Source organism: Pseudomonas indica NBRC 103045, assembly GCF_002091635.1.
Classification (GTDB): Bacteria; Pseudomonadota; Gammaproteobacteria; order Pseudomonadales; family Pseudomonadaceae; genus Pseudomonas_M; species Pseudomonas_M indica.
Map to the genome: position 1 here is coordinate 109819 of NZ_BDAC01000004.1, position 55942 is coordinate 165760.

A 55942-nucleotide genomic window follows, 5' to 3' on the forward strand; every position below is an offset into this window, starting at 1 on the left:
CCACTGTCGCGCAGTCGGTTGAACAGGTGGAACAGCGCTTCCTCCCAATCCGCACGACCGGCCACGGCGTCGAGATCATCGAGCCCCACCAACTCGCACTGCTCCAGGTTATCGAGAATCTCGGGACCGTACTGAACCACCTCGGCCAACGGCAAATAGACCGCCGGCTCGCCACGCTGCTCGAAGCGCAGGCACGCGGCCTGGAGCAGATGGCTGCGCCCGACGCCCTCACCGCCCCAAAGGTAGATCAGGCTTTCCGTCCAGCCGGCATCCGCCTCGCAAAGGCGCTCGACATAGCCGAGCGCCGCAGCGTTGGCACCGGGGTAGTAATTGGCAAAGGTGGCGTCGTCGCGCAGACGCACCCCTAGGGAAAGCTGGGTCGGTTTCATGCCGGGGTAGGCGGCTCCTCGGAACCGCTGGGGGACTCTCCGTAAAGTTCCGAAAGTTTATACAAATCATGGACATGACGCAGCAAAACCATGATCACGGCAGCAACCGGCAGCGCCAGCAGCACGCCGGTGAAGCCGAACAACTGGCCACCGGCGAGAATCGCGAAGATCACCGCCACCGGATGCAGACCGATCCGGTCCCCCACCAGCATCGGCGTCAGCAGCATACCTTCGAGCAACTGCCCCACCATGAACACCGCGCCCACACCGATCAACGGGTAGAGTGCCTCCCCTCCGAACTGGAACAGCGCCGCCGCAATCGCCGCACCGATACCGACGACGAAGCCCATGTAGGGCACGATACTGGCGAGGCCGGCGAGCACACCGATCAGCAGGCCCAACTCCAATCCGATCGCCATCAACCCCACCGAATAGATCACGGCCAGCGCGAGCATCACCAGCATCTGCCCCCGCAGGAACGCACCGAGTACTTCGTGACACTCACCCATCAGGCGCACCACCAGCCCTTCCTGGCGGCGTGGCAGGAGCCCGCGCAGCCGCGCCATCATCAGGTCCCAGTCCCGCAGCAGATAGAAGCTGACCACCGGAATGAGCAGCAGGTTGCCCAACCACCCCAGCAACGCGAGGCTGGAGGCCGTGGCCTGGGCTACCACCACCCCAAGAAGATCGGTGGTCTTGTCCAGATGGCCGGATAACGCGGCCTTGAGCCGGTCGAAACGCCAGAAGCCCTCGGGCAGCCCCGCCTTCGCCTGGACCCAGGGCAGCGCCGCATTCTGCAACCAGTCGAGCATCTGCGGCGTGAGCTGATAGAGGCGCACCAACTGCTTGCCCAGCATGGGCACCAGCACCAGAAGCCCGATCAGCAGGACCAGGCTGAACAATACGAACACCAGCACCACACCCCAGGTACGGGAAAGTTTCCAGCGCTCCAAACGATCCACCAGCGGATCGCCCAGATAGGCCAACAGGATGCCCACCAGGAACGGCGAAAGAATCGGCGTGAGCAGGTAGACCAGCCAGCCGAGGAAAAACAGTCCGGCCAGCCAGAGCCAGCGGTTCGATGCAGTCATGCCAGAGGTCCGTTTCTTGCGGAGTGAAATTTACAGGCCCACACCCAGACGTAATGCAAGCCGCTGGCCAAGCTGACGGCCAGCGCCAGAATGATCAGTGGCCAACGCAGCGGCGCGAAAGCGGGAAGCAGGCTGAGCTCCAGCAATACGACCAGCACCAGAACGATCTGCAGCAACGTGGACAGTTTGCCCAGCCAGGTGGGGCGGAATTCGAAGGGGCCGACCAGCAGGCGGTAGAGCGTCGCGCCGCCGACGATCACTGCGTCGCGCAAGAGCACCACGGCCGCCAGCCACCAGGGAAAAATCTGGGTGATGCTCAGGCAAAGATAGCTGGTGACCAGCAGCAACTTGTCGGCGATGGGATCGAGCATCGAGCCGATTCGACTGGTCCAGCCGAATCGCCGCGCGAGGAAACCATCCAACGCATCGGAAAATCCAGCGACGGCAAACAGTGAGAGTGCCTGCCCGTAACGCTCCGCCAGGAGCAGCAGAGCGATCGGCACGGTCAGCAACAGGCGAAGCGTCGTCAGCAGATTCGGCAATTGGCGCATGGCAATCCTTGGCAACACCCTGGCGAAGCGAAAATTTCCGCGACCCGTTTGGAAACCTGCGCGCAGTCTACGCCGACTACCAGCTGAAACGCAGCACCTGGGCCGCAGGCTGCTGCATCGGCGCTACCGGCTGGCCGGCATCCACCGGCGCGTTGGCCGCCTGGACCTCTTGCAAACCGGACAGCGCCAGTTGCGCACGCAGTTGCTCGGGGCTGGAGCGCACCTGATAGACCAAGCGATCCCCCTCGACCTTTTTCAGCCGCGCACCGAAGGGCTCGAGCAACCGCTCCAGCTCCGCATAACGCGTCAGGTCGGACTTGTGGATCTCCAGGGTAAGGTCGTTGGCCGCCCCCGGCGCCGCAACGAAACGCGGTGCCAGACGTTCGCTCACCGCGAGCATCACGGCATCGGCCAGCGCGGCGCTGTCGGTGCCCTCCGCCGAGCCCTGCTCCAGCGAATCGCCCAGCCACAGACGCCAGTTGGCCTGCCACTTACCGCCATCCTCGCGCGCCCTGACCGCCAGCAGCGCGTCGGCGGCGTAGCGATCCGAAGCCTCGCGCAGCGCGTCGGGCCGGGCCGCGGTGAGATTGTCCGCCGTCCCGACGATCTGCTCGCTCAGATCGGCCAGCGGCAGGCGCAACGGCAGTCCCCGGTGTTGCGCGGCGCGGCGCACCGGGAAGGCGCTATCCTGCCCGTCCCCAACCAGATTGGCGCCCCCGGCGGTTTCGTTCAACCACCAGGCGAGAATCGCGGGGCGATTGGCGCTCCACAAGGCCAGGCCAGCCTGGCGCAAAGACCGCTCGCTGGTGGCCGGATCGAAGTCCACCACCAGAGCGTCGCCTTCATAACCGTACTGGCTGATCAGTTGTTGAGGGTCCTTGCGCAACTCGGCCACGGCCGGATTCTTCAAGGCCGCCGGATCGCCGGTCAGACGCAGCACCAGAGTATCCAATGCCCGCTGCAGCGCCTGGTTGCGCTCCTCAGGTTGCTGGCTGGCGACGGGTTCGCGTACCTGATAGAGATCGCCAACCGTTTCGGCGAAGGTCGGCAGGCTGAACAGCGACAGGCAAAGAACAAGCAGGCGGATCACGCGCATGGGGAGTCTCGACGGCTGGGGAGCGGCCTTGAGCCGCCCGAGAAGGGCTATACCTTAAACAGCCGCCCGCCACCCGGCAACCGGGCCGGCTCAGGTGGTCGCTGCCCGGCAAGCCTGATAAAATCGCGCGCCTTCGCAGACCGGCCATGGCGGCACCGGTCGAATCCCGAATTTTCCCTACAGGCCTGGATCTATGAGCAAGCAACCCTCCATTAGCTACAAGGACGCCGGTGTGGACATCGACGCCGGTGAAGCGCTGGTCGAACGCATCAAGGGCGTGGCCAAGCGCACCGCACGTCCGGAAGTGATGGGCGGCCTGGGCGGTTTCGGCGCCCTCTGCGAGATCCCGGCCGGCTACAAGCAGCCGGTACTGGTATCCGGTACCGATGGCGTCGGCACCAAGCTGCGTCTGGCGCTGAACCTGAACAAGCACGACAGCATCGGCCAGGACCTGGTCGCGATGTGCGTAAACGACCTGGTGGTTTGCGGTGCCGAGCCGCTGTTTTTCCTCGACTATTATGCCACCGGCAAGCTCAACGTCGACGTGGCTGCCACCGTGGTCACCGGCATCGGCGCCGGCTGCGAGCTGGCTGGTTGCTCGCTGGTCGGTGGCGAAACCGCCGAGATGCCCGGCATGTACGAGGGCGAGGACTATGACTTGGCCGGCTTCTGCGTCGGCGTAGTGGAAAAGAGCGAAATCATCGATGGCTCCAAGGTGGTCACCGGCGACGCGCTGATCGCCCTGCCCTCCTCCGGCCCGCACTCCAATGGCTACTCGCTGATCCGCAAAATCATCGAGGTCGCCGGTGCCGATATCGAAAAAGTGCAGCTCGACGGCCAGCCGCTGGCCGACCTGCTGATGGCGCCGACCCGCATCTACGTCAAGCCGCTGCTCAAGCTGATCAAGGATACCGGTGCAGTGAAGGCCATGGCCCACATCACTGGCGGCGGCCTGCTGGACAATATCCCGCGCGTCCTGCCGGAAGGCGCCCAGGCCGTGATCGATGTGGCCAGTTGGACCCGTCCGGCCGTCTTCGACTGGCTGCAGCAGCACGGCAACGTCGATGAGCATGAGATGCACCGCGTACTCAACTGCGGCGTCGGCATGGTCATCTGCGTGGCCCAGGACCAGGTGGAAGCCGCTCTGGCAAGCCTGCGCGCCTCGGGCGAGCAGCCGTGGGTGATCGGCCAGATCGCCCAAGCCGCCGAAGGCGCCGCCCAGGTCGTGCTGAACAACCTGAAAGCTCACTGATGACGGCACGCTGCAATGTCGTGGTGCTGATATCGGGGTCCGGCAGCAACCTGCAGGCCCTGATCGACAGCACCCGTAGCGACGATAACCCGGCCCGCATCCGCGCGGTGATTTCCAACCGCGGCGATGCCTACGGACTGACCCGCGCCCAGAACGCCGGTATCGCCACCCAAGTGCTCGACCACAAGGCCTTCGATGGCCGCGAGGCGTTCGACGCGGCGCTGATCGAGGCCATCGATACGTTCTCCCCGCATTTGGTGGTGCTGGCCGGCTTCATGCGCATCCTCACCCCCACCTTCGTCCGTCACTATGCGGGCCGCCTGCTGAACATCCATCCCTCGTTGCTGCCCCTCTACAAGGGCCTGCACACTCATCAACGGGCGCTGGAAGCCGGCGATGCCGAGCATGGCTGCAGCGTGCATTTCGTGACAGAGGAACTCGATGGTGGCCCTTTGGTCGTACAGGCGATAGTTCCGGTTCAAGCGGGTGACACACCGGAAAGCCTGGCCATGCGCGTGCATGCCCAGGAACACCGGATTTACCCCCTGGCCGTGCGCTGGTTCGCCGAGGGCCGCTTGTGCCTGGGCGAGCACGGCGCAATGCTGGATGGCCAGCCGCTGCCGGCCACCGGCTATCTGATTCGAACCTAGGAGACTCTATGCGTCGTGCCCTGCTGTTCGTTTGTGCGTTGCTCACGCTGCCTGTCCAGGCCTTCGAGCTGAAGCCGTTTTCCGCCAGCTATACCGCCGATTGGAAGCAACTGCCCATCAGCGGGACCGCGGAACGCAGCCTGAAGCGCCTCGACGATGGCCGTTGGCAGCTCGGCTTCGAGGCCGCCATGCTGGTGGCCAGCCTCACCGAGCAAAGCACCTTCCGCGTCGAGAACGACACCTTCCTGCCCCTCAACTACCGCTTCAACCGCAGCGGCCTCGGCAAGGCCAAGCAGGTCGAGCTGGACTTCGACTGGACCGAGAAGCAGGTGCTCGGCAGCGATCGCGGTGATCCGGTGCGGTTGCTGCTCAACCGCGGCCTGCAGGACAAGTCGACCTATCAGTTGGTCCTGCAGCACGACGTGGCCGACGGCAAGAAGAGCATGAGCTACCAGGTGGTCGATGGCGACGAAATCGAAACCTACGATTTCCGGGTCCTCGGCGAAGAGCAGGTGGAAACCAAGGCCGGCACTGTCGATGCGCTCAAGGTCGAGCGCGTGCGCGACCCGACCCAGAGCAACCGCAAGACCATCCTCTGGTTCGCCAAGGACTGGGACTATCTGCTGGTTCGCCTGCATCAGGTCGAGAAGGACGGCAAGGAATACCAGATCATGCTCGAAGAGGGCACGGTCGACGGCAAGCCCGTCAAAGGTCGCGGCAAGTAAGAACGAGGAAGCCGGGCAATGCCCGGCTTCTCTTTGTCCAGCCTCAGGCGGATTCGTGTTCTCGGCAGATCAGCCGCTCCGCTCCCGACGCCAACGGTTGACGCGTCAGACCACAGAACGGCCCCTCCTCGCGTCGCTCATGGAAACGGCAACTGCCGCATAGACCGAAGCTCGGCACATCCTGCTGCCGCTGGATGGTCACCAGCAACTCCCTCAGCAAAGCCTCCAGCATTTCCCCTCGCAGTCCCAGGGCCTCGGCCGCCTGTTGCAGAAATGCCGGTGGGGTCAGCGCCTCGAGCAGTGCCGTCCCTTCCCCAGTCAGCTCCAGATGAACGCTGCGCTTGTCTTGGGGGTCCGGCTGCTTGCGGATCAACCCCTTGTGTTCCAGCACTTTCAACGATTGCGACACCGTGCCCTTGGTCAACCCCAGGTATTCGGTGACCGCCATCGGCGTATTCGAGTAGCCGTTGCAGCGGGAAAGATAATGCAGGGCGCTCACCTGCACCGGCTGCAATTCGGCCAGCAACGGGTGCTCACGAGACCAGGCCCGCATCAGGCTGGTCAGGCGTTCCAGATAGTCATACAGGGCATTGCCGGACATAGACACCTCCACGGCAAGATAGTATCGAATAAAAACCATATTGACAAAGCAGAGGCATCCACCCTACTTTGAATATGTATCGATTCGATACTTAATCAAGGAGAAGATCATGTCCCATGCGCGTTACTACCATGCCGGGTGCCCTGTCTGCGTGGAGGCCGAGCGGAGCCTGTTGCCGCTGCTGGATACAGGCAAGGTCGATGTGGAGGTCGTTCATCTTGGCCAGCAGCCGGAACGCGTGGCCGAGGCTGAGCAAGCAGGCGTGCAATCCGTGCCGGCGCTGGTCGTCGATGGACAGGTGCTGCACCTGAACTTCGGCGCTACCCTCGCTGCGCTGAAGTAAACAAGGCTACCGAGGACGCTTCGTGAGCGATTACCGACCGCTGGCCTGCGACCTTCACGACTACCTGGAGATCGCCTGCCTGTACCGCTATTGGCTACGTATCGAACTGCACGACGGCGAGCCGTTCGAAGCCGAAGCAGTGACGACGGAAACCACGGCGAGCAAGGAGGAGTTTCTGGTGGTTCAGGTCGAAGGCGCCTCCCACCGGCTGCGGCTGGATCGCCTGCGGGCAATCACGCCGTGCGGCACGGGCGCGCGTTTCGGCCGGGTCGAACTGGAATAACGCTAGCCAAGGCAAAAAAAGAAGCCGGGCGCTGCCCGGCTTCTTCTCGTTCACCACATCAGATCATCCGGCACCTTGTAGGCGGCGTACGGATCGTCCTCGTCCGCTTCCTCGGTGGGGGTGTTGAGCAGGACGATGCGGCGCGGGTCGCGCTCCTGGATTTTCACCGCTGCGTCGCGCGGGATGATCTCGTAGGCGCCGCCATGGCGAACGATGGCCAGCGAGCCGCGGCTGAGCTTGTCGCGCATCAGGTCGTTCACGGAGATGCGCTTGACCTTCTTGTCATCGACGAAGTTGTAGTAGTCGTCGGTGGTCAGCTTCGGCAGACGGGAGCGCTCGATCAGTTGCTTGATCTGGGCAGTGCGGGCTTTCTGCTCCGCTTTTTCCTGCTGCTGGCGATTCAACTCGCGGTCGCGCTCGATCTTCTCGGCCTGGGCGGCCAATGCGGCCTGGCGCTGCGAATCGTCCTTTTCGACCTGGCCTTTTTTCTCCAGGCGTTCCTGTTTCTGCTTCTGCTTGCCGGCCTGCTTGGCCTGTTTTTCACTGACCAGCCCGGCTTTCAGCAGCTGGTCGCGTAGGGAAAGACTCATAACCTACCCGCTCGTCTCAATAAAGTTGGAATCGCCGAACGAACCGCATCGGACCTCGCGCCGGATCAGCCGCAGCCCAGTGCATCCTTCTCCTGCCGCTTGGCCTCGCTCCACAGGGTATCCAGTTCTTCGAGGGTGCAATCTTCGATGGGCCGACCCGCTTCGCGCAATGCCTGTTCGATAAAACGGAAACGCCGCTCGAACTTGCCGTTGGCGCTGCGCAGTGCGGTCTCCGGATCGACCTTGAGGTGACGCGCCAGGTTGGTGACCACGAAGAGCAGATCGCCGATTTCCTCGGCCACCGCTTCCGGGTCGTTTTCACTCATGGCCTCCAGCACTTCGTCCAGTTCTTCGCGCAGCTTGTCCACCACCGGCAAGGCTTCAGGCCAGTCGAACCCCACCTGAGCTGCACGTTTCTGCAGTTTGACCGCCCGCGACAGGGCTGGCAGCGCCGCCGGCACATCGTCCAGCAACGACAACTGCTCCGGCACCTCGGCCTTTTCCGCGCGTTCCTCCGCCTTCAGAGCTTCCCAGCGCTGCTTGACCGCTGCCTCCTCCAGGCTGTGCCGGTCCGCCACACCGTAGAGGTCGCCATCCGGGAACACATGGGGATGGCGCCGAACCAGCTTGCGGGTGATGCCATCGACCACCGCATCGAAGCCGAAACGGCCCTCTTCCCGGGCCAGTTGGCAGTAGTAGATGACCTGGAACAGCAGGTCGCCGAGTTCACCCTGCAGGTGTTCGAAATCACCGCGCTCGATGGTATCGGCGACTTCGTAGGCCTCTTCGATGGTGTAGGGAACGATGGTCGCGTAGGACTGCTTGAGGTCCCAGGGGCAGCCGTGGCGCGGGTCGCGCAGGCGGGCCATCAGGTACAGCAGATCGGGTAATGAGTACATAAGCGTTCCGAGGTGAACGCAGGCCGCGCCCTGTATGGCGCGGCCTGCCGGATCAGGAGGCGCGGTTGCGTTTCGCCTCGATGATGTTCGGCAACTGGGAAATCTTCGCCAGTAACCGGCCCAGGGAATCCAGCCCAGGGATTTCGATGGTCAACGACATCAGCGCCGTGCTGTCCTCTTTGTTGGACCGGGTGTTCACCGCCAGCACGTTGATGCGCTCGTTGAGCAGCACCTGGGAGACGTCGCGCAACAGGCCGGAACGGTCGTAGGCGCGGATGACGATATCCACCGGATAGGTCTGCACCGGCACCGGTCCCCAGCTGACCTGGATGATCCGCTCCGGCTCGCGCCCGGCCAGTTGCAGCGCGGTGGCGCAATCCTGCCGGTGGATGGTCACGCCACGTCCCTGGGTGATGTAGCCGACGATCGGGTCGCCCGGTAGCGGCTGGCAGCAGCCGGCCATTTGCGTCAGCAGGTTGCCGACCCCCTGGATCTGGATGTCGCCCCGCTTGCCGGGCTTGTGCGGGCCGTGTTTGCGCGGAATCAGCTCCAATTGTTCGTTGCCGCGCTCCGGCTCGACCAACTGTTGCGCCATGTTGACCAGATGGGCCAGGCGCAGGTCGCCGGCGCCAAGGGCGGCGAACAGGTCCTCTGCCGTCTTGAGGTTGGCCTTTTCCGCCAGCCGGTCGAAATCCACCGGCGGCAGGCCGACCCGGTTCAGCTCGCGCTCCAGCAGCGCCTTGCCGGCGGCGACGTTCTGGTCGCGGGCCTGCAGCTTGAACCAGTGGACGATCTTCGCCCGCGCCCGCGAGGTGGTGATGTAGCCCAGGTTGGAGTTCAGCCAGTCACGGCTCGGCGAGCCCTGTTTGCTGGTGATGATCTCTACCTGCTCGCCGGTCTGCAGGCTGTAGTTGAGCGGCACGATGCGGCCGTTGACCTTCGCCCCCCGGCAGTTGTGGCCGATCTCGGTATGCACGCGGTAGGCGAAGTCCAGCGGGGTGGCGCCCTTGGGCAGGTCGATGGCATGGCCGTCCGGGGTGAATACGTAGACCCGGTCCGGCTCGATATCCACCCGTAGTTGTTCGGCCAGACCACCGATATCGCCCAGTTCCTCGTGCCACTCGAGTACCTGGCGCAGCCAGGAGATTTTCTCTTCGTAATGGCTGGAACCGGATTTGACGTCCGTGCCCTTGTAGCGCCAATGCGCACACACCCCCAGCTCGGCTTCCTCGTGCATGGAATGGGTGCGTATCTGCACTTCCAGCACTTTGCCATCCGGGCCGATCACCGCGGTGTGCAGGGAGCGGTAGCCGTTCTCCTTGGGGTTGGCGATGTAGTCGTCGAACTCCTTGGGAATATGCCGCCACAGGGTGTGGACGATACCGAGCGCCGTGTAGCAATCGCGCACTTCCGGGACCAGTACCCGGACCGCGCGCACATCGTAGATCTGGCTGAACTCCAGCCCTTTGCGCTGCATCTTCCGCCAGATGGAATAGATGTGCTTGGCCCGCCCGCTGATGTCGGCCTTGATGCCGGTGGCGTCCAGTTCGTCGCGCAGTTGCTGGACGACATTGGTGATGTACTGCTCGCGATCCAGCCGGCGCTCGTGCAGCAGCTTGGCGATCTGCTTGTACTGTTCGGGCTCCAGGTAGCGGAAGGACAGGTCCTCCAGCTCCCATTTGATATGGCCGATGCCCAGCCGGTGGGCCAGGGGTGCATAGATATCGAAGACTTCGCGGGCAACGCGGTGGCGCTTCTCCTCGCTGGCGTGCTTGACCGCGCGAATCGCGCAAGTGCGCTCGGCCAGTTTGATCAGGGCGACGCGTACGTCGTCGACCATGGCCACCAGCATCTTGCGCAGGTTCTCCACCTGGGCCTGGGCACCGAGCACCATGGACTGACGTGGATTGAGACTGGCGCTGATCGCCGCCATGCGCAGCACGCCTTCGATCAGCTTGGCCACCACCGGGCCGAAACGCTGGTGCACCGCAGCCAGGGTGATCTTGCCCTCGCGCACGCCACGGTAGATCACCGCGGCGACCAGGGAATCCTGGTCGAGCTTGAGGTCAGCGAGGATTTCCGCAATCTCCAGGCCGGTCTGGAAGCTGGAGGTGCCCTCGACCCAGAGGTTCTGCGCGGCATTGGCCTGTTGCTCGGCTTCGCGGGCGAACTCGCAGGCGTCCTTCAACGCCTCACGCTCCAGCGCCGGGTCCAGGCTGAGGACATGATCCAGCCAGGACTCGAGGTTGATACTGCCGTCAGTGTTGATCGGCTGGTGCGCTCTCACCTGTACCATTACTTACCCTTCCCCTACGGCGCGCCCTCGGGCCCGCCGGGTTGTCGCCTGCCTCTACGGGCCGGTCGGATTACAGGGGCATCCTAGCCCCTCTCGAATAACGCCATCGCCTCGACATGCGCGGTCTGCGGAAACATATCGAGGATGCCGGCCCGTTTCAGCCGATAGCCCTGCCGCGCCAGCTCCGCAGCATCCCGCGCCAGGGTCGCCGGGTTGCAGGACACGTACAGCAGGCGCCCGATTTCCAGGTCACCGATCTGCCGCACCACCTCCAGCGCACCGTCCCGCGGCGGGTCGAGCAACGCGGCGGAGAAGCCTCGCTCGACCCAGCGCTGGCCGGTCAGCGGCTTCGACAGATCGGCCTGGAAAAAGTGCAGGTTCTCCAGGCCGTTGGCCGCAGCGTTGCCACGCGCGCGTTCGACCATTGCCTCCACGCCTTCCACCGCCACCACTTCGCGCGCCCTACGGGCCAGCGGCAAGGCGAAATTGCCCAGGCCGCAGAACAGATCCAGTACCCGCTCGTCGTCTCTCGGTGCCATCCAGTCTAGCGCCTGGTTGACCATCGCTTCGTTGACCGGCGCGTTGACCTGGACGAAATCGCCCGGCCGGTACTCCAGGCACAGCCCCCACGACTCCAGCCGATAGCCCAGGGATTGCCCCGGCTCGACCGGCTGCGGCTCGCTGGCACCGTGCAGCCACAACTGGGCGCGGTGCTCGTCGCAGAAACCCCGCAGACGGGCCAGATCGGCGTCCGGCAACGGCGCGGTATGCCTCAGCAACACGGCTTCCGCGGTGCCGCTGAACACTTCCACGTGGCCTACTGCCTGGGGTTTTTCAAGCTGGCGCAGCAGCTGCGGTAACGCGCGCACGATCGGCTGCAAGGGCTGTACCAGAACCGGGCATTCGTCGATGGCAACGATGTCCTGGCTGGCGGCGGCACGGAAGCCGACCTCCAGTCGACGGGCCTTGGCGTCCCAACGCACGGCAATCCGAGCACGACGCCGGTAGCCGAATTCCGGACCGACCAACGGTAGCGCCCACTCGTCGGGTTGTAACGCGGCGAAACGCGCGAGCTGTTCGGCGAGGGTGCGCTGTTTCAGGGCGAGCTGTTCTTCGTGGGGCAGGTGCTGGAGCGTGCAGCCGCCGCAACGCCCGGCATGCACGCAGGGCTCGGGGCGACGCTGCGGTGCCGCGTCCAGGATGCGCTCGGCGCGCGCGTCGACGATCTGGCTGCGCGCCGAAAGCACGCGGGCCTCGACACGCTCCTGCGGCAAGGCACCGGCGACGAACCAGGTCCGCCCGTCGACGAAGGCAATGCCACGGCCGTCATGGGCCAGGCGCTCGATGATCAGGACCTGCTTCTTGCCCACCGGAACTTGCGGGGTACGCGCCCCGCCGCTCGGCTGGAAGCGCAGCCCGGCATTGCGCTTAGCCATGGACGATACCCTGCCGGCCCGGATGGGCCACGGGCGCGATCCGGGTCGGGTCGTGCGTCGCCATGATCAATGCTCGGGAATGTCGTAGATGCCGGTGGACAGGTAGCGGTCGCCTCGATCGCAGATGATCGCCACGATCACCGCGTTCTCCAGTTCCTTCGACAGCCGCAGGGCCGCCGCCACCGCACCGCCGGAGGAAACGCCGCAGAAGATGCCCTCTTCCCGCGCCAGCCGGCGCATCACGTCCTCGGCCTCACCTTGCGCCATGTCGACGATGCGGTCCACGCGCTCGGCCTGGTAGATTTTCGGCAGGTACTCGTGCGGCCAGCGACGGATGCCGGGGATCGACGCCCCTTCCTGCGGCTGCAGGCCGACGATCTGCACGTCCGGGTTCTGCTCCTTGAGGTAACGCGACACGCCCATGATGGTGCCGGTGGTGCCCATGGAACTGACGAAGTGGGTGATGCGGCCCTGGGTCTGCTGCCAGATCTCCGGGCCGGTGCCCCGGTAGTGCGCCTCCGGGTTGTCGCCGTTGGCGAACTGGTCGAGCACCTTGCCCTTGCCGCCGCGTTGCAGGCTTTCCGCCAGGTCGCGGGCACCTTCCATACCCTCTTCGCGGCTGACCAGCACCAGCTCGGCGCCGTAGGCGGTCATCGCCGCCTTGCGCTCGGCACTCATGTTGTCCGGCATGATCAGGATCATCTTGTAGCCCTTGATCGCCGCCGCCATCGCCAGGGCGATGCCGGTATTGCCGGAGGTGGCTTCGATCAGGGTGTCGCCGGGCTTGATGTCGCCGCGCAGTTCGGCGCGGGTGATCATCGACAGCGCCGGCCGGTCCTTCACCGATCCCGCCGGGTTGTTGCCTTCCAGCTTCACCAGCAGGGTGTTGGAGGTCTCCCCGGGCAGGCGTTGCAGGCGGACCAGCGGGGTATTGCCGACGCAATCGGCGATGGTGGGAAACTGCAGGGTCATGGCGTCTTCGAATCCGGACGGCAGAGGGACGACTATGATAACGGCAAACCGGCGGGCACCATAACAGCCGAAGATTGCAGTCTGTTTCCCTCGGCTCCCGCTCTTTGTCCAGCCCCGCCCAGCCGCTACACTGCCGGCCGGAACCACGGAACCAGACGAGGGAAGACAGTGTTCAAGGATCTCGGCATCAAAGGCCGCGTGCTGATGCTCACCCTGCTGCCCACCAGCCTGCTGGCGCTGGTCCTCGGCGGCTATTTCACCTGGGTGCAGCTCTCCGACCTGCAGGCGCAACTGTTGCAGCGCGGGGAAATGATCGTCGAGCAACTGGCACCCCTCGCCGCTCCGGCCCTGGCACATGGCGACAACCGCGTGCTGCAGCGGATCGCCGCCGATGCGCTGGAGCAACCCGACGTACGGGCGGTGTCCTTCCTCACCCCGGAGCGCCAGCGCCTGGCGCATGCCGGCCCGAACATGCTCAACGACACCCCCAGCGGCGACAGCAGCCGCCTGCTGATGCGCAGCGACCAGGACGCCACGCGCTTCCTCCTGCCGGTCTATGGCCGCCACAGCATGGTGGCCGGACAGGAGGCCGCCGACAGCGAACAGTTGCTCGGCTGGGTCGAGGTGGAGATGTCCCACCACGGTACCCTGCTGCGGGGCTACCGCAGCCTGCTCACCAGCCTGCTGCTGATCATCGCCGGGCTGGCGGTCACCGCGCTCCTGGCACTGCGCATGAGCCGCTCGATCAACGAGCCGTTGCGGCGTATCCAGCAGGGCGTCGCCCAGCTCAAGGACGGTCGCCTGGAGACCCGCCTGCCGCTGCTCGGCAGCCACGAGCTGGACGAACTGGCGTCCGGCATCAACCGCATGGCCGAAGCGCTGCAGAATGCCCAGGAAGAACTCCAGCACAGCATCGACCAGGCCACCGAGGATGTTCGCCAGAACCTGGAAACCATCGAGATCCAGAACATCGAACTGGACCTGGCGCGCAAGGAAGCCCTGGAAGCGAGCCGGATCAAATCCGAATTCCTCGCCAACATGAGCCATGAGATCCGCACGCCGCTGAACGGCATCCTCGGCTTCACCAACCTGCTGCTGAAAAGCGACCTGACGCCGCGCCAGCAGGACTACCTGACCACCATCGAAAAATCCGCCGACAGCCTGCTCGGCATCATCAACGAAATCCTCGACTTCTCGAAGATCGAAGCCGGCAAGCTGGTCCTGGAAAGCATCCCCTTCAACCTGCGCGACCTGCTGCAGGACTGCCTGACCATCCTCGCCCCCGCCGCCCACGACAAGCAGCTGGAACTGGTCAGCCTGGTCTACCGCGACACACCGCTGTCGCTGATCGGCGATCCGCTGCGGCTCAAGCAGGTGCTGACCAACCTGATCAGCAACGCGATCAAGTTCACCCGCGAAGGCACCATCGCCGTCCGCGCCATGCTGGAGGACGACAGCGACGACCGCGCCCAACTTCGCATCAGCGTGCAGGACACCGGCATCGGCCTGTCCGAGGAGGACCTGCGCACCCTGTTCCAGGCCTTCAGCCAGGCGGACAACTCGCTCAGCCGCCAGGCCGGCGGCACCGGTCTGGGCCTGGTGATCTCCAAGCGCCTGATCGAACAGATGGGCGGCGAGATCGGCGTGGAAAGCACACCGGGAGAAGGTTCGGAATTCTGGATCACCCTGAGCCTGCCTAAGGGCCGCGAAGACGTCGAGGACCATCCTCGCGCACCGCTGCTGGGCCGCCGCGTGGCCGTGCTGGAAAGCCACGAGCTGGCCTGCCAGGCCCTGCAACATCAATTGGAAGACTGCGGCCTGCAAGTGCAAGTCTTCGCCGACATGGACAGTCTGATCGACGGCGTGGCCGCTCAGCGTCACGGCAATGCACCCCTCGACTTGGAGGTGCTCGGCGTTAGCCTGCGCGAGTTGCCGCCGGAACGGCTGAGCCAGCGCATCCGCGACCTCGAACGGCTCGGCTGCAAATGCTTGGCACTCTGCCCGACCAACGAACAGGCGATCTACCACGAGGCGCTGCCGGACGGCTATGCGCAATTGCAGGCCAAGCCGGCCTATACACGCAAGCTGCAGCGGGCGTTGTCCGACCTCATCAGCCCGCGCCAATCGGTACGCCAGGAACCCACCTCGATCCCGAGCAACCGGGCTCCGCGCCTGCTCTGCGTCGACGACAACCCGGCCAACCTGTTGCTGGTACAGACCCTGCTCAGCGACATGGGCGCCGAAGCCACCGCCGTGGACAGCGGCTATGCCGCGCTGGACGCGGTGAAGCAGGAACGCTTCGACCTGATCTTCATGGACGTGCAGATGCCCGGCATGGACGGACGCCAGACCACCGAGGCGATCCGTGCCTGGGAAGCCGAACACGGCCACGGCCAAGTGCCGATCATCGCCCTGACCGCCCATGCCCTCGCCAACGAAAAGCGCGCCCTGCTACAGAGCGGCCTGGACGATTACCTGACCAAGCCGATCAGCGAGCGCCAACTGGCCCAGGTCGTGCTCAAGTGGACCGGCCTCGCCCTGCGCAACCAGGGTCAGGAGCGCCCCGTGGAGCCGCTGCCCAAGGTGGAAACCACCCTCAGCGTGCTGGATGCCGAAGAGGGCTTGCGCTTGGCCGCCGGCAAGGCCGACCTGGCCGCCGACATGCTGGCCATGCTGCTCGCCTCCCTGGACGCCGACCGCCAGGCGATCCGCCAGGCCCGCGACGCCGGCGACCGCGCCACCCTGATCGAGCGCGTCCATCGCCTGCACGGCGCCACCCGCTACTGCGGCGTGCCGCAATTGCGCGAAGCCTGCCAGCGCAGCGAAACCCTGCTGAAACAGGACGACCCGGCCTACAAGACCGCCCTCGACGATCTCGATGCTGCCATCGTGCGGCTGGCCAAGGAGGCGGCGCAGATCGGTGTCTGAGTCCGGCCGGGATCGCCGCCGGCCAGCCGAGGAACCGCGTCGGAACCTGACGACAATGTTAGGATGCCGCCTTTCTGCACCACTTCGCCGAGATGGCAGACCCCGATGGCCGAACACGATTTCCGCTACACCCTGCTCAACCCCGCCCATACCCTGAACGAATGCCGCGCGCTGGCGCCGGGCCGCTACCAGGTCACCGGCACCGGCGGCTCCATCCAGACGGGCGACACCCTGCTGGTCACGCTCAAGGGCAGCCGCGATCTCTGCCTGCGCCTCGACGTGGAAAAGGTCCGCCACCTGATCAACCCGCCGGGACAATGGATGGCCGTGGCCAGGGGCCCCGCCTTCCGCGAGCTGGCCATCCTCAATTGGCAGGTCGATTGCGACGGCTGCGGTGCGCGGCTGGATTTCGAATTCGCCGTCGATGCGGCGCTCGGCGACAAGGCCCGTGCGCCGGCCGCCGAAGCGCGCATCGCCGAGCTGGGCTGGCGGAACGATGCCGGCCGCCATCTCTGCCCGAACTGTCAGGAGGACCAGGCATGAAACACATGATCGCGCTCGGCCTGATCGGTGCCAGCCTGCTGGGCTGCGCCGCCGACCCGGTGAAACTGGAGCAGGAACGCAACTACCGGGTGGAGTGGATCGGCGACCGCCCACTGCTCGACCGCAGCTACCTGACCCTGACCCTCGGCGAGGATGGCCGCGCCTTCGGCAATGCCGGTTGCAACCATTGGTTCGGCAGCTATCGGCTGGAAGGCTCGGCCATCAGCTTCGGCGCCCCGGGCAGCACCCGCAAGCTCTGTGCGCCCGCCCTGATGGAGCAGGAACAGCGCTTTCTGGACGCCCTCGGCAAGATCGAACGCTGGGATGTCTCGCCGCTCGACCAACTGCGCCTGTGGCCGGCGGAAGGCAAGCCGATCCGGCTGCTACCGGAGAACTGACAGCCGCATGGCGCCGGACGATTTCCGGCGCCATGCGATGGGATGACGGCGGAAGAAGTCTTACAGGGTTTCCGCCCAGAGATCATATTCGTCCGCCGCGGTCACGCGTACGCGGACCTTGTCGCCCGGCTTGAGCTCGACGTCGCTGTCCACGTAGACGTTGCCGTCGATTTCCGGCGCGTCGGCCCAGGAACGGCCGATGGCGCCCTGCTCGTCCACCTCGTCGATCAGCACTTCGATTTCCCGGCCGATCTTGCGCTGCAGGCGCTCGGCGCTGATCGCCTGCTGGTGGGCCATGAAGCGCTCCCAACGCTCCTGCTTGACCTCGTCCGGCACCGGATCGGCCAGTTCGTTGGCCGGCGCGCCGTCTACCGGGGAATACTGGAAGCAACCGACGCGGTCGAGCTGCGCCTCGGTCAGCCAGTCGAGCAGGTACTGGAAGTCTTCCTCGGTTTCGCCGGGGAAGCCGACGATGAAGGTGGAGCGGATGGTCAGGTCCGGGCAGATCTCGCGCCACTGCTTGATGCGCGCCAGGGTCTTGTCCTCGAACGCCGGGCGCTTCATGGCCTTGAGCACCTTCGGACTGGCGTGCTGGAAGGGGATGTCCAGGTAGGGCAGCAGCTTGCCTTCGGCCATCAGCGGGATCACGTCGTCGACGTTCGGGTACGGGTAGACGTAGTGCAGGCGCACCCAGACGCCCATGCCGGACAGCGCCTCGCACAACTCCTTCATGCGGGTCTTCACCGGCTGGCCGTTCCAGAAATCGGTCTTGTACTTCAGGTCCACGCCATAGGCGCTGGTGTCCTGGGAGATCACCAGCAGCTCCTTGACCCCGGCCTTGACCAAGCGCTCGGCCTCGCTGAGCACATCGCCCACCGGACGGCTGACCAGCTTGCCGCGCATGGACGGAATGATGCAGAAGCTGCAGCTGTGGTTGCAGCCTTCGGAAATCTTCAGGTAGGCGTAGTGGCGCGGGGTGAGCTTGATGCCCTGCGGCGGCACCAGGTCGATCAGCGGGTTGTGCTCGGCCTTCGGCGGCACCACCTCATGCACGGCGGTGACCACCTGCTCGTATTGCTGCGGGCCGGTCACGGCCAGCACGCTCGGATGCACCTCGCGGATCGCCGACTCTTCCACACCCATGCAGCCGGTGACGATCACCTTGCCGTTCTCGGCGATGGCCTCGCCGATCGCTTCCAGCGACTCCGCCTTGGCGCTGTCGATGAAACCACAGGTGTTGACCACCACCACGTCGGCATCCTGGTAGGTGGGTACGACTTCGTAGCCCTCCATGCGCAACTGGGTCAGGATGCGTTCGGAATCGACCAGGGCCTTGGGGCAACCGAGGCTGACGAAACCGACTTTCGGCGTGGCGGGGGTGGACATGGCTAACCTCGATGGGGCGCTCACAAGGCGCCTCTGATCAAAAAGTGCGCAATTCTAGCGGCAGGTCTCTCGCTTGACCAGCCTCTCCGACAGGGAAATCGAACGCTCCGGCGCTGGCCTCGGCTTCCCTCAGTCCGCCCCGGCCGTCCGTGCCCGAATGGCCCGGATCAGACGCTCGGCGAGGGCCGGATAGTTCTCATCGAAATGATGACCGCCAGGCAGCGCCAGACGTTCCCCCTGGTAGGCCGGATCGGTGCAGCCGCTCTCCCCGGCTTCTTCGCGCCCGTACACGCAGAGCACCCGGGCCGGCGGCAGGCGGGCCAGCTCAGGGACGGTCGCCGCTTCCTGCCCGGCGCTGCCCAGCCAGCCCTGCACCTCGATCTCGAAGCTGCCGCTGCGGGCCAGGGCGAGCAGCACCACGGCATCCACCTGCTCCCGCTCGGCCGCGGGCAGACGGTTGTAGATCGCCGGCAGCACATCGGCGCCGAAGGAATAGCCGATCAGCACGAAGTGGCGCACGCCGGCCTGGCGGTGCTGCCGCATCAGCCGGGCCAGATCGGCAGCCCCCTGCTCGGGCGACTTGTGCTCCCAGAAATAGCGCAGGCTGTCGATGCCGAGCACCGGATAGCCGCCCTTCGCCATTTCCTCGGCCACGGCCCGGTCCAGATCGCGCCAACCGCCATCGCCGGAATAGAACAGGGTCAGCGTGTCGGAAGACTGCGCGGCGGGAACCTCCACGACGGGCAGTTCGTTACCCTGCCCTTGCAGCAGACGGCGAAGCTGCGCCTCCAGCAGTTGCGGCAGGGCTGTGTCGTAGTCGCCGATCAGCGTCTCGGCATTGCCCTGGCCTCGGACGAAACGCGCGCTGGCGTCGTCCGGGTTGTCGTTCCAGGCGGCCAGCCAGTGGCCGTGCGCGGCCTTCTCCGGCAGCGGCTCGGCACAGTCCGGGTGCTCCAGGGAAAAGCCCACCGACAACGCCCGTGCCTTGTCGTCGTCCTGCCCGGCCAGCCAGCGCCAGGCCAAGGCTGCACCGGGGCCGATGCCGGCGACCAGCGTCGGCGCGCCGTCCAGTCGCTTCAGCGCCGCTTGCAAGCGGCGCTGCTGAGTCGCGCAATCATTCTCCGGCAGCGTCACCTGGACGATCCGCGCGGCACTGTCCTGCGCCAGGGCCAACAGGCGCGTATCGTCCAGCGTCTGGCCTTCAGGCACGGCAAGCAGCACACGCGTCTGCGGGCTACGGCCGGCATCGGCCTGCACCAGGGCAGTACCGTCGTCCATTTTCAGGTGCTGCAGACGGGCGGTCGGCAGTGTCCGGCTCCAGAGTAGCAACACGGCGGCCACTACGAGCAGAACGCCAGCCGCCAGAATGTGATGTCGATAGCGCTTGAGCATCAGCGTTTCACCAATCCAGTCAGGCCGCCGGCAATCAGGGCGGCGGTGTCGGCCAGCGCCACCAGCGGATCGAGCCCTGCCGGCACGGCCAGGTAACGGGGCTCCCAGTCCGGCTGGAACTTGTCCTTGAAACGGCGCAGCCCTTGAAAGTTGTAGAACAGTCGGCCGCGACGGAACACCAGGGCCCCCAAGCGCTGGGCCATGGGTGCGCCGCGCCGGGGTTGCAACCCGGCCAGCGGCACCATGCCCAGGCTGAAGCGGGCATGGCCGCTGGCCTTGTAATGCAGGATCAGGCCGAGCATGAGGAACTCCATGGTCGACTTGGGCGCCTCGGGATGCACGCGCATCAGGTCCAGGCTGGCCAGCTCGCGACGGTCGGTCTCCAGCAGGTTAGCGAAGGCCACCGGCTGGCCCTGGTAGCGGATCAGCGCAATGCGGAAATGCTGCAGGTACGCCGGACTGAACCGCCCCAGGGAAAAGCCCTTCTCACGGCCCTGCTTGCCACCCAGCCAGGCATCGGAAATCACCTGCAGCGCCTCCAGCGGTGCCTGCCCCGGCTCATGGATTTCCAGGGCGAGCCCGTCGCGCTGGCTGCGGTTCCAGGTATAGCGCAAGTCCTTCATGCCCTTGCTGTCGAGGTCGAAGCGAGTCAGGTCGACGCGCGCTTCCTCCCCCAGCTTCAGGGCGCTCAGCCCGATATCCATATAGAAAGGTAGATTCTCTGCCCGCACTTGGTAGAACACCGGTCGCGCGTGATGGCGATCGCAGAGGTCACGGAACTGCCAGATCAGCTCGGCGCGCTGCTGCGCCGGGCCGATCGGATCGAACAGCGCGACCAGGCTGCGCCCGCGCCGGGCGTACATCAGGAAGGCGTTGCCGTCCGGGTGGAACAGCAGGGCCTTGTCGCCGCTCAAGGCCAGGCCGCCATCCGGCTGGTCGGAGGCTTTGACGATGGCAGCGGCGCGGGCCAGTTCTTCCGCGTCCGGCAGCCGGATCGCTGGCGGCGCCGCGCGCAACAGCCAGGTCAGCGCCACCACCAGCAGCAGCAAGGCGCTGCCCAGCGCCGAGCGCAGGGCACGCGGTGCATCGGCATCCAGGGCGAACTGCCACCAGAGTTCATGGCTGTAGGGGACGTCCTGATAGGCGAACAGCAGCAGCCACACCGACGCCGCCAGCACGCACAGGCTGGCGGCCAGGTAGATGGGCGAAAACGGCAATTCCAGCAGCCGGCTCGGCCGGTAGAACGAGCGCCGGAACGTAGCCAGTAGAGCCGCCGTCATGGCCAGCAGGCTGGCCTCTTCCCAGTCGAAACCTTTCAACAACGACAACACCGCACCGGCCAGCAGCAGCACCAGGGTCAGGGCCCAGGCCGCGGACAGGCGCCTGCGCAAGCCTTGGGCGAGGAGCAGGCAGAGCACGCCGATCAGGCTGGCGCCGAGGTGGGACGCGTCGATCAGACGGTGCGGAATCAAAAATCCCAGATGCTCCAGCCGTGTATCGATGGCCGGCGTCGCCCCGGAGAACAACAGCACCACGCCGGCCAGAAACACCAGCAACGCCAGCACCGGCGCCGCCATCCCGGAGGCGATCCGTATGGCCTGGCGGGCCGGGGTCAGCCGGCGCGCCTCGTTGAGCAACAGCAGCAGGCAGGCCAACAGCAGCGGCAGCAAGACATAGATCAGTCGGTACAACAGCAGGGCCGCCGCCAGCGGCGCCGAGCCCAGGGTTCCGGCGAACGCCGCCAGCAGCACCGCCTCGAACACCCCGACGCCACCGGGCACATGGCTGAGCACCCCGGCCGCCAGCGCCAGCAGATAAACCGCCAGGAAGGCGCCGAACGGCGGAGCCTCCGGCAACAGCAGATAGAGCACCGCAGCAGCGGCGGAGACGTCCAGCACGGTGATCGCCAGTTGCAGCAGGGTCAGGCGCAGGCCGGGCAGGCGCAAGGTCCGTCGGCCGATGCCGATCAGCAGGCTGTCCGGGTTCGGCCGTTCGGACAGACGATAACGCCGCATCGCCAGCAACAACGAGCCGGGCACCACCAACACGGCGATCGCAAGCGTCGCCAGCACCGGCTCGGGCAGACGCAGGGCCGCGGCGGCATCCGCCAGATCGACCAGAGCCGCGATGGCCGCCAGCACCGGCAAGGCACAGCCCAGCGACAGGCTGGCGAACACGGACATCCGCGCCACATCCGCCGCCCCGGCCCCCTGGCGGACATACAGGCGATAGCGCACCGAACCGCCGGAGAGCATCGAGAAACCGATCGCATTGCCAATGGCGAAGGCACTGAAGCCCCCCAGGGCGAGGCTGCCGACCGGCAAGCGCACCCCGGCGTAACGCGCCGCCGACCACTCGTAGCCCAGCAAGGCCAGGAAACCCACCGTCGTCGCGGCAAAGGCCCCGGCCAACGCCGTACCGGGCACCTCCGCCAAGGCGCCGCGCAACGCCTGCGGGTCCACCTCGCCCAGCAAGTGATAACAGGCGACCAGCGCCAGGCCGAACAACAGCAGCGTGAACGCCAGCCCCAGCGGCTGCCGGTACGCCGCCAGACGCCGCCAGCCACGCAGGGGCAAGGAAGGGGGAATGGGAGAATCGAGGGGGAGCTGTTGCGAAGAGGCTGGATTGACGCGCATCGAGAACCTCATGAGCTGATCCGCTCAGAGTGGGGGCTTCGAGGCGGCTTGCAAGTGCTGTCCAGCGATTTTTTTGCGGAGGCGGTACGACGTTCGAGGCCTGGAACGTTTTTCCGTCCCGGAAATGAAAAAGGCCACTCGATCGAGTGGCCTTTTTGAAAGTGGTTGCGGGAGCTGGATTTGAACCAACGACCTTCGGGTTATGAGCCCGACGAGCTACCAGACTGCTCCATCCCGCGTCTGTGGGTCGGCATTCTACAGCCCAAAGCCGGGCTGTCAACTGTTATCGTCGAAAAAACTGTTTTCGTTCAGACGTTTAGCGCCGCGCCGATGCTACACTGCCGGGCTCCAGCCCATGCCGGGCGGGGCTTTGCGGAGTTTCCGTGCGCAAGATCATCCACGTCGACTGCGACTGTTTCTACGCCGCCATCGAGATGCGTGACGACCCGCGCCTAGCCGATCGCCCCCTCGCCGTTGGCGGCTCGGCCGACCGCCGCGGAGTGATCGCCACCTGTAACTACGAAGCCCGCGCCTATGGCGTGCGCTCGGCGATGTCGTCGCGGCATGCGCTCAAGCTCTGTCCCGACCTGCTGATCGTCAAGCCACGCTTCGACGCCTACCGGGCCGCCTCCCGGGAAATCCAGCGGATATTCCGGGATTACACGGACATCATCGAGCCGCTATCGCTGGACGAAGCCTATCTCGACGTGTCCGACAGCACCCACTTCTCCGGCAGCGCCACCCGCATCGCCCAAGCTATCCGCCAACGCGTCCAGGAAGAGCTGCATATCACGGTGTCCGCCGGGGTGGCGCCGAACAAGTTCCTCGCCAAGATCGCCAGCGACTGGCGCAAGCCCAACGGGCTCTACGTGATCACCCCGGACCAGGTGGAAGACTTCGTCGCCGCCCTGCCGGTGAGCAAGCTGCACGGCGTCGGCAAGGTCACGGCGGACAAACTGGGCCGCCTCGGCATCGGCACCTGCGCGGATCTGCGCGAATGGAGCAAGCTGGCCCTGGCGCGCGAGTTCGGCAGTTTCGGCGAACGCCTGTGGAACCTGGCGCGCGGCATCGATAACCGGCCGGTCCAAGTGGACAGCCGCCGCCAGTCGCTGAGTGTGGAGAACACCTACGACCACGACCTGCCGGACCTGGCCGCCTGCCTCGAACAACTGCCCGGCCTGGTGGAGGAACTGCATGGTCGGCTGGCGCGGCTGGACAACAGTTACCGGCCGGACAAGCCCTTCGTGAAGGTGAAGTTCCATGACTTCACCCAGACCACCCTGGAGCAGGCCGGCGCCGGCCGCGATCTGGAGAGCTTCAAACTGCTGCTCAGTGCCGCCTTTGCCCGCGGCGCCCGGCCGGTGCGCCTGCTCGGCGTCGGCGTGCGGCTGATCGACCTGCGCGGCCGTCACGAACAACTGGAACTGTTCGAGCGCTGAGCGCGCCGTCCTGACGCAGGCGCAACCTCGCCGTCTCTGCTTGAATCAGGGAGACCTTCCCGACCGGACGGACCATGGACCCTCGCCTCGCCACCCCGGCCCGAACCGCCTCCTGGCGCGCCTTGCCACCGGGCATCTGGGCGCTGGGCTTCGCCTCGATGTTCATGGATATCTCGTCCGAGCTGATCCACAGCCTCCTGCCGATCTTCATGGTCAGTGTGCTCGGCACCTCGATGGTCACCGTCGGCCTGATCGAAGGCATCGCCGAAGCGACGGCCGCCATCAGCAAGGTGTTCTCCGGCACCCTCAGCGACTACCTCGGGCGGCGCAAACCCTTGGTGGTGCTGGGATACGCCCTGGCGGCCTTCACCAAACCGGTGTTTCCGCTGGCCGGCTCGATCGGCTGGGTATTCGCTGCGCGCTTCGTCGACCGGATCGGCAAGGGCATCCGCGGCGCGCCGCGCGATGCGCTGATCGCCGACCTGGTCCCGGCCCGTCTGCGCGGTGCGGCCTATGGCCTGCGCCAGGGGCTCGATTCGCTGGGTGCGCTGCTCGGCCCACTGCTGGCGATGCTGTTCATGCTCTGGCTGAACGATTTGCAGGCGGTGATGTGGATCGCCGTGCTGCCCGCCTTCGTCGCGGTCGGCCTGCTGCTGGCCTATGTGCGGGAGCCGGAGCGGGCCTCGACGGCGGAGACGGCCGCGCCCCGGTTGCACCTGACGGATGCGAAGCGCCTGCCGCTGCGCTTCTGGCTGGTGGTCCTGCTCGGCGCCCTGTTCACCCTGGCCCGCTTCAGCGAAGCCTTCCTGCTGCTCCGCGCCCAGGATGTCGGCCTGTCGATCGGCTTCGTGCCGTTGACGATGATCGTGATGAATCTGTTCTACGCCGCCTGCTCCTATCCGGCCGGCGCCGCCGCCGATCGCTTCGGCCCGCTCGGGCTGCTGCTGGCGGGGCTGGGCCTGCTGATCGTCGCCGACCTGCTGCTGGCCTTCGCCACCGGGGTCTCGCAGGTGTTGCTCGGCGCAGCGCTCTGGGGCCTGCACATGGCCCTCACACAGGGGCTGCTGGCCAAGCTGGTGGCCGATACCGCGCCCGAGGACCTGCGCGGCACGGCCTTCGGGCTGTTCAACCTGGTCAGCGGCGGCGCCTTGCTGCTCGCCAGTCTGATTGCCGGCGCACTGTGGAGTGCCTTTGGCCCGGCCGTCACTTTCTTCGCCGGCGCGGCATTCTCGGCCGTGGCGGCGCTCGGTTTGCTGGCTTACCGGCTATCCAATCACCACCGAGAATGACAATCCCCTTGGCTTCGCACGGGCGATGGCCGGACATTCCCCGCTTCGATAAGCCACTCGCTCCCGCGCGAAGCCGACTAGGGTATGGACTCTTCGACCACGATCCCAGGAGTCCCCATGCACCCGTATTTCAGCCTCGAAGGGCGTACCGCCCTGGTTACCGGCGGCAGCCGCGGCATCGGCCGGATGATCGCCCAGGGCTTTCTCGAAGCCGGCGCGCGGGTGTTCATCTGCGCGCGTCATGCCGAGGACTGCGCCGCCACCGCCGAAGAACTGAGCCGCTACGGCGACTGCATCGGCCTCGCTGCCGACCTCTCCAGCGAAGACGGCGCCAAGGCTCTGGCCGCCGAACTGGCGAGCCGCGTCGAGCGCCTGGACATCCTGGTGAACAACGCCGGCACCACCTGGGGCGCGCCGCTGGAAAGCTACCCGGCGAAGGGCTGGGAGAAGGTCATGCAGCTCAACGTCACCTCAGTCTTCAGCTGCATCCAGCAACTGCTGCCGCTGCTGCGCCGGGCCGCCACCGACGCCAATCCGGCGCGGGTGATCAACATCGGTTCGGTGGCGGGCATCACCGCCATGGGCGAGCAAGCCTATGCCTACGGGCCTAGCAAGGCGGCGCTGCATCAGTTGTCGCGCATGCTGGCGCGGGAACTGGTCGGCGAGCACATCAACATCAACGTGATCGCTCCGGGGCGCTTCCCCAGCAAGATGACCCGACACATCGCCAACGACGCCGACGCGCTGGCCGAAGACACCGCCGTGATTCCGATGAAGCGCTGGGGCCGCGAGGAGGAGATGGCCGCGCTGGCGATCAGCCTGGCGAGTTGCGCCGGCGCCTACATGACCGGCGCGATCATCCCCATCGACGGTGGATTCCACCTGTAGCGCATGACCGCACGTGCCCCCGGTCGGCTTGTCTGGCACAGAGACATCATTCCGCTAGCATTGTTGGATGGGGGCCCACATCGACTTTCGCCACGGGCGGAGGAGGTGAGTCATGAGCATTGCGGACTGGCGCCTGCAGGGCGTCGAGTTTGCTTCCTGCAACTGTAACTGGGGCTGCCCCTGCCAATTCAGTGCACGCCCCACCCACGGCCACTGCCAGGCCGTGGTGGCCATGCGCATCGAGCAGGGCCATTTCCGCGACACCCACCTGGACGGCCTGTGCTGGGCCGGCACCTTCGCCTGGCCGGGCGCCATCCACGAAGGCAACGGCAGTTGCCAGGCGTTCGTCGACGAACGTGCCGACGAGGCGCAGCGCCAAGCCTTGCTGACCATCCTGTCCGGCCAGGAAAGCGAGCCTGGCGCCAACGTGTTCCAGATCTTCAGTACCACCATCAGCGAAATGTTCGAGTCTCAGTTCGTGCCCATCGAGCTGAGCATCGACGTGGACGAGCGCCTGGCCCGGCTGCGTATTCCGGGCGTCCTGGAAGCCAGCGGCGAGCCGATCCGCAGTCCGGTGACGGGAGCGCCGCAGCGGGCACGCCTGGTGCTGCCGGATGGCTTCGAGTTCATCGAGGCGGAAATGGCCAGCGGCAGCTACCAGACGCATGCGGCCATGCAGTACCAGTCGCAAGGCAGCCACAGCCACCTGGCGCGGGTCCACTTCACCGGCCACGGCCTGGTGCGCTGAGCATGGCTTGGCAGCCGGCCGCGATGCCGGCCAGGGGGATGTCGAAGGAACAGTTGGTGTTCGTCGCCTGCCTGTTCCTGCTGCTCGCCCTGGCCTGGCTGGTCCTGCAACGGATGACCGAGGTCATGGCGGCCCCTGGCGGGATGGCCGATATGGCGATGGCCGGCATGCCGATGCCATGGAGCGTCGGCGACGCCGCGCTGATGTTCGCCATGTGGGCGGTGATGATGGTGGGGATGATGCTGCCCAGCGCCCTGCCCATGTTCCTGCTCTATCAGATGCTGTTGCGCCGGCGCATGCCGTCGCCGCAGCGGCACTGGGCGCTGGTTTTGTTCTGCGCCGCCTATCTGGTGGTATGGGGTGGTTTCAGCCTGATCGCCACCCTGCTGCAATGGGGTCTCGATCACCTCGCGCTGCTGGACGTGCAGATGCGCAGCGCCAGCACGCCCCTGGCCGCCGTGTTGCTGATCGCCGCCGGTGTATGGCAATGGCTGCCGGCCAAGTCCGCCTGCCTGGAACGCTGCCGGGGGCCGATGCAGTTCCTGCTGACCGGCTGGCGGCCCGGCGTGACCGGTGGCTGGCATCTCGGTCTGGCGCATGGCGCCTGGTGCCTGGGTTGCTGCTGGGCGCTGATGGGGTTGCTGTTCGTCGTCGGCGTGATGAACCTGCTGTGGGTCGCGCTGATCGGCGCCTTCGTCCTGTTCGAGAAGACCTTACCCCTGGGGCTCTGGCTCAGTCGCGCCGGCGGGCTGCTGTTGGTCGGCTGGGGCGCGGCGCTCTTGCTCCCCTAGCCACCGGCTGGGTATAAGGGCGCTGTGAGTCTTCCCGTCGAGTACCGCATGTTCCGCCCGCTCCGCCTCGCCCTGCCGATCGCCGCCCTGCTCGCCCTGCCGCAGCCCGGCAATGCCGCACCGGCCCCCTGGTATCAATGGCGCAGCCTGGTGAACGGTGCGCTGTTCTGTGCCCAGACCAGCCCTGGCCCCGGTTGGGAACAGGTCGCCGGCCCGTTCCGCAATCCGCGCTGCCAGCCGCACTGATTCGCCGTTAACATGGCGGCGTTTCCCGCCATTAGCCTAACCATGTCCTACTCCGTCACGCCCATCGGTTTCGTTCGCTCCTGTTTCAAGGAGAAATTCGCCATTCCGCGCCAACCGCAACTGGCCCCCGCCGCCCGCGGCGTGCTGGAGCTGGTGCCGCCGTTCGACCAGGCCGAAGCCGTGCAGGGTCTGGAGCAGGTCAGCCACGTCTGGCTGCTGTTCCTCTTCCACCAAGCGCTGGAAGACAAGCCACGGTTGAAGGTGCGCCCGCCGCGCCTGGGCGGCAATCAGTCGCTCGGGGTATTCGCCACCCGCTCGACGCATCGCCCGAACGGCATCGGCCAGTCGGTGGTGCGTTTGGAAAAGGTCGAAGCGGGCCGCCTGTGGTTGTCCGGCATCGACCTGCTGGACGGCACGCCGGTGCTCGACATCAAACCCTACGTGCCCTACGCCGACCGGGTGGCGGACGCCAGCAACCGCATCGCCGAGGCCGCGCCGGCGCTGATCCCGGTGGAGTGGGAAGACGCGGCGCTGATCCAGGCGCGGGAACACCAGGCCCGCCTGGAGCAGCCGCTGGTGACGCTGATCGAGCAATGCCTCGCCCAGGACCCGCGGCCTGCCTACCAGGAGCCTGGCCCGGAGCGGCGCTACGGCGCCCGTCTCTGGGACGTGGATGTGCACTGGCACTATCCCCGGCCGGGAACGATCCGGGTACTCGCTGTGATAAAAGCCTGATCCGGACGCAACAAAGAGCCCGCCGGATGGCGGGCATTGGCGTGACAAGAGGCGCTTATTTCTCGACGAAGGCACGCTCGATCAGGTAGTCGCCCGGCTCGCCCATGCGCGGGGAAATCTTCAGGCCGAAGCTGTCCAGCACTTGGCTGGTCTCGTCCAGCATGCTCGGGCTGCCGCAGATCATCGCGCGGTCGTCCTGCGGGTTGATCGGCGGCAGGCCGATGTCGGCGAACAGCTTGCCGCTGCGCATCAGGTCGGTCAGGCGACCCTGGTTCTCGAACGGCTCGCGGGTCACCGTGGGGTAGTAGATCAGCTTCTGGCTCAGCGCCTCGCCGAAGTACTCGTTCTTCGGCAGGTGTTCGGTGATGAATTCGCGGTAGGCGACTTCATTGACGTAGCGGACGCCATGCACCAGCACTACCTTTTCGTAGCGCTCATAGGTTTCCGGGTCCTGGATCACGCTCATGAAGGGCGCCAGACCGGTGCCGGTACTGAGCAGGTAAAGGTGCTTGCCGGGCAACAGGTCGTCCAGCACCAGAGTGCCGGTGGGCTTGCGGCTGATCATCAGCTCGTCGCCCTCCTTGAGATGCTGCAGGCGCGAGGTCAGCGGGCCGTCCGGCACCTTGATGCTGAAGAACTCCAGGTGTTCTTCGTAGTTCGGGCTGGCGATGCTGTAGGCACGCATCAGCGGGCGACCGTTGACTTCCAGACCGATCATCACGAACTGGCCGTTCTCGAAACGCAGGCCGGGGTTGCGGGTGGTCTTGAAGCTGAACAGGGTGTCGTTCCAGTGGTGCACACTGAGGACACGCTCGACGTTCAGGTTGCTCATGCGGGGCTTCCTCGCTCACAGGCTAATGCTGAAAAGGCACAATTGCGCGCAATCTTATAAGGCCGCACAATATCTGTTAAATGGATTATTAAGATATAGGTTATCGGTTATATAGATATGCGATTCACGCTGCGCCAACTCCAGGTGTTCGTCGCCGTCGCCCAGCAGGAAAGCGTGTCCCGCGCCGCGGAATCGCTCGCCCTGTCGCAGTCGGCCGCCAGCACCTCACTGACCGAACTGGAGCGGCAGTCGGATTGCCAACTGTTCGACCGTGCCGGCAAACGCCTGAGTCTGAACGCCCTGGGCCGGCAACTATTGCCCCAGGCCGTGGCCCTGCTCGACCAGGCCAAGGAGATCGAGGACCTGCTCAACGGCAAGAGCGGCTTCGGCTCCCTGGCGGTCGGCGCCACCCTGACGGTGGGCAACTACCTCGCCACCCTGCTGATCGGCAACTTCATGCAGCGGCACCCGGAGTGCCGGGTAAAACTGCACGTGCACAACACTGCCCACGTGGTTCACCAAGTGGCGCATTACGAACTGGACCTGGGCCTGATCGAAGGCGACTGCCAGCACCCGGACATCGACGTCCAGCGCTGGGTGGAAGATGAACTGGTGGTGTTCTGCGCGCCCCAGCACCCGTTGGCCAGCCGCGGCCAGGCGAGCCTCGACGAACTGACCCGCGAGGCCTGGATTCTCCGCGAACAGGGCTCCGGCACCCGCCTGACCTTCGACCAGGCCATGCGCCACCACCCCACCGCGCTGAATATTCGTCTGGAGTTGGAACACACCGAAGCGATCAAGCGGGCCGTGGAGTCGGGCCTGGGGATCGGCTGCATCTCGCGCCTGGCGCTGCGCGACGCCTTCCGGCGCGGCAGCCTGGTGCCGGTGGAAACGCCGGAACTGGACCTCACCCGCCAGTTCTACTTCATCTGGCATCGGCAGAAGTACCAGACCGCGGCCATGCGCGAATTTCTCGACCAGTGCCGCCAGCTCACCGCCGGAGTTAAACGTAGCGATCAGATCGTGCTGCCGACCATCGCCTGAGAGCCGGTTATCCCAGCAAAATCACCGACCAGACCGCCGCGATCAATCCCAGGGTCATCAGTTGCGCGGCGCTGCCCATGTCCTTGGCGTTCTTCGACAGCGGATGGCGCTCCAGGGAAATCCGGTCGATGGCCGCCTCCACCGCCGAATTGAACAGTTCCACGATCAATGCCAACAGGCACACGGCAATCAGCAGCGCGCGCTCGCCACGGCTGACCTCGACGACGAAGGACAACGGGATCAGCACCAGATTGAGCAGCACCAGTTGGCGGAAGGCCGCTTCGCCCTGGAACGCGGCGCGCAGGCCGTCCAGCGAATAACCAGTGGCATTGAAGATGCGTTTGAGGCCGGTCTGGCCCTTGAATGGCGACATGCGCAACGACTACCAGCGGGTGGGAGAACGGGACCGGAGCCTATGCCAGCCCGCGTCAAAAAAGCGTGAAATCCCCCGCGATGCGGTGCAGGCGCTCAACCGGCGGGGGGAATCGATTCCATCTGTTGCAGCAGCAGCGCGGCCTGGGTCCGGGTGCGTACGCCGAGCTTGCGGAAGATCGCCGTGACGTGGGCTTTCACCGTGGCCTCGGACACGCTCAGCTCATAGGCGATCTGCTTGTTCAGCAGCCCCTCGCAGACCATGGTCAGTACGCGGAACTGCTGCGGCGTCAGACTGGCCAGGCCGGCGCTGGCGGCCTTCGCTTCGTCCGGCACACGCACCTCTTCCTGGGCCTGTGGCGGCCACCAGGCGTCGCCGTCGAGCACCGCGCGCACCGCCTGCTGGATGGTTTCCAGCGGGCTGGACTTGGGGATGAAACCACTGGCGCCGAATTCCCGCGCCCGGGCGACTACCGCCGCCTCTTCCTGGGCCGAGATCATCACCACCGGAATCTGCGGGTATTGGCCGCGCAACAGCACCAGGCCGGAGAAGCCATAGGCACCGGGCATGTTCAGGTCGAGCAGGACCAGATCCCAATCGGTCTTTTCCGCCAGGCGCGCCTCCAGCTCGGCGATGCTGGCAGCCTCGACCAAACGGACATCAGGCCCCAGGCCCAGGGTGAGCGCCTGTTGCAAGGCGCTGCGGAACAACGGGTGATCGTCGGCAATCAGGATTTCGTAAGCAGCCATGGCAGATCCTGTTTTTTGTTATGTATGCGTCATTATGCCGTCATTTGGCTGGCTCTGTCGGCCCAACGCTTCCGCATCGATACGTGCCGCCTCGTGGCGGGCGTCCTCGCAACCGGTTCCGGTCGTTTCTGCCGATTCGTGCCCACGAAGCGGCGCCCAGCATGCCGAGACGTGACGGGGTGGTCAAGTTCGACGCTTTGCGGCAAAGTCAGCGGCTTTTCCCACCGAGAAGAACGATGCGAAACCCAGCCCTGCGCGCCGACCTCCTGATGTTGCTGACCGCCATGATCTGGGGCAGCGCCTTCGTCGCCCAGCGCCTGGGCATGGAGGCCATCGGCCCGTTCCTTTATTCCGGCCTGCGCTTCGCCCTCGGGGCCCTGGTGCTGGTCCCGCTGCTGCTCCTGGCCCGTCGCGGCTCAGGCGGACGCCTGGCATTCAGCCGCCCGCTGCTGTGGAACGGCATGCTGCTCGGCGTGGTGCTGGCCATCGGCATCAACCTGCAGCAGGTGGGCCTGCTGTTCACCAGCGTAACCAACTCCGGCTTCATCACCGGCCTCTACGTGATCATGGTGCCCCTGCTCGGCCTGCTGATCGGCCAGCGCACCGGCCTCGGCACCTGGCTCGGCGCCTGCCTGGCGGTGGTCGGCATGGCCCTGCTGAGCATCGGCGAAGGCTTCAGCGTGGCGTCCGGCGACTGGCTGCAACTGGCCGGCGCGCTGGTCTGGGGCGTGCATGTGCTGCTGGTCAGCGCGCTGGCCAGCCGGCACGACCCGATCAGCCTGGCCTTCCTGCAATTCCTCACCTGCTCGCTGCTCAGCCTGCCGCTGGCACTGGTCTTCGAGTCGTTCGACCTGACGGCCATCGGCCAGGCCATGCCGGCGATCCTCTACGGCGGCATCCTCGCCGTCGGCGTCGGTTTCACCCTGCAGGTGGTGGCGCAGAAGCACGCCATCGCTTCCCACGCGGCGATCATCCTGTCCCTCGAGGCCGTATTCGCCGCTCTCGCCGGGGCGCTGATCCTCGGCGAGAGCTTGCCGCTGAAAGGCTATGTCGGCTGCGCCCTGATGTTCGCCGGCATGCTGCTGGCCCAACTGTGGCCGAAGCAGGCCGCACCGCGACCTGCGCAAGCCGGTGCCCTGCCGCTGAGCGAGGAGCCCCACTAGTGGCCTGTTTGGTTAATTCAGTTAGTCAATTTCGGCGCCTGAGGCCCTGATACTGCGTTGCCGCTCCTCGCCATAGCCCTGCTATGACTCGTCGCGGCGCCTTGTCTCAGAACCTCAGTCATCCGAACTTGAGTTAACCAATTAACCGCACAGGCCACTAGCAGTTGAAGAACTACCTGCTAGTCGCCTGCCGGCAGGAAAGCGGACAGCCGCCGGTGCGCCCCGTCACCGGCATCGACCGGCCGGCGATGCTTGGCCCCCAGGTAGTGGTCGGTGAACACATCGAGATAGGCGTCCAGCGCCTCGGCCGCGTCCCGGTCGCCGGCGAGATCGAGGCAGAGCGCGGCGACTTCGGCGGTGCACAGATGATCGTCGCGCTTCGAACGCCGTAACCGGTAGCGCGATAACTGCTCCGGCTGCAGGCTCAGGACTGGCAGGCCGTCGAGATAGGGGCTCTTGCGGAACATCTTGCGCGCTTCGGTCCAGGTGGCGTCGAGCAGGACGAACAGCGGCCGCCGCCCTTCTTCCACCACCACCTCGCTCACCACCCGCTCCGGCGCCGCATACTCGCCGGGAAACACCAGGAACGGCTGCCAGCGCGGGTCGGCGAGCAGGCTCGGCAAGGCCGGATCGACGGCCGTGCGCAGCCAGCCGAACGCCTCGGTGTCAGCCACCACATCGGCGATCAGCCAACCCGTATTGCTCGGCTTCAGTGGCTCCACGTCATGCATCAGCAAACAGACGCCGGAACGCGCCGGCACCACCGGTCGCCAGGCGCACAGGCAATGGCTGAACGGCACCCGGCAGCCCGGACAGCGCTCCCCCCGCGAACCGCGCGCCAGGAAGGGTTTACTGGCACGGGCCAGGCGCTCGGCGCGCAAGCGCGCAACGGCATGGGTCCTGGAGCGATCGGGGAACACGGCGGACATCGGCAAAACCACGGGGAGGAAAAGCCGACAGTCTACCAGAGGCCCTTTCGGCAGCCGTCTCAGAAGCTATGGTTGAGCGCCAGCCCGAAGAAGTGGATATGCGTCTTGTATTCGCCCTTGTAGGTGCCGCCGTTGCCAGTGCAACGCACGCCGCTGTCTTCGTACAGCCCGCCGCTGCCAGGCACCCAGCCGGCCGGCGAGCAGTTGTCGGTGTACTCCATCTTGCCGCTGTCGAACTGCACGAAGCTGTAGGCCAGGTCCACTGAGGTGTCCGGGGTCAGCTTGTAATTGGCGCCGAACGACAGCCAGTAACGGTCGGCATCCGGGAAGGCCGGATGGCGTAGCTGGGTGCTGCTGACCGGCGACTTGTCGTAGGCCACCCCGGTACGAAGCAGCAGGTCGTCGCTGTACTGGTAGTTCATGCCGAGGGAAATCTTGTAGGTGTCCTTCCAGTCCTGCTGGACCGCCAGGTCGCCCTCGGTGACGCCGTTGAAGTAGGGATAGCCATCGACCTGATCGATGCCGATCCGTACCTCGTCCAGCCGCGAATGACGGGTCCAGGTGACGTCCGCCATCAGCGCCACCTTGCGGTTGAGCTGGTGGAAGGCGCTGATCGAGAGCATTTCCGGCGTATCGATGGCGGTTTTGCCGTTGGAGTTGGGATGCAGGCGCGCCGCGGCGAAATCGCCAGGGTTGATCCAGTTGTCCGGATCGAAAATCTGGTGGATAGCGTCGCGGTCCGGCAGTAGGCCATCTCCCAGATCGACATCCGGCGACGGCACCCTGCCGTTCACATCGGCGAAACTCCACTTGGTCTTGCCCTCCAGGGTGTGACGGATATTGGAGCGGTACGAGATGCCGAAGCGGGTGTTCTCGGTGGGCTCCCAGAGATAGCCGATGTTCCAGCCGAAGCCCCAGTCGTCACCCTTGGCGCGGAAATAGCCGTCGCCCTCCACGTTGTCGGCGAAATTGCTCGCCACGCAGTCGACGAAACCATCGCGGTCGGCCACGCCCTGGCAGTCGGTGATCTGCTCCGGCACCGGCACACCGTAGATCAGTTCCACCAGGCCGGGCACCGTCGCGGCCAGTCGGGTCTCGTTGTAGTTTTCATCGACGAACTGGCCGGCCAGTTGGCGCGAGGCGCCTTTCACGTCCGCCGCACCGCGCTGGATGGAGCGGATGTACTGCGCCGATACACCGAAGCCGATGCTGTGATGCTCGTTGAAGCGGTAGGCGATGCTCGGGTTGAAGTTGACCGTCTCCAGGCTGGCCGACTGAATGCCATAACGGCCGCTCCAGTCCTCCTTGTAATCCAGCTTGGCGCCGAACGGCACGAAGATGCCCAGGCCAACGGTGATGTTGTCGTTGAGCTGGCGAGAAAAGTAGAAGTTCGGCGCGGCAGCGGCGTCCGGCAGGTAGGAGCCCGCATCTCCCTCCACCGGATTGCCGAACACGTCGGTGCTGCCGCCATCCTCGTAATCGCCGCGCGGCAGCAAGATGCTCATACCGCCGGTCACCTGGGTGCCGGGCAGGCGCGCCAGGCCGGCGGGGTTGTAGAAGATCGTCGACGGGTCCGCGGCCTCGGCGCCGTTGGCATGGGCGGTGCCCTGTGCCGATACCGATTGCGATCCGAAGTGGTAACCCGATGCCAGTGACTGCGACGCCGGCAGTACCAGCAAGGCACCGGCGAGGAAAGCCAGCGAACGGGGTTGGAGAGCTATTGTCATTGTTCTCGACTCCTGCAACGAGCGGAATGGGCACCGGCCAGGCAATAGGCCGCCACTCCGCTGAGGCGGAGAAGAAAACGCTCCTGGCCCGCCTTGCGCGGCGGGGATGGCGGCTCCTGGGTGTGCAACGCCGATGGACGGCGCACAGTTGTGACTGTCCGCTGCCGGCAGGCTTTCCCCGATCTTTGGTCGTGCCCGTCCCGACGGCCGGAGAGTGTGTTGTCCCTATCGGTAACACCTTCCGGCAGGCGACATCCGCCGCCGGAGAACGCACAATGCTGCGGCCGGTCAAACGGCTTTCGAATCGTTCAGGAGAACCCCATGCGTCGCTTTACCACCCTCGCCCTCTGCCTCGCCCTGCCGTTCGGCGTCCAGGCCGCCTCGCTCAAGGATTTCGAGCTGAACAGCATGCTCGAGAAGGTGGCGCAGGAAAGCAGCGTCGGCACGCCGCGAGCGATCAACGAGGACATCCTCGACCAGGGTTACACCGTGGAAGGCAGCGAACTGATCAACCACCTGAGCGTGCGCGCCAGCCACGCCGAGCAGATGCGCGCCAACCCGGAAGCAGTCCGCAAGCAACTTGCCGCCAGCGTCTGCCGCAACACCGGGTACCGCCAGTTGCTGGCGAGGGGGGCGGTGCTGCGTTATCAGTTCAGCGAGTACAAGAGCAATCGCCCGGTGGCCACCGAGCGCTTCAACAAGGCGGATTGCGGGTTGCAGTGACGCGCGCGGCGCTCAGAACCGGATCGTAGGGCTCTCAGCCCCGCGAGCGCCGAGGTTCGGCTTGTGCGCGCAGGTCGGCGAGCAGGGCTTCGATATGACGGGAGCGTCGCCCCTCGCTCTCGAGGCGGCGGAGGCATTCCTCTTCCAGACTATGGCCGCTTCCCCGCGCCGCCTGCTGCAGCAGGCGATAGAGCTGCACATCGATCTCCAGTGTGATCTTCGGCATGGTCCCTCCCTGTCTCCGAATGCCGCCGGCTCGCTTATGTCGGCGGCAATGTGCAGCGTAGAGCCAGAGGGTGGCTTTTTACAGCCTTGGGCCAACGCGACTGACTAGCGGTAGCCGAAGCTGCCAGCCGGTATCAGCGCAACACCCGCGGATCGCCCTTGCCGGCCACGGCGGCCGCTTCGTCCGGTGTCAGCAGCGCGGTACGCGGTACATCCATCAGCCGTGCGCAGGCCGCCAGGACATTGGCCCAGGTGGCGCGATTGACGAATTGCATACCCGCCTCGTCGAAGGTACCGCCCCGGTTGCGATAGCCCAGGACCGCGCTGTTGGCGGCATCCGGCAGGATCGGCCAGAGGTGCCCGCGCGCCACTTCCGGGCGCATGTGGGTGAGCAGCACGCGGCGGACGTGACTATCCGGGAACAACCGCTCGATCAGTGACTGCTCGGCCACCGCTTCCAGCTCCAGACGGTCGCGCGGTGCCCGAAAACGCCCCGGCTCCTGCAGATAGACCAGCCGATACGGATAACCGGCCTCGCGCAGGCGCACCGCGGCGCGACGCATTTCCGCCAGTTGATAACTGCCGTTGGCGATCAGCAGCAGCGGCTCGCTGCCGGACTGTTCCTCCACCACCAGCGCCCCGTCGCAGGCCAGTTGCTCGGCCTGGGCGCGATCGAACACCGCCGGCCGTTCGCGCTTGGGGGCCACCACGCAAGCCAGTTGGCCACGCGCCCGATAGATCGACGGCAGCAAGGCCAGCAGGCTGTTGTGGTCGGCCGGGAACAGCACCCGCACCGCATCGCTCATCTCGCCGAGCAGGGCTTCGCAGAAGGTGGTGTCCTGGTGGGACTGCTGGTTCTTGCCGTTTTCCCAGGTGTGCGAGGTGGCCACCAGCGGCCAGCCGAGCCAACCCGCCGGACGTCCGGCTTCCTTCTGCTGGCGGGCGAAGATCAGTGCCTGGCGCACCGCCCCGAGCATCTTCACGCAGAAGGCTTCGTAGCTGGCCACCAGGTTCAGCCCGCCCTGGTTGGCCAGGCAGGCGGAGACCACCGCTTCCTCGTTGAGCGCGGTGATTACTTTGCCGTCCAGCGCTTCGTGGGCGTTTTCCGGTTCGCAGACACGATGTTTCAGTGCGTCGAGCACCCCGCCCAGCCGGTTGCTGGCCAGTTCGTCGGGATTGCCCACCCGTGGCCGCAACTCCGGATTCGCCTTCACCAGGTCGACGAAGAAACGGTCCAGCGCCGCCATCGGCGAACAGGCGTCGTCCCGGTAGTGCAACTCCGGCATCACCGGCTCCGCCGGCCGGCGTACCGCCAGTGGGTTGTCGCGTTCCAGCGGGCGTCCCTGGCGCAAGGCCGCGAAGCATTGGCGAGCGCTGTCCAGTTCCGCCATCGGCACGTGCAGCGGTGCGGCGTGTTCGTTGAACAGACGGCAGGCCTCGGCATCGCGCGAGGGATTGCCCGGCAGCGGCAGGTTGTGGGCCGCATTGCTGCCGGCACCGTAGAAGCCGAAGCCCTTTTCCGTCTCGGCGATGGCATAGGGGATCGGCAAGGGATAGTGCAGGATGCCGCTGTTCTTCTCCTGGACCCGTCGCGCCAGTCGTTGCTCCATTTCCCACAGGGTGCAGACGAAGGCCGCCGGATCGCGACCGTCGAAGGTGATCGGGTCGAAGCCGCAACGCCGCAGGTGCTGACGGAAACCTTCCAGCCCCTCGTGGGTGCCCAGCTCGGTGCGCTGTTCGATGCGCCGACCGTTGGCGATCATCACCGGCAGCGCCGTGCCGCAATCCTCGGCCCGCCACCAGCGCGGCATCCAGTCGCTGCCGCGCTGCTCTTCGGCGGCCCCATCGGAGAGGAAGGCCACCAAGGTCTCCCCGGGCAGCGGCAGGTGGGCGTATTGCAACTCGGCAAAGCCGAGGTAACCGCCCTCGGCGATCCCGCCGGCGGTGTGCGGGTTGACGTGGCTGCCCAGCGGCACGCCGGGCGCCCCGTCCGGCGCCTGGGCGTAGCTATAGAAGTCCTGTACCAGCCGGTTCAGCCCTTCGTCGTCGAAGCCATAGCGCTCGGTCTGTTCCGGATGCTGATTGCCGGTGAGCAGGTTGAGCGCCTCGATGGCCGCCACGCAGTGGCCCTGGCCCATCAGCCAGCCGCGGGTGTCGCCGCTGAGCGCGTTGAGCGCGAGGTAGCCGGCATAGGCCGGCACCATGTTCAACGCCCCGCCGGTGTGCCCCTCCGGACTCGGCTTGAAATCCTCCATCGCCAGCGGCTCGCCATCCCGCCGTACTCGCCGGGCGTAGGTCATGTGCACCACCAGCCAGAGGCCGGCAGCACTCAGCCGGTCGAGGGCATGCAGGGTGCGGTAGACACTGGCCAGGTCCGGCTGGCGGCCGGCCTGCACCAGTTGGTGAGCGAAGCGGAACACCGCGGCCTGGGTCTGGGCACTATGCTGAAAAGGACCGTACCCCGCCTGCCACTCGGCGAAAGTCGGTTCGGCCCGGGCATGTTCGGCCAGCTCGGCCTGGCTCGGCAGTATCTGATGCATGTGAGGGCTCCGTGAGTTGATGGGATCAAGTCTAGGCAGCTCACATGACGCCGATGCTGATATGCATCAACACGGCCCCGCGAGGGCGCTGACAGGCTATCGGGACATCACATAGAAGGAAGTAGCCATGGCCTTGCTCAGTTTCCTCGGTGCCATCCAACAGGTCACCGGTTCCTGCTATCTGATCGAAAGCCGCGACGGCGCGCGGGTACTGCTCGATTGCGGCATGCGCCAGGGACGCCGCGAAGAAGAGGAAGGCAACCGCGCGCCCTTCGCCTTCGATCCGAAGACCTTGGACGCCGTGGTGATCTCCCACGCCCACCTCGACCACACCGGGCTGCTGCCCAAGCTGGTCGCCAAGGGCTATCGCGGCCCGATCTTCGCCACCGAGGCGACCTGCGACCTGATGGAGCTGATGCTGCTGGACGCCGCCAACATCCAGGAAAAGGATGCCGAGTGGGAAAGCAAGTGGCGCGCCCGCCTGGGCAAGCCGCCGGTCAATCCGCTTTATACCGTGGCCGACACCGAGAACACCCTGAAGCGTCTCCACCCCCTGCCCTACGGCCAGGCCCACGAGGTGGCGAAGGGCGTGAGCGTGACCTACCACGATGCCGGCCACATCCTCGGCTCGGCCATCGTCGAACTGGCGGTGCAGGACCACCACATCACCCGCCACTTGGTGTTCTCCGGCGACCTGGGCAACACCTGCTCGCCCCTGATGAAGGACCCGGCCACCCTCACCCGCGCCGACGTGGTGCTGCTCGAATCCACCTATGGCGACCGCGACCACCGCTGCAGTGCGGACACCCTGGACGAGCTGGCCGAGATCCTCCAAGCCGCCCACCGCGACGGCGGCAACGTGCTGATCCCGGCCTTCGCCGTCGGCCGCACCCAGGACCTCATCTACTACCTCGGCCGCTTTTACCAGGAAGGCCGGCTACCCCAGCAGGCGGTGTTCCTCGACAGCCCCATGGCGATCCGTGCCAACGCCATCTACTCGCGCTACCACGGTTCCTTCGATCCGGCCGACCGCGCCGAACTCCAGGCCCATGGGGTCAAGCGCGTGGAAGACTGGCTGCCGATCCTGCGCACCACCCCGACGCCGGAGGAGTCCATGGCGATCAACCGCATCAAGCGCGGCGCCATCATCATCGCCGGCAGCGGCATGTGCACCGGCGGGCGGATCGTCCAGCACTTCAAGCACAACCTCTGGCGCGAGGAATGCCACATCGTGTTCCCCGGCTTCCAGGCCAAGGGCACCCTCGGCCGCGCCATCGTCGAAGGCGCCAGCACCGTGCGCGTGCTGCACCAGCGCATCGCAGTGAAAGCCAAGGTGCACACCCTCGGCGGCTTCTCGGCGCATGCCGGGCAATCGCAACTGCTCGATTGGGTGAAACACTTCGATCACCATCCTGAGCTTTACTTGGTACATGGGGAACTCGAAAAGATGCAGGCCCTGCAAGCCGCCCTGCGCGAGCGCCTCGATTGGATCGCCAACATTCCGGAACCAGGAGAACAGATAGCCCTCTGAACGACGCCGACGGTTCCTGGCAACTCCGCCGGCGTCGCCGTACTCGAGTGCGGCCCGATCGCCAGTTTCGGCTGGCGCCTGCGGCATAATGCAGAACCTGTCGGCGCTCCGGTGCATTCACACCGCGACGGCGGCAGCCCTGGGGAGTAGACGCCGCTTCGCCGGTGTCCAACATTCCCTGATGTACAAGGAGAAGTCGAATGCCCTACGAACCGGACGATTACCTTTCCCGCCACTTCCAGACCAGCGGGGTCGATCTCGCCAGCAAGATCGACGAATTGGTCACCCTGTCCGTCCCCGATACCAGCCCCAACCTGCCGCTTTACCGCGAAATGCTGCTCACCGTGATCCGCATGGCCCAGGCCGACCGCAACCGCTGGGACGCCAAGATCATGCTGCAGACCCTGCGCGAGATGGAGCACGCCTTCAGCCGCCTCGAACAGTTCAAGCGGCGCCGCAAGGTCACCGTGTTCGGCTCGGCGCGTACGCCACTGGAACATCCGCTGTACGCCCTGGCCCGCGAACTGGGCGCCACCCTGGCGCGCTACGACATGATGGTCATCACCGGCGCCGGCGGCGGGATCATGGCCGCCGCCCATGAAGGCGCCGGCCTGAACAACAGCCTCGGCTTCAACATCACCCTGCCCTTCGAGCAGCACGCCAACCCCACGGTGGACGGCACGGAGAACCTGCTGTCGTTCCACTTCTTCTTCGTGCGCAAGCTGTTCTTCGTCAAGGAGGCCGACGCCCTGGTGCTCTGCCCCGGCGGCTTCGGCACCCTGGACGAGGCGCTGGAAGTGCTGACCCTGATCCAGACCGGCAAGAGCCCGCTGGTCCCGGTGGTCCTGCTGGACGAACCCGGCGGCACCTACTGGACGCATGCCCTGGAATTCATGCGTGCCCAGCTGGAGGAAAACCGCTACATCCTGCCCAGCGACATGCACCTGATCCGCCTGGTGCACAGCGCCGAGGATGCCGCGGCGGAAATCGCCCAGTTCTATCGCAACTTCCACTCCAGCCGCTGGGTCAAGGACCTGTTCGTCGTGCGCATGAACCATCCGCTGAGCGACGCGGCACTGGCGGAACTGCGAGAGAACTTCGCCGACCTCTGCCTCAGCGGTAGCTTCGAACAGCAGCCCTCCTGCGAAACCGAGCAGGACGAACCGGAGCTTTGCCACCTGGCCCGCCTGGCCTTCACCTTCAACGGCCGCGACCACGGCCGCCTGCGCGAACTGCTCGACTTCATCAACCTCTCCCAGCACTGGGCCAAGGCCTGACACCCCGAACGCCAGCGCGCCGGCCTGTCAGGCCAGCCTGCTGGCTCCGTCGTGGGCAGTGTTCATAGACGCCCGGCTAGACGCCGCTGGGCGAATTTATTCGCCCAATAGCGCATCGCCAATCCCAATGCGCCTCCATCAAAAGAACGTGGGCAAGGTCTCGATGACTTGCAACTCCGCGTCCACCAGGCAGATTTGCCGCCACTTGTCGAAGGTCAGGCAGGGATGGGAGGCGCCGAAGGCGATGATGTCGCCAACCTGCAGCGCCGCACCGCCAGGAATGTCCATGAAGGCATGTTGGTCCATCAGCTTGCTCACCCGCCAGGCGCTGACGTCCTCGGCCACCGTGCTGCCGGGGCGGTAGCGCCGCAGCGGTTGCGGCATGGCATCGGAGGCGATGTCGCGCTTGCCCAGGGCGACGATGGCACGCCCCGGCTCCGGCAGCGACTGCACATGGGCCCAGACCTCCATCGCCGGGCGCAGCGGCGCGTCCCAATCCGGATGGCGCGCCTGCACCGCCGTCTGCGCCTCGCCGTAGAGACCATGGTCATGTACCACGTAGCACCCAGGACGCAACACGCCGGTGAAACGCTCGCGCACGTCGCGACGGTCGAAGGCCTCGGCGATCAGGTCATACCAGGCCGAACCGGAAGCCGTGACGATGGGCCGCTCGAGGGCGAACAGGCCGCGCTCCAGCAGGTCGACGGCGATGGCCACCAGTCGCTCGGCGTAATCGCGAACATCGTCGGCACTGTCCTCGCCATGGATCACGCCCTCGTAGCCTTCGATGCCGGTCAGGGCCAACGCCGGCTGGGCCGCCACCGCCTCGGCCAGGCGCTGTGCCTCTCCGGCGCTGCGGCAGCCGCAACGACCGTCGGGCACACCGACCTCGATCATCACGTTCAGGCGTAGCCCGCGCTCGCCGAAGAAACGTCCCAGTTCGGCGACGTTGTCCGGGTGGTCGACCAGGCAGTGGAAATCCACCTCGGGATCGCCCAGCAGCTCGGCCACCAGCGCCATATTGGGCGCGCCGACCAACTGGTTCGCCAGCAGCAGGCGGCGTACCCCATGGGCATAGGCGGCGCGGCATTGCACGGCGGTGGCCAGGGTGATGCCCCAGGCACCCTGGTCGAGTTGCCGCTGGAACAGCGCCGGGGTCATGGTGGTCTTGCCGTGGGGCGCCAGCAGCAGGCCGTGCTGCTCGGCATAGCGCTGCATCCAGCGCAGGTTGTGTTCCAGGGCATCGTTGTGGATGACCAGGGCCGGCAGGCTAACGTCGCTCACGAGGCTGCGCCCGCCCAGCGGCAACCCCTTTTCAGGGAAAGACAGGGACATGGATGAGTTCCTTTTTGACGAAGGCGATCGGCACGATTGCCGACCGACGATATCGGCAACCCCGTCACGGGGAAAGCCCTGTCAATGCGCAATGGGGCGGGCGGCTTTATCCTAAGGGGCCTTGCCAGGAGAGCAGCGGATGCGTGGAACCGAATTCGCCGAATTGCAAGCCTTCGTCACCGTTGCGGGACGCGGCAGCTTCGTACGCGCAGCGGAAGAGCTGCAGATTTCGCCATCGGCCCTGAGCCAGGTCATCCGTAACCTCGAACGGCGCATGGGAGTCCGCCTGCTCAACCGCACCACTCGCCGGGTCGCTCTTACCGAAGCGGGGGCGCGCCTGCTGGCGCGGCTGCAACCCGCGCTGGCGGAGATCGGTGCCGCCGTCGCCGACGCCGCCAGCCTGAGCGACCGCCCGAGCGGACGCCTCAAGGTGCATGCCCAGCGCCAAGCATCGCGGCAGTTCCTCGAACCCTACTATCGTGAGTTCTCCGACCACTATCCGGAGGTGCAACTCGACGTGGTGGCGGACGATACCGTCGTGGAGCTGGTCGCCGGCGGCTTCGACGTGGCCATCCGGCTTGGCGAACTGCTGGAACAGGATATGGTGGGCCTCAGACTCGGCCCGGCACTGCGCCAGATTGCTGCCGCATCACCCGACTACATCGCACGCTTCGGCAAACCGGAAACACCGGCCGACCTGCATGCGCATCGCTGCATCAACTGGCGCTGGCCGGGCCAGATCCATCCCTACCGCTGGGAATTCAGCCGCGAGGGCCGCTGGTTCTCCGTCGCGGTCGACGGTCCGCTCATCGTCAACGACCAGCGCATCGCCCTGGAAGCCGCGCTCGACGGTGTCGGCATCACCTTCTGGTTGGAAGACCAGATCCAACCCTATGTCCGCGCGGGCAAGCTAGTACCGCTATTGGAAGACTGGTGCGAGGCCTTTCCCGGATTTTTTCTCTGCTACCCGCGCCAACGAGAAACCCTCGCTTCGCTTCGGGCCTTCGTCGACTTCCTGCGGGAGCGTTGCGCCAGCTAGCCCTCCCAGATTATGTAGTAGAAACTTCACTATCCATTCGAAAATCGACCGATTATCTCTTCCCCACTACTGGGTAGCCTGTCCTTGAACTCGCCCGGAACCACCCCGGTTCCTTCAACGATAGAGGAGCTACGCCCATGAACAACGCACACCCCCTCGAGCTGGACGGCAAGGTCGCCATCGTGACCGGTGCCGCCGGCGGACTCGGCCAAGCCGTGGCCATGCTTTTCGCCGAACGCGGGGCCTTCGTCGTCGCGGAGGACATTAAGCCCGGCGTCGCCGAACTGGAAAGCGGGCGCATCGCCACGCTGGTCGGCAACGTCGCCGAGGAAGAGACCGCCCGCCGCGCCGTCGCGCTGGCACAAAAGCGTTTCGGCCGGGTGGATATCCTGGTCAATAACGCCGCCATCATCATCAACAAGCAGGTGGTGGACATGAGCCTCGACGACTGGGAGTCGATCATGGCGGTCAACGCGCGCGGCATGTTCCTGCACTCGCGCGAAGCCATGCGCGCCATGCTGCCGAACCGGCGCGGCTCGATCGTCAACATCGGTTCCTATGCCTGCCAAGTCGCCTTTCCCAGCATCGCAGCCTACGCGGCGTCGAAAGGTGCGATCGCCCAGCTGACCAAGGTGCTCGCCCTCGAAGGTGCGCCGCAGGGTATCCGTGCCAACGTCGTCGCCCCGGGGGACATCGAGACCGGCATTCTCGACGAGCTGATGCCCAACGGCCGCGAGTTCCTCCGCGAACATGGCGCCGGTTCGCCCATCGGCCGTGTCGCCCAGGCACGGGAGATTGCCGAAGTGGTCGCCTTCGTCGCCTCCGACCGGGCCAGTTACATGACCGGCTCGGTGATCCTGGCGGACGGCGGTTACACCGCGGTCTGACGGTTCCACCAGCCGAAACGCCCCACGGAGTCGTGGGGCTTCCCGGTGTGCCGGCTTAGGTCCTGTTTACGATCTGCTCTGCCTCAGTCCGGCAACCAGGCGGAACGCCAGGCTTCCAGGTTACGGCCCTCCAGCATCCACTCGGAAAGCACCACGCTGCGCAGCGCATCGCCGGCCTTGGCGGTGGCGTCCATGTCGGCGAGGTGCATGCGGATCGCCTCGACCCAGTCGCGGAAGCGGTTCTTCACCCGCGTCACCGGCAGGTCGCCCCGGTAGCAGCGTAGATCGCTGCACACCACCGGGAAGCCGCATGCGCCGTACTCCAGGAGGCGCAGGTTGCTCTTGCACTCGTTGAACAGGTTCTCTTCCACCGGGGCGATGGCCAGGTCCAGGTTCAGGCTGGCGAGCATCGACGGATACTGCTCGATGGCGACGCCTTTGTGGATTTCCTTCACGTAGGGACGGATCGCCTCGGGGCACATGCCGAAGAATACCCAGTCGACCTCGCCCGCCAGCTCCTTGACCACGTCGGCGATCATTTCCAGGTCGCCGGTATGGCTCGAACCGCCAGCCCAGCCGACCCGGGGCCGCTCGCCGACCCGCCGCTCGGCTTTCAGCCCGCCCCACCAGGGCACCGGCAGGCGGTTCTCGATGACCCGCATCTGCGGGTGCAGGCCGGCGAACGCTTCGGCCAGCGCCTCGGTGGAGACCACGAAGCGGTCGACGTAGCCCAGGCCGCGGCGCAGCGAACGGAGGATGTCCTTGGGCATCTTCTCCCGGTGCACGCTCTTGATCGGCAGGTTGGGCAGGTAGTCGTCCAGCTCGTAGACCTTGAAGGCCTTGGAGAAAATCTGCATCCGCCGCATGGCGTCGAGGCGCTCTTCGCCGATCTGCCGTTGCAGCAGGATCACATCGGGGTCGTAGCGTTCGAGGTCGGTGACGTGCATCAGCCCCATGGACAGCGCGCCCTCGATCAGGCCCGCCTGGTGCTGGGCCTGGAAGGGTTGCATGACCCGGTAATGGCCGCAGCCGAACGGGTCCGCCGGGTGCGCCAGCACCACCGGCAGCGGTCGCCAGGACGATAGCGGCCGCCAGGAAAGCTGGGTATCGGCCAGTTTGAAGCCGCCCGGCTGCGCCAGCGACAGGTTGGGGTTGTAGGCCGGGTCGCGCGCCAGCAGCGGCAGCCACTTGGCGTACATGGCGTCCTGCTCCTCCGGCGTCGCGGGGGTTTCGTCGGCGCGGTCCAGCATCAGCTTGGCGTAGGGCGTCCAGACCGTCAGGTAGCCGGCCTGGCGCGCACGCAGGCAGAGGTCCGCATCGACGTAGCGCAGCGGAACGTCCGCCTCGCTGAGCCCGCCCAGCTCCGCATAGAGGTCGGCCGGGATCATCAGGCAGTCGCGGCTGACGGCGCTGCAGTTCTGCGCCACCTGCAGGCGATGCAGGTAGCCGGGCGCATCCAGCGGCTCGCCCACGAACGGGCGCCCCACCGGCCCTTCCAGGCCGAGGATCGAACAGGCCTGGGCGATCTTGCCGTCGGCGCCGAGCAGCTTGCCGCCGACGATGCCGACCTCGGGACGCTGGGCATGGTTGACCAGCTCGTCCAGCCAGTCGCCCTCCACCACCGCGGTGTCCGGGGACAGCAGCAGCAGGTAGCCGCCGCGCGCCTGCCCGGCCGCCAGGTTGAACAGGTCCGCCAGGCCGGCCGAACCGTCGGCGCTGCGCACGACGCGGATGCGCTCCTCGCCCAGCCCGGCCAGGGCGATCAGCCAGGCGCTCACCGCCTCAGCCTGCGGGTGGCTCTCCAGCAGCAGGATTTCGTAGGGCGAGTAGCCGGTGGTCTCCAGCACGCTCTCCACGCACCGCTGCAACTGCGGCAGGCGCTCGCCGGCCTCGATCAGCAGCGAAACCAACGGGCGCTCGGCATGACCGTAGTCGATGCGGTAACGCCCCGGCTGCGGCGACGTGACCTGGGCGGCCTGATAGCCACGCAGTTCGAGGTGCCGGACGATGGCCTGCTTCTCGGCCTCCACGTCGCTCAGTGCCGGCGGCGTGCCGATCAACAGCGGCTCGGGCACATGGCCCAACCCGTCCAGCCCGCCCAGGTTGATCAGGCGCAGGATCAGTTCGAATTCCGGCGCGTCGCGGAACGCCGGATCGAATCCGCCCGCGCCGACCGCCACATCGCGGCGGAACAGCCAGTGGCGGCTCATGCCGGCCGGGAAGCCGAGCAGGTAATCCAGGTTGAACGCGGGGCGGAAGGCCGCCCCCAGGGTGCCGTCGCCCTGGCGGTACAGCTCGTCGCAATAGATGGCTCGGCACTCGGGGGCGTTGAGCAGCTCCAGGCCGGCCATCAGCAGACCGCCCGGAGTGAACTCGTCGCCGGCGCGGGCCAGGCCGATCCAGTCGGCACTCATCCCGAGCAGGGCCTGGTTCAGCCCGTCGACCCAATTTTCCGGGGTGACGGTCAGTACGTCGCCGCCACTGAAGGCGAGATCGTCGGCACTGGCAACGGACAGCACCACGACCTGGACGTTGCGGTAGAAACCCGCCTCCAGCGAGCCAAGCGTCGCCCCCAGCCGGGTACGGTCGCCCTCCAGATCGAGCAGCACCAGGCCGAAGCCCGGTCCATCGTCCTGCTCGGCCAGACGCTGTTCGATCAGGCGCCGCTGGACCGGGGTCAGCGCACGGCGCTTCAGCCAGTCCTCCAGGCTCGGTGCCTGACGGCTGCGCCCGCCGTCGCCAACGCCCATCTGCTGCAACAGTTGGCGCCGGCCCGCCCTCACGCGCTCGCTGCCGAGATCGGAGTGGCGGCGATACATTTCCTGATAGAGGGCACCGAAGTTCTTCCGCTCACGACCGAGCATGTGGTCGCCGGACGCCCCAGCGCCCTCGCGAACCCGGACCTCCGCGGTGATCTCCGGCATGTGCACCACCGGGTAGCGCGCCGCCAGGCGCAGCAGCATGTCCCAGTCCTCGAACGCGGTAAGGCCGGTGTCGAACTCGCCCACCGTCGCCAGCATCGCGCGCGGGTGCACCCAGGTGTTGACCGGGATGTAGTTCTGGACGAACAGCTTCTCCCGGTCGAACTGGCTGTGCAGGAATGGCGTGGAGCGGTCCAGCTCGATGCGGGCGCCCTCCTCCAGGCGCTCGCGGACGTAGACCACGCCGCTGTAGGCCACGGCGTTGGGGTTGCGCTCCAGCACCGCGGCCAGCTTCGCCAGGTGCTCGGGCAGGTAGATATCGTCGTCGTCAAGGTAGGCGATGTAACGCCCCCGGGCCTGTTTCAGCCCCGCGTTACGCGCCGCGGACAGGCCACGGTTGCGCCCCTGGTAGAGATAGGTGATCGGGAAGTCGAAACCGGTGAGCAGCGACTCCACCGGCGTACCGTGGTCGTTGACCAGAATGACTTCGAAGTCCTTCAGGGTCTGCCGCGCCAGGCTGGCCAGGGCATCCACCAACAGTTCGGGACGGTTGAAGGTGGTCAGGATGACGGAGAACAGCACCTCGGACTCGGCTTCCTGATCCAGCGCAGCCTCGAACAGCGTCTGGCGGATACGCTCCTTGCGCTCCTCGAAGCGCGCCTGCACGTCGGCCGGGTAGGCGGCGAAGCGGCGCAGATAGAGCTCCCAGATGCCCGCCGCGCCCTGGCGCATGCGCTGGCGCGAGCCCGGCACGGCCAGGTTCAGCTCGAGGATTTCGGTGTGCTCGGCCAGTGGCTTGTCGGATGCGTAGAAGCCCTTGGAAATCTGTCCGCCGTGGACGCGATAGCCCACCGTCGCCTGATGAAGGAAGAGGAACTCCGGCGCCACCTGGGCCATGCGGGTCCAGAGTTCCCAATCGCCGGCCAGCATGTCGGCGCGATGGATGCCGCCGTCCGGCAGGGTCAGGCTGGGCAGGATGCTGCGCCGCAGAATCGCCGCCGACGGGGTGATGTAGTTGTCGTAGCGCAGCAGGTCGACCAGTTCGTCGCGGCCGCCGACGTAACTGCCGGCGCGGTGGCCGGGATGCACGGCGTGCTTGATCACCTTGCCCTGCTCGTCGATCCACATGCACTGGGTGTAGCCCAGGGCGACATGCGGATGCCGATCCATGGCCTCGACCAGGCTGCGTAGGTGATCGGGGTAGATGAGGTCGTCGGAACCCAGCACCACCACGTAGCGGCCAGACCCGGCGCGCAGGCACTGGTTGTAGTTGCCGATCATGCCCAGGTTGCGCGGGTTGACCTGGTAGCGGAAACGCGGGTCCTGGCGGTAGCGCTCCAGCACCTCCACGCTGTTGTCCGGCGAGCAGTCGTCGAACACCAGCAACTCGAAGCGCACCCCCTCCTGGGCCAGCACCGAATCGATGGTCTGCGCCAGGTAGGCGGCGTTGTTGTAGGACATCACCGCCACGGTGACATCGACCGCCGGGGCCTTCGGCGTCCGGCGGCGGGCTTTGGCCTCGCTCAGCCGGCCCAGCCCGTCGAGCAGGCGCCCGATCGCGGGGGTTTGGTTGAGTTCTGTCATGCAGGGGACCCCGTTACCACGGTCCGGAACGTCTCGTAGTCCCGGTAATAGTCGTCTTCGTCATAGTGTTCGGACGCAAGGACCATGCACACCGAACCGCTGGAAAAGTTGTCGATCTCCCGCCAGATCATCGGCGGGATGTAGAGCCCGTAGTAGGAGCGGTTCATGTGGTACTTGAAGCGGGTCCGGCCGTCGTCGAGGAGGATGTCGAAGCTGCCGGACATGGCGATGAGCAACTGGTGCAGCCCCTTGTGCGCGTGACCGCCGCGGTGCGAGCCGCCCGGCACGTCGTACAGGTAGTAGACCCGCTCGATGCCGAACGGCACATGGTGATTGGCCTCGATGAAGGTGAGGTTGCCGCGGGGGTCCTCGATCTTCGGCAAGTCGATGATCTTGCAGTCTTTCAGTGACATGTCGGCTCCTTGGACTCGGCCTGTGAGGCGTGGCCGGCGAAACGGTTGCAGGCATCGATCACCGCCTCGACGAGGGGCTCGGGCATGCCCGGGTACAGCGGCAGGCTGAGGACTTCCCCGGCCAGCCGGTCGGCAATGGGCAAGGCATGGGCGGCCAGCTCCGAGTAGGCGGCCTGTCGGTGGATCGGGATCGGGTAGTGAATCAGGGTCGGAATGCCGCAGGCGTGCAGATGTGCCTGCAGCGCATCGCGCTGGCCGCAGCGCACCACGAACAGGTGCCAGACGTGGGATGCCGCCGGCTCGCCCGCCTGCGGCAGGCCGATCAGCGGGTTGCGGATGCCCGCCCGGTAGCGCTCCGCCAGGACGCGGCGTTGTTCGGCATCGTCGGCCATGCGCCGCAGCTTGACCCGCAGCAACGCCGCCTGCAGTTCGTCCAGGCGCGAGTTCACGCCCTTCACCGCGTGCACGTATTTCTCGCTGGAGCCGTAGTTGCGTAGGCGGCGCACCGCCTCGGCCAGTTGCGCGTCCTGGGTGGTCACCGCACCGGCATCGCCCAGGGCGCCGAGGTTCTTCACCGGGAAGAAGCTGAAGCCCGCCGCATCGCCCAGCGTGCCCACCGAGCGGCCGGCGGCATCGAAGGCGCCATGCGCCTGGGCGGCGTCCTCGATGAGCAGCAGGCCGTGGCGATCGGCGAGGCTACGCAGCCGGCCCATGTCGGCCAGCCGCCCGTAGAGGTGCACGGCGATGATCGCCCCGGTGCGCGGGCCGATGGCCGCTTCCACCCGCTGCGGATCGATGAGGAAGCTGTCTTCCTCCGGCTCCACCGGCACCGGCACGCAGCCGGCCTCCGTCACGGCCAGGGCGGTGGCCACGAAACTGTTGTCGGGCACGATCACCTCCGTTCCCTCGGCCAGCCGGCCCAGTTGGCGGTAGGCCTTGAGGATCAGGGTCAGGGCATCCAGGCCGTTGCCCACGCCGATGGCATGGGCGACCCGGCACGCCTCGGCGAATTCGCGTTCGAAGGCGTCCACTTCCGGGCCCAGCACGTACCAGCCGGAGCGCAGCACCCGCACGAAGGCGTCGGTCAACTCCGCCTCGTCGCGTGCATTGAGGGCCTGCAGATCAAGAAAGCGATGCATCGTCGTCATCCAGGTAGCGCACGATCCGTGCAGGATTGCCAAACACCAGCGCCCGTGCCGGCACGTCCCGGGTCACCACCGCGCCGGCCCCGACCATGGCCCGCTCGCCGATGGTCAGCCCGGGCAGGATCACCGCGCCGGCGCCGATGGAGGCACCACGCTCGATGCGCGTCTCGGGGAAGCGTTCCGGCCATTGCCGGGAACGCGGGAAACGGTCGTTGGTGAAGGTGGCGTTCGGCCCGATGAACACGTCGTCGGCGACCCGCAGCCCATCCCACAACTGCACGCCGCACTTCACCGTGACCCGGTCGCCCACCACCACATCGTTCTCGATGAAGCAGTGCGCGGCGATGTTGCAATCGCGGCCGATGCGGGCGCCCGCCAGGATCACCACGAACTGCCAGATCCGCGTGCCCTCGCCGATCGACGGGCTCTGCACGTCCGCCAAGGGGTGGCGCATCGTCATGCCATCAGCTCCTTGAGCACCTCGACCACGCGCCGCCCGGCCTGGCCGTCGAACGCGTGGAAGAACTCGTCGATCGCCGCACGCCGGTCCGCGCCCAGCGGGTCCTCACCCCGACGGAGCTGGTCGAGGAACGCGCCGATGCCAGCGGCATCGCTGGCCGACTGGTAATGGCGGACCACCGCGGCGCCCTCCTCGTTGAGGCCCAGGCCATCCGGGTTGCAGAGGTAGAGCACCGGCTTGCCGGTGGCCAGGTATTCCATCAGGAAAGAGCCGACATCGCTCATCATCGCCTCGCTGGCGGCGAAGGCATGTCGATGGTCGGAGCGTTCGTCGACCACCACGCCGCGCTCGCGCAGTTCGTCCTTGAGCGCGGCGATACCCGCCTCGTCGAGGATGTTCAGGTTGGTCAGCTTCTTCCACAGCAGCGGGTGCGGGCGGAACAGCAACGCCAGGTCGGGGCGGCTGGCGAAGGCGTCGAGGATGTCACCGGCCAGCCGGTCGAAGGTGGACCAGAGATCGCCATCGAAGGAGAAGTGCGCGTTCCACAGCACCGCGCGACGCTCGCCGATGGCCTCGCGCAGCGCCGGGTCCACCGGGAAGTGCGCGAGGTCCACCAGACCATCCATGCGCGGATGACCGGTGACGTGGACATGCCGGGCCCCGCTCGGGCAGTGGCGGACGAACATCTCGCGCACGCCTTCCGAGCGCACGAACACCGCGCTGGCCCCTGCCGTCACCGGCTGGCCGTACTGGTACACGTAGTTATGCTCGCCGCCGCCCACTTCCAGGCCATAGGGGATATAGGCCGTGCAGCGCACGCGCTGACGAAGCCTGGCGAAGCGATAGGCCTCCGGGCGCGTCTCGTCGTAGGGCGAGGTATAGAGCACGGCGTCCAGCCCCGCCTTGTCCAGGTCGAAGGCATCCCAGGCCACGAACGGCACGCCCATGTCGTTCAGGTGCGCTTCCGACACCTCGCGGCGCCACTGGTAGTCCTTGTGGATGAACGGCAGCATCACCACGATGACGTCGAGGTCCGCATCGTCGCGGGCGGCCTCCCAGACGCTGCGCACGTTGGCCCAGGATTCGGGCAGTTGATAGAGGATCGCCAGACGGCGCTTGGCGGGTACGCTTTGGCCGTTACGCATGTTCACCCCGCTCTTCCCAGCCACCGGCAATGACCTGGCGCGCCATGTCCAGGTCGGCGGTGGTATCGATGTCGAAGGCCTTCAGCTCGGCCGCGCGGATCGGCAGGTACGGCTCGATCGCCTGGTAGACGTAGATAGGCTTGTCCACCACCAGGCGCGGCTCGATGACGGCGATGCCGGTCCATTCCCAGGTGTGCTGCGGTTCGCGGGTGAAGCTGGTGACCGCCTCGCCGGTGTCGTCCAGCAGCACGCGCACCCCGTCGCTGGTGGTGTAGCGGGAAATGCCGATCAGTTGTGCATGTTCGTCGGCCGCCGCCATGAAGGCGCGGAAGGATTCCTCTTCCACCACGGTGTCGGCATCGATCACCAGGAAGCGCTCCTTCAGGTGCCGCGACACGCGGTGAATGCTCTGCAGGGTGTTGGTCCGGGCATAGTCGGGGTTGCGCACGACGATCAGGTCGCGCCGCAGGGACATGGCGTGCTCGATCACGCCCTCCTCCTGGAAGCCCACCACCAGCCAGATGGTTTCCGCCCAGGCCAGGCGCTCCAGGTGGTAGTCGAGCAACGTGCGGCCACCCACCTCGACCATGCACTTGGGCTTGTTCAGCCCCAGGCGCGAGCCGATGCCGGCGGCGCTGATCACAACATGTTTAATAGGCGACATAGGGCATTCCCGTCGTTGATCACAAAATCGCTCAGCTTGACCAGCAGGCGATTGGGCGAGTGGGTACCACCGAAAGCGATGCGCCAGTCGGCGGCTTCGAACATGGGCACGTCGTTCATGCCGTCGCCGACGGCGATGATCCGCTCGAAGCGGTCGCGCAGGCTGCTGACGGCGTCGCCCTTGTGCAGGATGTGCGCGATGCCGTCGAGGCGGCCGTCGTCCAGGCGCGCGGTGGAGGTGAAGCTCTGGATGCCGAGGCGGTCGAGTACCGGCTTGACCCAGATGTCCAGGTTGCCGGTGACCACGAAGCACTGCTCCGGCCGGCTGGCGATGAAGTCGAGGATATGGCGGTCGAATTCCACCTGTTCGGACAGCGCGGCGTGAATCCAGTCCAGCTTGGCATCGCGCAGCAGGCGGACACGCAGCTTGAAGGATTTGTCGAAAGGCAGCACGCCGCTGATCGTGGCTTCGGTGAGGACGGATATCTCGTCTTCGAGCCCGACGGAGGACGCGATCAGCGGCAACAGCTCCTGACGGGTCAGGGTTCCGTCGAGGTCGAAGCAGTAGGCAGTGGTCATGGACATCAGCCCTTTTGCAGGATGGTGTAGTACTGGCGCGTCTCGGCACGCTTTTCCAGGTTGTCCGGGAACAGGAACTCGGCGATCCGGACGCTGAAGCGGCCGGGCTCCAGGGCCTGTTCCAGCAACCGGTCGAGTTCGTCGATGGTCCGGTAGATCGCCGAATACTCCTGTCCCAGCTCGTTGGAGTAGAAGCGATCCAGGGTGAAGCGCTCGCTCACCCCGACCGGCTCGCGCAGGTAGATGCGCCCGCCCGGCGCGCAGAGGCGCCCGGCGTCGGCCAGGACCTTCACGCAGTCTTCGTCGTTCAGGTAGATCAGCAACCCGGAGATGATCACCAGGTCGTAGGGCGGCGGGACGACCAGGGCGTCCGGCTCGATGGCGATGGCGGACATCACCTGGAAGCGCAGGTCGGGCTTGCCACGCCGCACCGCCTCGGCTTGCGCCTTCTCGATCAGCGAGGCGGCGAAGTCGATGCCCAGGTATTCGGCGTCGGGGGTGTGGTCGTGGAGGAACCAGCCCCAGCGACCGATGCCGCAGCCGATGTCGAGGATGCGGCTGCCGGCAGCCAGGCGCAGTTGCGGCGCCAGCACCCGCTTCTCTGCCTGGTCGCGTTGTTCGACCAGCGCCGGATCGTTGTCCTGGTACATGGTCGTGCTGAGCGCGGACGCGTATTCCCGCTTGCCGCGCGCATCGAAGAAGGCTTGGGTCGCGCTGTAATCGATATCGATCCGCGCCCCTTTCACTCGGCCCCGGGTGCTCATGGTCTCCCCCGTAGATAGGTACATGCCAGAAGCGCAGCCAAGGATCGGGCCCGCGTCAAGCTTCCGGCGTTACGAGAGGGATAAGCAAAAGGTCAGCCAACCACGGCAAGAGCCCGCCGTGGCGGCCCGGAGCGCTACATCTTGTTGAACAGCGACAGCGAGGAAATCCTCACGTAGCTCTGCTGCGCCGCCTCCAGTACCACCGACTGCAACGACAGCCGCGACAGGGCTTCGGCATAGTCGAGGTCCTGCAGACCGGACTTGATGCTGGTGTTGATCAGGCTCAGGTCTTCGTTGCTGGTTTCCGTGGATTCGACCACGTTCAGGCGCGCGCCGATCTCGCCGCGCGCCTTGAGCACCGTGGCCTGGCCGTTGTCCAGGTTGATCAGCGAGGCGGCCACCGCGTCGCGCACGTCGAGGCTGCCCTGGGGCGAGTCGGGCGCGCTTTCCAGCACCTTGCGCAGGGCGGCGATGGTGTTGAGGATGCCCTGCTTCTCGCTGGAGTCGCCGCCGCTCATATCGAAGCTGTCGCCATCGGCCGGCAGGCTGTCGAAACGCAGGCTGAGGCCGAAGGCATCGGCCACCAGCGGCAGGTTGCCGCTCACCGTCTGGGTGGTGCCCGACGGGGTCAAGGTGAGGTCGAAGCTGGACGGCGAGCCGCCCACCACGTTGCTCACGCTGATCGTGCCGGTGCCGTTGGTCAGGCCCTGCCAGGTGGATAGGTCGCTGATGGCGACGGCGCCCAGGGCGGAGCTGGTGGTTTGCACGGCAACCGCCTGGCGGGTCGGCATGACGGTAAAGCGTTCGCCGGTGGCCTTGGGCGTTTCCGCCGCCTGGCCGTCCAGGTAGAAGCTCAGGCCGGCAACGACGATGCGGTCGCCTTCGCCGGGGTCGCCGTCCATGCGCCCTTCCAGCAGCGGCGCGGCAGTGCCGTCCCAGGGGTGGGCATAGACGCGGTAGACATCACGCTCGGCGGTGTCGAACACCACTTCGATGGCGCCGGAGGGGTTGCTCTGCTGGAAGGCGTTGTAGGCGATCTCGTCGGCCACCACCGCCTCGCCGATGCTCAGGGTCGAGCCAGCCACGGTCTGGCTGCTGGTCTGCAGGCGGGCGGCGTTGGTGACGTTGTCGAAGATCGCCTTGCCGTTGTCGGTGATCGCGATCTGCTGCGAACCGGCGATCTGGATCTTGCGCTGGCCTTCGTCGCCGACGTAGCTGTAGCCGCCGTCGGCATTGCGGATGAACGGCTGGGTCTTGCCCTGGAAGCCGCCGAACAGGTACTCGCCCCGGGCGTTCTTGCT

General features: G+C 66.2%; 52 protein-coding genes and 1 tRNA gene (2 of these 53 running past the window's edge). 22 read left to right on the forward strand and 31 right to left on the reverse strand.

Annotated features, from left to right (window positions below; genetic code table 11):
• The 4 genes from hda to PIN01S_RS06815 all read right to left on the reverse strand — a co-directional run.
• Window positions 1-389: the 5' portion of a DnaA regulatory inactivator Hda gene (gene hda, locus PIN01S_RS06800; protein WP_084334665.1), read on the reverse strand. The gene continues 316 nt to the left of window position 1, outside the view; the window shows 389 of its 705 coding nt (coding positions 1-389); the start codon lies at window positions 387-389; the stop codon falls past the left edge of the window.
• A complete protein-coding gene (locus PIN01S_RS06805) occupies window positions 386-1480 on the reverse strand; it encodes an AI-2E family transporter (protein WP_084334667.1) in 1095 nt (364 codons plus the stop codon). Before PIN01S_RS06805 ends, hda begins: the two co-directional genes overlap by 4 nt.
• Window positions 1477-2031: a CDP-alcohol phosphatidyltransferase family protein gene (locus PIN01S_RS06810; RefSeq protein WP_084334669.1), complete on the reverse strand. Its 555-nt coding sequence runs from the start codon at window positions 2029-2031 to the stop codon at window positions 1477-1479. The genes PIN01S_RS06805 and PIN01S_RS06810 overlap by 4 nt, the downstream gene beginning before the upstream one ends.
• 76 nt (window positions 2032-2107) lie before the next feature.
• On the reverse strand, window positions 2108-3127 hold the full coding sequence (locus PIN01S_RS06815; protein ID WP_084334671.1) for a DUF2066 domain-containing protein: 1020 nt from the start codon (window positions 3125-3127) through the stop codon (window positions 2108-2110).
• Between the two features lie 193 nt (window positions 3128-3320).
• Between PIN01S_RS06815 and purM the strand changes: the two genes are divergently transcribed.
• Genes purM through PIN01S_RS06830 form a run of 3 tightly spaced genes read left to right on the forward strand, consistent with a single transcriptional unit; the run spans window position 3321 to window position 5754 of the window.
• Entirely contained in the window at window positions 3321-4379 is a 1059-nt protein-coding gene (gene purM, locus PIN01S_RS06820; protein WP_084334673.1) for a phosphoribosylformylglycinamidine cyclo-ligase, read from the forward strand.
• Entirely contained in the window at window positions 4379-5029 is a 651-nt protein-coding gene (gene purN, locus PIN01S_RS06825; RefSeq protein ID WP_084334675.1) for a phosphoribosylglycinamide formyltransferase, read from the forward strand. The genes purM and purN overlap by 1 nt, the downstream gene beginning before the upstream one ends.
• Before the next feature lie 8 nt (window positions 5030-5037).
• Window positions 5038-5754, forward strand: a complete 717-nt coding sequence (locus tag PIN01S_RS06830) for a DUF3108 domain-containing protein (RefSeq protein WP_084334677.1) — start codon at window positions 5038-5040, stop codon at window positions 5752-5754.
• Window positions 5755-5797: 43 nt separating this feature from the next.
• Here PIN01S_RS06830 and PIN01S_RS06835 read toward each other — a convergent pair whose 3' ends face one another.
• Window positions 5798-6355, reverse strand: coding sequence for a MarR family winged helix-turn-helix transcriptional regulator (locus PIN01S_RS06835; protein ID WP_084334679.1), 558 nt, complete (start codon window positions 6353-6355; stop codon window positions 5798-5800).
• Window positions 6356-6464: 109 nt separating this feature from the next.
• On the opposite strand from PIN01S_RS06835, the gene PIN01S_RS06840 reads away from it, so the two are divergent.
• Both PIN01S_RS06840 and PIN01S_RS06845 read left to right on the forward strand, forming a co-directional pair.
• On the forward strand, window positions 6465-6698 hold the full coding sequence (locus tag PIN01S_RS06840) for a glutaredoxin family protein (protein ID WP_084334681.1): 234 nt from the start codon (window positions 6465-6467) through the stop codon (window positions 6696-6698).
• A 22-nt stretch (window positions 6699-6720) separates the two neighbouring features.
• Window positions 6721-6981 (forward strand): Rho-binding antiterminator, encoded by a 261-nt coding sequence (locus tag PIN01S_RS06845; RefSeq protein WP_084334683.1) that lies wholly within the window; start codon window positions 6721-6723, stop codon window positions 6979-6981.
• Window positions 6982-7031: 50 nt separating this feature from the next.
• Here PIN01S_RS06845 and PIN01S_RS06850 read toward each other — a convergent pair whose 3' ends face one another.
• From PIN01S_RS06850 to cysM, 5 genes are all read right to left on the reverse strand, one after another.
• On the reverse strand, window positions 7032-7571 hold the full coding sequence (locus PIN01S_RS06850; protein ID WP_084334685.1) for a DUF2058 domain-containing protein: 540 nt from the start codon (window positions 7569-7571) through the stop codon (window positions 7032-7034).
• 65 nt (window positions 7572-7636) lie between these two features.
• Window positions 7637-8470: a nucleoside triphosphate pyrophosphohydrolase gene (gene mazG / locus PIN01S_RS06855; protein WP_084334687.1), complete on the reverse strand. Its 834-nt coding sequence runs from the start codon at window positions 8468-8470 to the stop codon at window positions 7637-7639.
• A 52-nt stretch (window positions 8471-8522) separates the two neighbouring features.
• The gene (gene relA / locus PIN01S_RS06860) at window positions 8523-10766 is read right to left on the reverse strand and encodes a GTP diphosphokinase (RefSeq protein WP_084334689.1); all 2244 of its coding nucleotides are present in this window, start codon (window positions 10764-10766) and stop codon (window positions 8523-8525) included.
• 83 nt (window positions 10767-10849) lie between these two features.
• Complete coding sequence (gene rlmD / locus PIN01S_RS06865) at window positions 10850-12202, reverse strand: 23S rRNA (uracil(1939)-C(5))-methyltransferase RlmD (protein WP_084334691.1); 1353 nt, start codon at window positions 12200-12202, stop codon at window positions 10850-10852.
• A gap of 66 nt (window positions 12203-12268) precedes the next feature.
• Window positions 12269-13174, reverse strand: coding sequence for a cysteine synthase CysM (cysM, locus tag PIN01S_RS06870; RefSeq protein ID WP_084334693.1), 906 nt, complete (start codon window positions 13172-13174; stop codon window positions 12269-12271).
• A 168-nt stretch (window positions 13175-13342) separates the two neighbouring features.
• Here cysM and PIN01S_RS06875 point away from each other — a divergent pair, with 168 nt between their 5' ends.
• The 3 genes from PIN01S_RS06875 to PIN01S_RS06885 all read left to right on the forward strand — a co-directional run bounded on the left by PIN01S_RS06875 (window position 13343) and on the right by PIN01S_RS06885 (window position 17043).
• On the forward strand, window positions 13343-16102 hold the full coding sequence (locus tag PIN01S_RS06875) for a response regulator (RefSeq protein WP_084334695.1): 2760 nt from the start codon (window positions 13343-13345) through the stop codon (window positions 16100-16102).
• 105 nt (window positions 16103-16207) lie between these two features.
• Window positions 16208-16645, forward strand: coding sequence for a hypothetical protein (locus PIN01S_RS06880; RefSeq protein WP_084334697.1), 438 nt, complete (start codon window positions 16208-16210; stop codon window positions 16643-16645).
• Entirely contained in the window at window positions 16642-17043 is a 402-nt protein-coding gene (locus PIN01S_RS06885) for an META domain-containing protein (RefSeq protein ID WP_084334699.1), read from the forward strand. The genes PIN01S_RS06880 and PIN01S_RS06885 overlap by 4 nt, the downstream gene beginning before the upstream one ends.
• 60 nt (window positions 17044-17103) lie before the next feature.
• Here PIN01S_RS06885 and rimO read toward each other — a convergent pair whose 3' ends face one another.
• The 4 genes from rimO to PIN01S_RS06905 all read right to left on the reverse strand — a co-directional run bounded on the left by rimO (window position 17104) and on the right by PIN01S_RS06905 (window position 22696).
• Complete coding sequence (gene rimO / locus PIN01S_RS06890; protein WP_084334701.1) at window positions 17104-18429, reverse strand: 30S ribosomal protein S12 methylthiotransferase RimO; 1326 nt, start codon at window positions 18427-18429, stop codon at window positions 17104-17106.
• Window positions 18430-18558: 129 nt separating this feature from the next.
• Complete coding sequence (locus tag PIN01S_RS06895; protein ID WP_084334703.1) at window positions 18559-19821, reverse strand: virulence factor family protein; 1263 nt, start codon at window positions 19819-19821, stop codon at window positions 18559-18561.
• Window positions 19821-22457 (reverse strand): bifunctional lysylphosphatidylglycerol flippase/synthetase MprF, encoded by a 2637-nt coding sequence (mprF, locus tag PIN01S_RS06900; RefSeq protein ID WP_084334705.1) that lies wholly within the window; start codon window positions 22455-22457, stop codon window positions 19821-19823. Before mprF ends, PIN01S_RS06895 begins: the two co-directional genes overlap by 1 nt.
• Window positions 22458-22619: 162 nt before the next feature.
• Window positions 22620-22696: transfer RNA gene (locus tag PIN01S_RS06905), tRNA-Met, on the reverse strand.
• 144 nt (window positions 22697-22840) lie between these two features.
• Between PIN01S_RS06905 and dinB the strand changes: the two genes are divergently transcribed.
• From dinB to tsaA, 7 genes are all read left to right on the forward strand, one after another.
• Window positions 22841-23896: a DNA polymerase IV gene (dinB, locus tag PIN01S_RS06910; RefSeq protein WP_084334707.1), complete on the forward strand. Its 1056-nt coding sequence runs from the start codon at window positions 22841-22843 to the stop codon at window positions 23894-23896.
• 74 nt (window positions 23897-23970) lie between these two features.
• The gene (locus tag PIN01S_RS06915) at window positions 23971-25185 is read left to right on the forward strand and encodes an MFS transporter (RefSeq protein ID WP_084334709.1); all 1215 of its coding nucleotides are present in this window, start codon (window positions 23971-23973) and stop codon (window positions 25183-25185) included.
• A 117-nt stretch (window positions 25186-25302) separates the two neighbouring features.
• Window positions 25303-26073, forward strand: a complete 771-nt coding sequence (locus PIN01S_RS06920; RefSeq protein ID WP_084334710.1) for an SDR family oxidoreductase — start codon at window positions 25303-25305, stop codon at window positions 26071-26073.
• Window positions 26074-26185: 112 nt separating this feature from the next.
• Window positions 26186-26821: a DUF1326 domain-containing protein gene (locus tag PIN01S_RS06925; RefSeq protein ID WP_084334711.1), complete on the forward strand. Its 636-nt coding sequence runs from the start codon at window positions 26186-26188 to the stop codon at window positions 26819-26821.
• A gap of 2 nt (window positions 26822-26823) precedes the next feature.
• A complete protein-coding gene (locus tag PIN01S_RS06930; RefSeq protein WP_084334713.1) occupies window positions 26824-27612 on the forward strand; it encodes a DUF2182 domain-containing protein in 789 nt (262 codons plus the stop codon).
• A 48-nt stretch (window positions 27613-27660) separates the two neighbouring features.
• On the forward strand, window positions 27661-27858 hold the full coding sequence (locus tag PIN01S_RS06935) for a hypothetical protein (protein WP_084334715.1): 198 nt from the start codon (window positions 27661-27663) through the stop codon (window positions 27856-27858).
• Window positions 27859-27900: 42 nt separating this feature from the next.
• On the forward strand, window positions 27901-28593 hold the full coding sequence (gene tsaA, locus PIN01S_RS06940; RefSeq protein ID WP_084334716.1) for a tRNA (N6-threonylcarbamoyladenosine(37)-N6)-methyltransferase TrmO: 693 nt from the start codon (window positions 27901-27903) through the stop codon (window positions 28591-28593).
• A 55-nt stretch (window positions 28594-28648) separates the two neighbouring features.
• Here tsaA and fpr read toward each other — a convergent pair whose 3' ends face one another.
• Window positions 28649-29425, reverse strand: coding sequence for a ferredoxin-NADP reductase (fpr, locus tag PIN01S_RS06945; RefSeq protein WP_084334718.1), 777 nt, complete (start codon window positions 29423-29425; stop codon window positions 28649-28651).
• Between the two features lie 117 nt (window positions 29426-29542).
• Between fpr and PIN01S_RS06950 the strand changes: the two genes are divergently transcribed.
• A complete protein-coding gene (locus PIN01S_RS06950) occupies window positions 29543-30469 on the forward strand; it encodes a LysR family transcriptional regulator (protein ID WP_084334720.1) in 927 nt (308 codons plus the stop codon).
• A gap of 7 nt (window positions 30470-30476) precedes the next feature.
• On the opposite strand, the gene PIN01S_RS06955 is transcribed toward PIN01S_RS06950, so the two are convergent.
• Together PIN01S_RS06955 and erdR are read right to left on the reverse strand one after the other, a co-directional pair.
• Window positions 30477-30848, reverse strand: a complete 372-nt coding sequence (locus tag PIN01S_RS06955; RefSeq protein ID WP_170837174.1) for a diacylglycerol kinase — start codon at window positions 30846-30848, stop codon at window positions 30477-30479.
• Between the two features lie 89 nt (window positions 30849-30937).
• Window positions 30938-31591 carry a response regulator transcription factor ErdR gene (erdR, locus tag PIN01S_RS06960; RefSeq protein WP_084334723.1) on the reverse strand — a complete coding sequence of 218 codons (654 nt, stop codon included), beginning with the start codon at window positions 31589-31591 and terminating at the stop codon, window positions 30938-30940.
• 161 nt (window positions 31592-31752) lie between these two features.
• Between erdR and PIN01S_RS06965 the strand changes: the two genes are divergently transcribed.
• Window positions 31753-32754 carry a DMT family transporter gene (locus PIN01S_RS06965; RefSeq protein ID WP_425287669.1) on the forward strand — a complete coding sequence of 334 codons (1002 nt, stop codon included), beginning with the start codon at window positions 31753-31755 and terminating at the stop codon, window positions 32752-32754.
• Between the two features lie 179 nt (window positions 32755-32933).
• Here the strand turns inward: PIN01S_RS06965 and PIN01S_RS06970 are convergent, their stop codons facing one another.
• Window positions 32934-33683, reverse strand: coding sequence for a tRNA-uridine aminocarboxypropyltransferase (locus tag PIN01S_RS06970; RefSeq protein ID WP_084334726.1), 750 nt, complete (start codon window positions 33681-33683; stop codon window positions 32934-32936).
• Window positions 33684-33742: 59 nt separating this feature from the next.
• Window positions 33743-35410: an OmpP1/FadL family transporter gene (locus tag PIN01S_RS06975; RefSeq protein ID WP_084334727.1), complete on the reverse strand. Its 1668-nt coding sequence runs from the start codon at window positions 35408-35410 to the stop codon at window positions 33743-33745.
• Between the two features lie 321 nt (window positions 35411-35731).
• Here PIN01S_RS06975 and PIN01S_RS06980 point away from each other — a divergent pair, with 321 nt between their 5' ends.
• Entirely contained in the window at window positions 35732-36133 is a 402-nt protein-coding gene (locus PIN01S_RS06980) for a quorum-sensing-regulated virulence factor family protein (RefSeq protein WP_084334728.1), read from the forward strand.
• A gap of 34 nt (window positions 36134-36167) precedes the next feature.
• Here the strand turns inward: PIN01S_RS06980 and PIN01S_RS06985 are convergent, their stop codons facing one another.
• Together PIN01S_RS06985 and PIN01S_RS06990 are read right to left on the reverse strand one after the other, a co-directional pair.
• A complete protein-coding gene (locus PIN01S_RS06985) occupies window positions 36168-36359 on the reverse strand; it encodes a hypothetical protein (protein WP_084334730.1) in 192 nt (63 codons plus the stop codon).
• A gap of 133 nt (window positions 36360-36492) precedes the next feature.
• Window positions 36493-38898, reverse strand: coding sequence for a phosphoketolase family protein (locus PIN01S_RS06990; RefSeq protein ID WP_084334732.1), 2406 nt, complete (start codon window positions 38896-38898; stop codon window positions 36493-36495).
• Window positions 38899-39025: 127 nt separating this feature from the next.
• Here PIN01S_RS06990 and PIN01S_RS06995 point away from each other — a divergent pair, with 127 nt between their 5' ends.
• Both PIN01S_RS06995 and PIN01S_RS07000 read left to right on the forward strand, forming a co-directional pair.
• A complete protein-coding gene (locus PIN01S_RS06995; RefSeq protein ID WP_084334734.1) occupies window positions 39026-40429 on the forward strand; it encodes an MBL fold metallo-hydrolase RNA specificity domain-containing protein in 1404 nt (467 codons plus the stop codon).
• Window positions 40430-40629: 200 nt separating this feature from the next.
• Window positions 40630-41706, forward strand: a complete 1077-nt coding sequence (locus tag PIN01S_RS07000) for an LOG family protein (RefSeq protein WP_084334736.1) — start codon at window positions 40630-40632, stop codon at window positions 41704-41706.
• A 138-nt stretch (window positions 41707-41844) separates the two neighbouring features.
• Here PIN01S_RS07000 and PIN01S_RS07005 read toward each other — a convergent pair whose 3' ends face one another.
• Window positions 41845-43041, reverse strand: a complete 1197-nt coding sequence (locus tag PIN01S_RS07005; protein ID WP_084334738.1) for an amino acid deaminase — start codon at window positions 43039-43041, stop codon at window positions 41845-41847.
• 139 nt (window positions 43042-43180) lie between these two features.
• Here PIN01S_RS07005 and PIN01S_RS07010 point away from each other — a divergent pair, with 139 nt between their 5' ends.
• Window positions 43181-44080, forward strand: a complete 900-nt coding sequence (locus PIN01S_RS07010; protein WP_084334740.1) for a LysR family transcriptional regulator — start codon at window positions 43181-43183, stop codon at window positions 44078-44080.
• Window positions 44081-44217: 137 nt separating this feature from the next.
• On the forward strand, window positions 44218-44967 hold the full coding sequence (locus PIN01S_RS07015) for an SDR family NAD(P)-dependent oxidoreductase (RefSeq protein WP_084334742.1): 750 nt from the start codon (window positions 44218-44220) through the stop codon (window positions 44965-44967).
• An 83-nt stretch (window positions 44968-45050) separates the two neighbouring features.
• On the opposite strand, the gene PIN01S_RS07020 is transcribed toward PIN01S_RS07015, so the two are convergent.
• From PIN01S_RS07020 to PIN01S_RS07060, 9 genes are all read right to left on the reverse strand, one after another.
• A complete protein-coding gene (locus PIN01S_RS07020; protein ID WP_084334744.1) occupies window positions 45051-49472 on the reverse strand; it encodes a glycosyltransferase in 4422 nt (1473 codons plus the stop codon).
• A complete protein-coding gene (locus PIN01S_RS07025; RefSeq protein ID WP_084334746.1) occupies window positions 49469-49885 on the reverse strand; it encodes a sugar 3,4-ketoisomerase in 417 nt (138 codons plus the stop codon). Before PIN01S_RS07025 ends, PIN01S_RS07020 begins: the two co-directional genes overlap by 4 nt.
• The gene (locus PIN01S_RS07030) at window positions 49876-51024 is read right to left on the reverse strand and encodes a DegT/DnrJ/EryC1/StrS family aminotransferase (protein ID WP_090257114.1); all 1149 of its coding nucleotides are present in this window, start codon (window positions 51022-51024) and stop codon (window positions 49876-49878) included. Before PIN01S_RS07030 ends, PIN01S_RS07025 begins: the two co-directional genes overlap by 10 nt.
• Window positions 51008-51490: an acyltransferase gene (locus tag PIN01S_RS07035; protein ID WP_212633050.1), complete on the reverse strand. Its 483-nt coding sequence runs from the start codon at window positions 51488-51490 to the stop codon at window positions 51008-51010. Before PIN01S_RS07035 ends, PIN01S_RS07030 begins: the two co-directional genes overlap by 17 nt.
• On the reverse strand, window positions 51487-52635 hold the full coding sequence (locus PIN01S_RS07040; protein WP_084334750.1) for a CDP-glycerol glycerophosphotransferase family protein: 1149 nt from the start codon (window positions 52633-52635) through the stop codon (window positions 51487-51489). Before PIN01S_RS07040 ends, PIN01S_RS07035 begins: the two co-directional genes overlap by 4 nt.
• A complete protein-coding gene (locus PIN01S_RS07045) occupies window positions 52628-53299 on the reverse strand; it encodes an NTP transferase domain-containing protein (protein ID WP_084334751.1) in 672 nt (223 codons plus the stop codon). Before PIN01S_RS07045 ends, PIN01S_RS07040 begins: the two co-directional genes overlap by 8 nt.
• The gene (locus PIN01S_RS07050) at window positions 53275-53877 is read right to left on the reverse strand and encodes an HAD-IB family phosphatase (RefSeq protein WP_084335027.1); all 603 of its coding nucleotides are present in this window, start codon (window positions 53875-53877) and stop codon (window positions 53275-53277) included. The genes PIN01S_RS07045 and PIN01S_RS07050 overlap by 25 nt, the downstream gene beginning before the upstream one ends.
• 5 nt (window positions 53878-53882) lie before the next feature.
• On the reverse strand, window positions 53883-54641 hold the full coding sequence (locus tag PIN01S_RS07055; protein ID WP_084334752.1) for a class I SAM-dependent methyltransferase: 759 nt from the start codon (window positions 54639-54641) through the stop codon (window positions 53883-53885).
• A 134-nt stretch (window positions 54642-54775) separates the two neighbouring features.
• On the reverse strand, window positions 54776-55942 hold the 3' portion of the coding sequence (locus PIN01S_RS07060; protein ID WP_084334754.1) for a flagellar hook-associated protein 3. Its footprint extends 378 nt past the window's final position; only the last 1167 of its 1545 coding nucleotides appear in the window; the start codon falls outside the window, past its right edge; its stop codon occupies window positions 54776-54778.

Bases quoted from the DNA above. Each gene is read 5' to 3' on its own strand.
- PIN01S_RS07010 (WP_084334740.1), top strand. From the start codon at position 43,181: ATGCGTGGAACCGAATTCGCCGAATTGCAAGCCTTCGTCACCGTTGCG.
- PIN01S_RS06935 (WP_084334715.1), top strand. From the start codon at position 27,661: ATGTTCCGCCCGCTCCGCCTCGCCCTGCCGATCGCCGCCCTGCTCGCC.
- PIN01S_RS07000 (WP_084334736.1), top strand. From the start codon at position 40,630: ATGCCCTACGAACCGGACGATTACCTTTCCCGCCACTTCCAGACCAGC.
- relA (WP_084334689.1), bottom strand. From the start codon at position 10,766: ATGGTACAGGTGAGAGCGCACCAGCCGATCAACACTGACGGCAGTATC.
- PIN01S_RS06885 (WP_084334699.1), top strand. From the start codon at position 16,642: ATGAAACACATGATCGCGCTCGGCCTGATCGGTGCCAGCCTGCTGGGC.
- PIN01S_RS06850 (WP_084334685.1), bottom strand. From the start codon at position 7,571: ATGAGTCTTTCCCTACGCGACCAGCTGCTGAAAGCCGGGCTGGTCAGT.
- PIN01S_RS06920 (WP_084334710.1), top strand. From the start codon at position 25,303: ATGCACCCGTATTTCAGCCTCGAAGGGCGTACCGCCCTGGTTACCGGC.
- PIN01S_RS07015 (WP_084334742.1), top strand. From the start codon at position 44,218: ATGAACAACGCACACCCCCTCGAGCTGGACGGCAAGGTCGCCATCGTG.
- PIN01S_RS06925 (WP_084334711.1), top strand. From the start codon at position 26,186: ATGAGCATTGCGGACTGGCGCCTGCAGGGCGTCGAGTTTGCTTCCTGC.
- PIN01S_RS06815 (WP_084334671.1), bottom strand. From the start codon at position 3,127: ATGCGCGTGATCCGCCTGCTTGTTCTTTGCCTGTCGCTGTTCAGCCTG.
- PIN01S_RS06950 (WP_084334720.1), top strand. From the start codon at position 29,543: ATGCGATTCACGCTGCGCCAACTCCAGGTGTTCGTCGCCGTCGCCCAG.
- PIN01S_RS07005 (WP_084334738.1), bottom strand. From the start codon at position 43,041: ATGTCCCTGTCTTTCCCTGAAAAGGGGTTGCCGCTGGGCGGGCGCAGC.
- tsaA (WP_084334716.1), top strand. From the start codon at position 27,901: ATGTCCTACTCCGTCACGCCCATCGGTTTCGTTCGCTCCTGTTTCAAG.
- cysM (WP_084334693.1), bottom strand. From the start codon at position 13,174: ATGACCCTGCAGTTTCCCACCATCGCCGATTGCGTCGGCAATACCCCG.
- PIN01S_RS06990 (WP_084334732.1), bottom strand. From the start codon at position 38,898: ATGCATCAGATACTGCCGAGCCAGGCCGAGCTGGCCGAACATGCCCGG.
- PIN01S_RS07020 (WP_084334744.1), bottom strand. From the start codon at position 49,472: ATGACAGAACTCAACCAAACCCCCGCGATCGGGCGCCTGCTCGACGGG.
- PIN01S_RS06895 (WP_084334703.1), bottom strand. From the start codon at position 19,821: ATGCTCAAGCGCTATCGACATCACATTCTGGCGGCTGGCGTTCTGCTC.
- PIN01S_RS07030 (WP_090257114.1), bottom strand. From the start codon at position 51,024: ATGCATCGCTTTCTTGATCTGCAGGCCCTCAATGCACGCGACGAGGCG.
- PIN01S_RS06975 (WP_084334727.1), bottom strand. From the start codon at position 35,410: ATGACAATAGCTCTCCAACCCCGTTCGCTGGCTTTCCTCGCCGGTGCC.
- purM (WP_084334673.1), top strand. From the start codon at position 3,321: ATGAGCAAGCAACCCTCCATTAGCTACAAGGACGCCGGTGTGGACATC.
- PIN01S_RS06830 (WP_084334677.1), top strand. From the start codon at position 5,038: ATGCGTCGTGCCCTGCTGTTCGTTTGTGCGTTGCTCACGCTGCCTGTC.
- PIN01S_RS06835 (WP_084334679.1), bottom strand. From the start codon at position 6,355: ATGTCCGGCAATGCCCTGTATGACTATCTGGAACGCCTGACCAGCCTG.
- PIN01S_RS07055 (WP_084334752.1), bottom strand. From the start codon at position 54,641: ATGAGCACCCGGGGCCGAGTGAAAGGGGCGCGGATCGATATCGATTAC.
- PIN01S_RS07035 (WP_212633050.1), bottom strand. From the start codon at position 51,490: ATGACGATGCGCCACCCCTTGGCGGACGTGCAGAGCCCGTCGATCGGC.
- PIN01S_RS07045 (WP_084334751.1), bottom strand. From the start codon at position 53,299: ATGTCGCCTATTAAACATGTTGTGATCAGCGCCGCCGGCATCGGCTCG.
- erdR (WP_084334723.1), bottom strand. From the start codon at position 31,591: ATGGCTGCTTACGAAATCCTGATTGCCGACGATCACCCGTTGTTCCGC.
- PIN01S_RS06985 (WP_084334730.1), bottom strand. From the start codon at position 36,359: ATGCCGAAGATCACACTGGAGATCGATGTGCAGCTCTATCGCCTGCTG.
- PIN01S_RS06840 (WP_084334681.1), top strand. From the start codon at position 6,465: ATGTCCCATGCGCGTTACTACCATGCCGGGTGCCCTGTCTGCGTGGAG.
- PIN01S_RS07050 (WP_084335027.1), bottom strand. From the start codon at position 53,877: ATGACCACTGCCTACTGCTTCGACCTCGACGGAACCCTGACCCGTCAG.
- rlmD (WP_084334691.1), bottom strand. From the start codon at position 12,202: ATGGCTAAGCGCAATGCCGGGCTGCGCTTCCAGCCGAGCGGCGGGGCG.
- mprF (WP_084334705.1), bottom strand. From the start codon at position 22,457: ATGCGCGTCAATCCAGCCTCTTCGCAACAGCTCCCCCTCGATTCTCCC.
- PIN01S_RS06970 (WP_084334726.1), bottom strand. From the start codon at position 33,683: ATGTCCGCCGTGTTCCCCGATCGCTCCAGGACCCATGCCGTTGCGCGC.
- PIN01S_RS06915 (WP_084334709.1), top strand. From the start codon at position 23,971: ATGGACCCTCGCCTCGCCACCCCGGCCCGAACCGCCTCCTGGCGCGCC.
- PIN01S_RS06810 (WP_084334669.1), bottom strand. From the start codon at position 2,031: ATGCGCCAATTGCCGAATCTGCTGACGACGCTTCGCCTGTTGCTGACC.
- PIN01S_RS07040 (WP_084334750.1), bottom strand. From the start codon at position 52,635: ATGCGTAACGGCCAAAGCGTACCCGCCAAGCGCCGTCTGGCGATCCTC.
- mazG (WP_084334687.1), bottom strand. From the start codon at position 8,470: ATGTACTCATTACCCGATCTGCTGTACCTGATGGCCCGCCTGCGCGAC.
- PIN01S_RS06880 (WP_084334697.1), top strand. From the start codon at position 16,208: ATGGCCGAACACGATTTCCGCTACACCCTGCTCAACCCCGCCCATACC.
- PIN01S_RS06980 (WP_084334728.1), top strand. From the start codon at position 35,732: ATGCGTCGCTTTACCACCCTCGCCCTCTGCCTCGCCCTGCCGTTCGGC.
- PIN01S_RS06965 (WP_425287669.1), top strand. From the start codon at position 31,753: ATGCCGAGACGTGACGGGGTGGTCAAGTTCGACGCTTTGCGGCAAAGT.
- rimO (WP_084334701.1), bottom strand. From the start codon at position 18,429: ATGTCCACCCCCGCCACGCCGAAAGTCGGTTTCGTCAGCCTCGGTTGC.
- PIN01S_RS06995 (WP_084334734.1), top strand. From the start codon at position 39,026: ATGGCCTTGCTCAGTTTCCTCGGTGCCATCCAACAGGTCACCGGTTCC.
- PIN01S_RS06930 (WP_084334713.1), top strand. From the start codon at position 26,824: ATGGCTTGGCAGCCGGCCGCGATGCCGGCCAGGGGGATGTCGAAGGAA.
- PIN01S_RS06805 (WP_084334667.1), bottom strand. From the start codon at position 1,480: ATGACTGCATCGAACCGCTGGCTCTGGCTGGCCGGACTGTTTTTCCTC.
- fpr (WP_084334718.1), bottom strand. From the start codon at position 29,425: ATGAGCAACCTGAACGTCGAGCGTGTCCTCAGTGTGCACCACTGGAAC.
- PIN01S_RS07025 (WP_084334746.1), bottom strand. From the start codon at position 49,885: ATGTCACTGAAAGACTGCAAGATCATCGACTTGCCGAAGATCGAGGAC.
- purN (WP_084334675.1), top strand. From the start codon at position 4,379: ATGACGGCACGCTGCAATGTCGTGGTGCTGATATCGGGGTCCGGCAGC.